We start from the raw sequence: 55,654 nt of genomic DNA, 5'->3' as shown, positions 1-55,654 counted from the left end.
GGCAGGCGTGCACGACGCCTTGACCCCATTGTCCGTCACGTCAGTGACACACTCGGTGCCGATGGCCAAGAATCACCGATCCGATCGAACCCCGCCGGACCCGGCGCCCCGCCCGTCTCCGGGCGCGGTCCTGGACCGGCTCGCCTCGGGGCCGAGCCGGGCTGCGCGCATCACTCATACGGAGCACTTGCCCCCGCGCGCGGGTCGCCATGCCGTCTGGCCTGACCGTATTCGGGCCGAGGTGATCGCGGCCGTCCGGTCGTGCGGCATCGAACACCCCTGGGCGCACCAGGCGCTGGCCGCCGAACACGCCCTGGACGGCGACTCGGTGGTCGTCGCCACCGGTACCGCCTCCGGCAAGTCCCTGGCGTACCTCGTGCCCGTCCTGTCCGCCCTGCTGGACGGTGCCGAGGCGCCCAGCGGCCGCGGCGCCACCGCCCTCTACCTGGCCCCCACCAAGGCGCTCGCGGCGGATCAGTGCCGGTCGGTGAAGGAACTTTCACAACCGCTCGGCAGCGCCGTGCGCCCCGCCGTGTACGACGGCGACACCCCGTTCGAGGAACGCGAGTGGATCCGCCAGTACGGCAACTACGTCCTGACCAACCCGGACATGCTGCACCGCGGGATACTCCCGTCCCACCCGCGCTGGTCCTCCTTCCTCCGATCGCTCCGGTACGTCGTCATCGACGAGTGCCACACCTACCGCGGCGTGTTCGGCTCGCACGTCGCCCAGGTGCTGCGCCGCCTGCGCCGGCTGTGCGCCCGCTACGGCTCCTCCCCCGTCTTCCTGCTGGCCTCGGCGACCGCCGCCGAGCCCGCGGCCGCCGCCGGCCGGCTGACCGGCCTGCCGGTCGTGGAGGTCGCCGACGACGCCTCCCCGCGCGGTGAACTGGTCTTCGCCCTCTGGGAGCCGCCGCTCACCGAACTCCACGGGGAGCGGGGCGCGCCCGTGCGGCGCACCGCCACCGCCGAGACCGCCGACCTGCTGACCGACCTCACCGTGCAGGGCGTCCGCTCGGTCGCCTTCGTCCGCTCCCGGCGCGGCGCCGAACTGATCTCCGTCATCGCCCAGGAGAGGCTCGCCGAGGTCGACCGCTCCCTGGTCCGGCGGGTCGCGGCCTACCGCGGCGGCTACCTCCCCGAGGAACGCCGCGCCCTGGAGCGGGCCCTGCACTCCGGGGAGCTGCTCGGGCTGGCCGCCACGACGGCCCTGGAGCTGGGCGTGGACGTCTCCGGCCTGGACGCGGTGGTGATCTCCGGCTACCCGGGCACGCGCGCGTCCCTGTGGCAGCAGGCGGGCCGCGCGGGCCGCTCCGGCCAGGGTGCCCTCGCGGTGCTCGTGGCCCGCGACGACCCGCTGGACACCTTCCTCGTCCACCACCCCGAGGCCCTGTTCGACCAGCCGGTGGAATCGACCGTCCTCGACCCGGACAACCCCTACGTCCTCGCCCCGCACCTGTGCGCCGCCGCCGCGGAGCTGCCGCTGACCGAGGAGGACCTGGACCTCTTCGGTCCGGGCTGCGCGGACGTGCTGCCGCAGCTGGAGGCCGCGAAGCTGCTCCGCCGCCGCACGCGGGCCTGGCACTGGACGCGCCGGGAGCGGGCCGCCGACCTCACCGACATCCGCGGGACCGGCGGCCGCCCGGTGCAGATCGTGGAGTCCGGCACGGGCCGGCTGCTCGGCACGGTCGACGCCGCCGCCGCGCACTCCGCGGTCCACGAGGGCGCCGTCCACCTGCACCAGGGCCGCACCTACCTGGTGCGCGCCCTGGACCTGGAGGACTCGGTCGCCCTGGTCGAGCGGGCCGACCCGCCGTACTCGACGGTCGCCCGCGACACCACGGCGATCTCCGTCCTGGAGACGGACACCGAGATCCCCTGGGGCGCCGGCCGCCTGTGCTACGGCTCCGTCGAGGTCACCAACCAGGTGGTGTCCTACCTCCGCAGGCGCCTCATCACCGGCGAGGTGCTCGGCGAGACGAAGCTCGACCTCCCGCCCCGCACGCTGCGCACCCGCGCGGTGTGGTGGACGGTCACCGACGACCAGCTGGACGAGGCCCGGATCAGCCCGGAGATCCTGGGCGGCTCCCTGCACGCCGCCGAGCACGCCTCCATCGGCATGCTGCCCCTCTTCGCGACCTGCGACCGCTGGGACATCGGCGGTGTGTCCGTGCCCCTGCACCCCGACACCCTCCTGCCCACGGTGTTCGTCTACGACGGCCACCCCGGCGGCGCGGGCTTCGCCGAGCGCGCCTTCCACACGGCCCGTGCCTGGCTCGCCGCCACCCGCGAGGCCATCGCGTCCTGCGAGTGCGAGGCCGGCTGCCCGTCCTGCATCCAGTCCCCCAAGTGCGGCAACGGCAACGACCCGCTGCACAAGAGCGGCGCGGTACGGCTGCTGACGGTGCTGCTGCGAGACGCACCGGAGGAGAAGCCGTCCGAGAAGCCGGCGGAGCCGGCGGAGTCGGCCGAGAAGCCGTCCGAGAAGCCGGCGGAGCCGGCCGAGAAGCCGGCGGAGCCGGCGGGCGAGGCGGAGGTGGGAGAGGCGAGGGCCGATTAGGGAAGCGGCCCCGGGCAGTGGGGTGGGGGCCGCGCCCGAGCGGGTTCCGGGGGAAGGGCCCCGCCGGGCGGCCGGCGGCGGCACCGGTCACCCGACTGGGGGCGGCCCCGGGCCCGGGGGGCCCTCGGCGGGTGGTTCCCCCTCCGGCAACCGGTGGGGCGCGGGGTACCGACCGTGCCGAGGCCGGGGTCTCAGCGCCTCGGCCGGCCCCGAGTCCGCCGGTCCGGCCCTCGCCCTGACCCGCACGGCGAACGGCCCTCTTCCCGCGGCCGCCGTCACCTCCGCCGTGTCACCGACGATCGCGCACCGCACCAGCCGTACGCCCTGGGCCGCCGTCAGCCGTTCCGCCCCGGCGCAGGCCGCCGTGCCGCCCTCGGCCCAGTGGTCCGCCGCCGCGAGTGCCGCGAGGTCCGCGCCCCCGGCCGCCCGGTGCCGGGCGACGACGGCCTGGCCGAGTGCGAGGACGGCGCCGAACACCACGCACAGCAGGGCGATCACCCCCAGGCTCCACACGGTGGCGGACCCCCGGTCACCGCCCCGCGGCCGGCGCCGCCCGGCGTCCTGCCCATCCCCGCGCCTCACGGGCCCGCCTCCCCCGGACTCACTCCCGCGCCTCACGGGCCCGCCTCCCCCGTGCGCGCCGCCGCCCCCACGGTGTCCTCGGCGAGTGCCACGGCCTCCTCCCGGACCTCGAACGGCAACCCGCTCAGCACCGGCGGTTTCGCCACCACCGTCACCCGGACCCGGTCGCCCTCCCGCGCGACGGTCACCCGGGCACCCCGCGGCGCCGCCTCCCGGGTCACCGTCACCACCGCGTCGGCCCGGTCCTGGCGGGCGGCGGCCCGGGCGCCCGCCCGGGCCGCGTCCACGCACTCGATCTGCGCGGCGACCACGAGCAGGCCCCAGACCAGCGCCATCGCGAACGCCACCAGCACGGACAGCACCACGGCCGCCTCCGCGGTGACGAACCCCCGGTCGCCGCCCCGCTCACATCCGCGCACTGAGGGCCTTCTTCACGATGGCCGCCAGTTCCGCCCGGACCTGGCCGCTGGTGACGACCTCGTAGAGCAGTACCGCGAAGCCGACGGCAGCGATGATCCCCATGGCGTACTCGGACGTCACCATTCCGGCGTCCTGCCGCCGCATCCTTCGCGCCCGTACCGCCGCTTTCCTGAGCTTTCCCCACATCTCGACCCCCGTGCGCCTTTCCGTCGTCCCCGTGTGCCGTGTCGCCGTCATGCGTCGTTCATCGTGATTGGTCGTCATACGTGGTTCCCCCTGTTTCATCACGCTTGGTCGTCATGTGCCGTGTCTCCGGTCCCGGCCGTACGCGGTGGTCGCCCGTGTGCCGCGTCTCCGGTCCCGGCCGTACGCGGCGGCCGCCCGTGCCCGCCTCCCCGTGCCTCACCCCCCTCCCAGCGCGCCGCCCGCCAGCCCGATCACGACCGGCAGCACGCCCACCGCGATGAACGCCGGGAGGAAGCACAGGCCGACCGGTGCCGAGATCAGGACGGCGGCGCGGCGTGCCCGGGCGGTCGCCGCGCGGCCCCACTCCGCTCGCGCGTCCGCCGCCAGCCGGGTGACCGGACCGGCCGCGGGCAGCCCCGACTCGCCGGCCCGCTCCAGCAACCGCGCCAGCGCACCCGCGCCGGGCAGCAGGGCCAGGCCCCGCCAGGCGTCCGCCGGTGCGCCGCCGAGCCGGACCTCCGCGGCACCCCGCGCGAGCGCCTGCCCGACGGGCCCGCCGAGGGCCTCGCCCACCGCGTGGGCCGCGATCACCGGACCGGCGCCGGCGGCGATGCAGGCGGCCAGCAGATCGGCCGCGAGCGGGAGCTGACGCGCGGCTCCGGCGGTGTCGACCACCTCACCGCGGCCGGCCGCCGTGCGCCGGCCCCACCACCGCCAGAGCGCGACGCCGGCGCATACGCCCAGCAGGGCCCCGACGGCCCCGCCGACCAGCGCCCAGACCCCGCACGCGGCTCCCGCCGGCGGCAGCCACCGCCGTACCTCGGCCGGGACCGCGAACGGTGCTCTGCCCGAGGCCACCCCGGGCCCCAGGAGTGCGGCCACCCGGCGCCGCGCCCGACGGCGCCGATGGGCCAGCTCCAGCTCGCGCACACCCCAGCAGACGGCCAGCACCGCGAGCCCGGCCGTCCCCAGCCTGTGGACAACGTCCGCGCTCATACCGCCTCGGCCTTCCGTACGATCCACGCCGCCCACCACATCCCGGCGCCCTCGAACACCGCCCCGACCGCCAGGCAGCCGGCGCCGGCCCCGCTGTGCAGCAGGACGCGCAGCGGATCGGCTCCCATGGCCGCGCCCAGGAGCAGGCCGAGCGCGGGCAGCACGGCGAGCAGCACCGCGGTGGCCCGGGCACCGGACAACTGGGCACGCAGGTCCGCCCGCTGGTCCCGCTCCGCGCGCAGGGCCCCCTCCAGCCGGTCGAGCCCGGTGGCGAGTCCGGCGCCCCGGTCCACGGCCACCCGCCAGCACGCGGCGAGTCCCAGCAGCCCCTCCGCACCCGGCCGGCGTGCCGCGGCGGCGAGCGCACCGGGCACGTCCCCGCCGAACCGCGCCGCCGCCACCACGGCGGCTTGTGCGCCGCCGAGCCCGCCCGAGTCCCGCGCGGCCCGCAGCAGCGCGGCCCCCGGCTGCCGTCCCGCCCGCACCTCCCCGGCGAGCCCCGCGCACAGGGCGATCACCGCGTCGGCCCGCCGCTCCCGAGTGCGCCGGGCCTGCCGGGCCAGCCGCACCCGTCGCAGCACCGGGATGCCGGCCGCCCCCGCGGCGACCGGGATCAGCGAGGTGCCCAGCACGGCGAGCACCACCCCGGCTGCCGGCGCCCACCACTCGGCGCCCAGCGGAGCGGCTCGTCGCCGCAGCTCCGCGAGGACCCGCTCCGGAGCCGGCGGCCCGGTCGCCGCCGTCCCTGCCCCGGCCATCAGCAGCCGCGCCCTGCGCATCCCGTGGTGCCGCCCGGCCAGCAGCCGGGCCATGGCCCCGAGACAGAGCAGCGCGGCCGCCGTGCACGCCTCACCGACCACGCCCGCCACCTCCCGTGCACGTCTCACCGATCACTTCCGTCACCTCTCCCGCCGCTCCGGGACCGCGTCCGCCCGCGGCTCACGCGGCCCCCACCGCTCCCACCGCTCTCTCGCTCCCGCGCTCGCCCTCGAACCCGCCCGGCCCCGTCAGGAGGTGCCGCAACCGCTCCCACCCCCGCTCCCGCACGAACGCCCGTTCGCCCCAGCGGAGCGCCGGTACCGTACGCACGAGCCCGGCGGCATCGCGCTCCAGCACGTGCACCTCGTCGATCCGGCGCCGCCCGGACCGGTCCCGTACGAGGTGCACCACCACCGAGAGGGCCGCCGCCAGCTGGCTGTGCAGCGCCGCCCGGTCCAGCCCGGCGGCCGTGGCAAGCGCCTCCAGCCGGGCCGGCACGTCCGCGGCGGCGTTGGCGTGGACCGTGCAGCACCCGCCCTCGTGGCCGGTGTTGAGGGCCGCGAGCAGGTGCACCACCTCGGGTCCGCGCACCTCGCCGACCACCAGCCGGTCCGGCCGCATCCGCAGCGCCTGCCGCACGAGGTCCTCCAGGGTGACCAGGCCGGCGCCCTCCTGGTTGGCGGGCCGGGTCTCCAGCCGGACGACGTGCGGGTGCTCTGGCCGCAGCTCGGCCGAGTCCTCGGCGAGCACGATCCGCTCCCCCGGTCCCACGAGCCCGAGCAACGCGCTCAGCAGCGTGGTCTTGCCGCAGCCTGTACCCCCGCTGACCAGGAAGGACAGCCGGGCGCCGAGGAGAGCCCGCAGAATCCGGTCGCCGCCGGGCGGCACCGTGCCGGCCGCGACGAGTTCCTCGACGGTGAAGGCCCGCGGCCGGACCACCCGCAGCGCCAGGCAGGTGCAGCCGACGGCGACCGGGGGCAGCACCGCGTGCAGCCGGGTCCCGTCGGGCAGCCGCGCGTCCGCCCAGGGCCGGGCGTCGTCCAGCCGGCGTCCGGCCACGGCGGCCAGCCGCTGCGCCAGCCGGCGGACCGCCGCCGCGTCGGGGAAGGCCACCGGGGTCAGTTCCAGACCGCCGCCGCGGTCCACCCAGACCCGGTCCGGGGCGGAGACCAGGACGTCGGTGACGTCCGGGTCCGCGAGCAGGGGCTCCAGGGGGCCGGCGCCGACGAGTTCGGACCGCAGCCGTTCGGCCGCGCCGAGGATCTCGGCGTCGCCCAGCACCCGGCCCTGTTCGCGCAGGGCCTGGGCCACGCGCGCGGGGGTGGGTTCGGCGCCGCTCTCGGCGAGCCGGCGGCGGACGCCGTCGAGCAGGGCCGCGCCGTCGGCCCGGTCCAGTCCGGGCAGGGTCACCGGGTGCCTCCCGACTCGGCCAGCGCGCGCTCCCAGAAGTGCGCGCAGAAGCGGGCGAGCGGGCCGCGCCCGGTCGCGCCGGGCGGCTTCTCCCCGGCCCGCGGGCGCAGCAGCGACGGTTCCACGGGGACCTCGCCGGCCAGGGGCAGACCGAGCAGCCCGGCCACCCCCCGGTCGTCCAGGCCGGGCGCGTAGGGCCCGCGGACCGCCACGCGCAGGTCGCGCACGACCATGCCGACGGCCGAGGCGACGCGGCCGGCGGCCGCCACCGCCCGCAGGTCGGCCGGGACGACGAGGAGGGCCAGGTCGAGCTGGGCGAGGGCCTCGGCGACCCCGTCGTCGAGACGGCGGGGCAGATCGACCACGACCGTGCCACCGCGCCGCCGGGCGGCGGCCAGCACCGCGCGCACCGCCGGGGACGGGACGGCGACGCAGTCGCCCCGGTCCCAGCTGAGCACCCGCAGGGCGTGCAGCTCGGGCAGCGACTCCTCCAGGGCGCCGCCGCCGACCCGGCCGCGGGAGGCGGCGAAGGCGGGCCAGCGCAGCCCCTCGGCGCCCTCGCCGCCGAGGAGCACGTCGAGTCCGCCGCCGAGCGGGTCGGCGTCCACCAGGAGGGTGCGCAGCCCTTCGCGCGCGGAGGTGACGGCGAGCGCGCACGCGAGCGTGGACGCCCCCGCCCCGCCCCGGCCGCCGATCACCCCGACGGTGAGGGCGGGGCTGCCGGTGCCCTCGGCGACGTCGGCGATCCGGTCGACCAGCCACGGCTCGCCGTCGGGCAGCATCAGCACGTGGTCGGCCCCGATCCGGACGGCTCGTTTCCACACCCCCGGGTCGTCCTGGTCCCGGCCGATCAGCACCACGCCGGGCCGGCGCACGACCCCGTGCACCCGGCGGGCGGCGTCGTCGCCGACCAGCACGAGCGGGGCCGCGGACCAGCCGTCGCCGGATTCCGGTACGCCGTGGTGGACTTCGGGAGTGGCGCCCGCCGCCGCGCACAGGCGCAGCAGATCGTCCAGGAGTACGGCGTCCTCGGTGACGATGAGCGGCCGGCCGGGCCGGTCCCCGGAGTCGGGCGGCGGGTGGTGGGTGACGGTTCCGGTCACGGGTGTTCCCCCTTCGCTGCACGGGCCGCGCGGCCTGCGCGGCCACGCGATTCCCAAAGGTGTGAAGAACCGGTAAGCGGCCTCCATATGAACGGCCGATAGGAACCGGCCATACGCGCCCCGGCAATCGGAACCGGCCATGAACTCGCCGTGACCGGAGCACGCGGGAATCACAGTGCAGCGATCTCCGAAATAAAGTGGATCTTGGTCGATAACTGTGGACAAGACCGACCCTGTGAATATCTCCGTCACCCGTACCGGTGATCCCGGTCCTGATCCGCGTGCGATCTCCACAGGGATCCGCGCACGACTTCCGGAGAGCAGTCTTTCGATTACACTCGGTCACGAATCATGGGCATGCCCGACCTGCGGGCGCTAGGCCCGCGACGGGCGATGGAGCCGTACGAGTGAGGGGGAGGAGGGTGAAAACCCATCCGGACATGCGACGACCCCCGCCGGGGGGGAGAGCGGGGGTCGTCCCCACGGCCGACTCGGGGGGGGAGGAGCCGGACCGGGTTAGCACGGTCGCGAACGATCCGTGACTTCCATGGTGTACCCGAGAGCCCTCTCAGGCAAACCCACACGCCCCACCTTACGCCGAATGGTGGGCGCCTATGCTCAGGGGCGTGGAAAACCACTCCTTGCCCCGCGCAGCAGCCTTCTTTGACCTGGACAAGACGGTCATCGCGAAGTCGAGCACGCTCACCTTCAGCAAGTCCTTCTACCAAGGCGGGCTGATCAACCGCAGGGCCGCCCTGCGTACCGCGTACGCCCAGTTCGTCTTCCTGGCGGGCGGCCTCGACCACGACCAGATGGAGCGCATGCGGGAGTACCTCTCCGCACTGTGCCGAGGCTGGAACGTCCAGCAGGTGCGGGAGATCGTCGCCGAGACCCTGCACGACCTGATCGACCCGATCATCTACGACGAGGCCGCCTCCCTCATCGAGGAGCACCACGCGGCCGGCCGGGACGTGGTGATCGTCTCCACCTCGGGCGCGGAGGTGGTCGAGCCGGTCGGCGAACTGCTGGGCGCGGACCGCGTGGTCGCCACCCGCATGGTCGTGGGCGAGGACGGCTGCTTCACCGGGGAGGTGGAGTACTACGCGTACGGCCCGACCAAGGCCGAGGCGATCAGGGAGCTGGCCGCGTCCGAGGGCTACGACCTCGGCCGCTGCTACGCCTACAGCGACTCGGCGACCGATCTGCCGATGCTCCAGGCCGTCGGGCACCCGCACGCCGTGAACCCCGACCGCGCGCTGCGTCGGGAGGCCGTCGCGCGCGGGTGGCCGGTCCTGGAGTTCCGCCGCCCGGTCCCGCTCAAGAAGCGGCTGCCCACGTTCTCCGTGCCGCCCCGGCCCGCGCTCGTCGCGGCGGCGGCCATAGGAGCTGCCGCGGCGACCGCCGGGTTCGTCTGGTACGCCAGCCGGCGCCGCGGCACGGCCTGACCGGCACCCGGCACCCGGCGGCGGCTCCCGCCGCGAGAGCACACGACGGCCGGCGCTTCGCCCCGCCGCGAGAGCACACGACGGCCGCCGTTTCACCTCGCCGCGGGACACACGACGGCCGCCGTTTCACCTCGCCGCGAGGCGCACGCCCGTACCGCCGCGGGACGCACGCCCCGCACGCCCGCACCACCGCGGGACGCGCGCCCGGCGCGCCCGCCCCGTCGCGGGACACGCCCGGCGCGCCCGCCCCGCCCCGCCACCGGGCGCGCGGCCGGTGCCCGTTCCGTCCCGTCAGCGGCTGAGGTTAAAGAAGTGCGGGCAGGGGTTCCGCTTCCTCCCGGCGCGCGGTACAAAGAAATCGGGCCCGCGAGACCACAGGACATCCGAGAGGATCCCCTACCACTACGCACTGGCCTACGGACCCCCGCATGACCACCGGGCACCCACGCGACGTCGACCCGTCGATTACGGGCCAGCCGCACCAGGTGACGGGCAAAGCATCCCGACCTGATGGGCGACACATCGAGGACGCTTGGTAACCGGGTGGGCATGCCAGCGGCGGTACGAGACGCCTCGTACCGCCGCAACCCCTGTCCGGGGTCCCTCAGGCCGCGCCCCGCTGGAGCGCCTCGCAGACCGCCGTCGACTCGCGCATGCCCAGCTCCACCGCCTTGCCGCAGTGGGCGATCCACGCCGCCATGCCCTCGGGGGTGCCGGAGGCGTACCCGTCCAGGGCGGCCAGATAGGGGGCGCGGCCCAGCTCGGCGTGGCCGACCTCGGCCGGGCAGACCGCCTTCGGGTCCAGCCCGCTGCCGATCAGCACGATCCGCTCGGCCGCGCGCGCGACCAGGCCGTTGTGGGACACGAAGGGACGCAGGGCGAGCAGTTCGCCGTGCACCACCGCGGCCGTCACCAGCGCCGGCGCCGAGGTGCCGGCGATGATCAGGTCCGCCAGCCCCTCCAGCCGGCCCGAGACCTCGGCCGCGTCCGGCAGCGGCAGCTCGATCAGCGGCTCGTCCACCGGCTCGCCCGCCTGGCGCGGCCTGCCGACCCGGTCGTCGCCGCTCGCCGCGGCCACCAGGTGCAGCCGGGCCAGCACCCGCAGGGGGGACTGGCGCCAGATCGACAGCAGTTGCCCCGCCTCGGCGGACAGCCGCAGGGCCGCGCCCACCACGCGGGCCTCGGCGTCGGCGCCGAAGTCGGTGCGCCGCCGCACCTCCTCCAGGGCCCAGTCCGCGCCGGACAGCGCCGCCGAGCCGCGGGCGGCACGCAGGGCCGCCTCGGAGGTGACCTCGTTGCTGCGGCGCCGCATGACCCGGTGCCCGTAGACCCGGTCCACGGCCTTGCGCACGGACTCCACGGACTCGGCCACACCGGGCAGCGTGCCCAGGGCCGCGAGCGGATCGGCGGTCGCGCCTGTCGTACTCATGAGTACGACAGTACGCACCCCGCCGCGCCGCCCCACGAAGGAGTGGTCTTCTTCACTTACTCGTGACACGTACAGCTATCACCCGACTACCCTTGGTGAACATGAAAATTGCTTTCGTCGGGAAGGGCGGCAGCGGCAAGACCACGCTCTCCTCCCTGTTCATCCGCCACCTGGCAGCCGCCGGAGCGCCGGTGGTCGCCATCGACGCGGACATCAACCAGCACCTCGGGCCCGCGCTCGGCCTCGGCGAGGAGGAGGCGGCGGCACTGCCCGCCATGGGCGGACAGCTGCCGTTGATCAAGAACTACCTGCGTGGCAGCAACCCGCGCATCGCCTCGGCCGCGACGATGATCAAGACGACCCCGCCCGGCGAGGGCTCACGGCTGGTCCGCGTGCGGGAGCCCAACCCCGTCTACGACGCCTGCGCGCGCCCGGTGGAGCTGGACGGCGGCGCGGTCCGCCTGATGGCCACGGGCCCCTTCACGGACGCCGACCTGGGGGTCGCCTGCTACCACTCCAAGACGGGAGCGGTGGAGCTGTTCCTCAACCACCTCGTCGACGGCCCCGACGACTACGTCGTGGTCGACATGACGGCCGGCTCGGACTCCTTCGCCTCCGGCATGTTCACCCGCTTCGACATGACCTTCCTCGTCGCCGAGCCGACGCGGAAGGGCGTCTCCGTCTACCGCCAGTACAAGGAGTACGCCCGCGACTTCGGCGTCGCCCTGAAGGTCGTCGGCAACAAGGTCCAGGACCCGGACGACCTCGACTTCCTGCGCGCGGAGGCCGGGGACGACCTGCTCGTGACGGTCGGGCGCTCGGACTGGGTGCGCGCCATGGAGAAGGGCCGCCCGCCCCGGTTCGACCTCCTGGAGGAGGCCAACGCGGCCGCCCTGGACGTCCTCCGGGCCACCGTCGACGCCGCCTACGAGCGGCGCGACTGGGAGCGCTACACCCGCCAGATGGTGCACTTCCACCTGAAGAACGCCGAGTCCTGGGGGAACGAGCGCACCGGGGCCGACCTGGCGGCGCAGGTCGACCCCCACTTCGTGCTCGGCGAGAGCGTCGCCGCGCCCGCCTGACGGCTACCGCTTGTCCGCCGGCGCCCCGGGCACGCCCTTGGGTGCCGGGGCCGGCCGGCCGGACAGGAAGGACGCCCAGCCCTGCCGGGGCGCCTCGCCCACCTCCAGGGTGCGCAGCCTCGCCAGGGTCTGCGGGTCCTGGGCGTCCAGCCAGTCGGCAAGCTGGTGGAAGGAGACGCAGCGCACCTCGGGCTTGGTGCACACCTCCTTCACCACGTCCTCGACGGCCCGCATGTAGGTGCCGCCGTTCCACGACTCGAAGTGGTTGCCGATGACCAGGGGCGCGCGGTTGCCGTCATAGGCGCGGTAGAACCCCTTGATGAGGCCGTCGCGCATCTGGTCGCCCCAGTAGTCGAACTTGTCCGGGTCGCCCTGGGTCTCGGTGCCGGACTGGCTGAACATGAAGTTGTAGTCCATGGTGAGCTGCTCGTAGTTGTGGCCGGGGAAGGGCACGAGCTGCATCGACAGGTCCCACAGGCCGTCCTTCTTCCTGGGCCAGACCTGGTTGTCGACCCCGCTGGAGTCGTACCGGAAGCCCAGCTCGCGGGCGGCCTTCCGGAAGTTCTTCTGCCCTTCCAGGCAGGGGGTGCGGGCGCCGATCAGCTCCTTGTCGTAGTCGAAGGGCAGGGGCGCCTCCCCCTTCATCCCGGAGTTGGTCCGCCAGGACTTCACGAAGCTCTTGGCCTGGGCGATCTCGCTCTTCCACTCGTCCACCGACCAGGTGCCGACCCCGCCGTCGGGTCCGCAGAAGTGGCCGTTGAAGTGGGTGCCGATCTCGTTGCCCTCCAGCCATGCCCGGCGCACCTGCTCCAGGGTGTCGGCGATGCCCCGCTCGTCGTTGAAGCCGATGTCGGAGCGGCCCGCCGCGTGCTGCGGCGGCTTGTAGAGGTCGCGTTTCTCCTCGGGCAGCATGTACACGCCGCTGAGGAAGTAGGTCATGGTCGCGTTGTTCTCCTTGGCGACCTTGCGGAAGTGCGAGAAGAGCTTCTGGCTGTCCTCGCCCGCGCCGTCCCAGGAGAACACGACGAACTGCGGGGGCTTCTGCCCGGGACTCAGCCGCTCCGGGGTGGGCAGGTGCGGTTGCGCACCGGTGTAGACGGTGGATCCGTCGCCGATCGGGCGGAAGACGCTGCCCGGCGCCGGCGCCCCCTTCGGGCCCGGCGTCCCTTGCTTCGTGGCGTCGGGGTCGCTCGCGCAGCCGGCGAACGACGCCGCACAGGCCGCGGCGACCATGGCGCCTACGGCGATCCTCTGGGTGGCGGCCATGTTCCGCCCACCTTCTTCCTTCTCTCAGACACACGCTGATGAGGGCGTTTTCTGGTGCTTTGCCGGGCTTGACCCGGCAGCGCCGCCAAGATCGCACGGGACCGAGAAGGAATTAGTACGACAAGCCGATCAAGTGATTAATTCACCCCAGTGAGGGATCGGCTGCCCCGTTCACCCCGGCGGAACGTGCCGGGTCTTGACGTGGCCTCGCGTTTCCTTCGCACACGAAGGCACAAGCGGAACCGAGGAGGAAAGCCGGACGGAAAGCGGCGTCCGTCGAGGTGAGGGGCCACCGACACCCGGGCGGCCGACCTTACCGAGAAAGGTCTACACCAATTTTCCCGTCGACCCTTGTCATCGGCCCCCCACGTCTGATGAGCTGTGGCCCGGGACACAACGGACACCCTTCGAAAGGGAGATGTCGTGAGCAACGAAAGCCTGGCCAACCTGCTGAAAGAAGAACGCAGGTTCGCGCCGCCCGCCGACCTGGCCGCGCACGCCAACGTCACCGCGGAGGCGTACGAGCAGGCCAAGGCTGACAGGCTCGGCTTCTGGGCCGAGCAGGCCCGCCGGCTGACCTGGGCCAAGGAACCGACCGAGACGCTGGACTGGTCCAACCCGCCGTTCGCCAAGTGGTTCAAGGACGGCGAGCTGAACGTCGCGTACAACTGCGTGGACCGGCACGTGGAGGCCGGCCACGGCGACCGCGTCGCCATCCACTTCGAAGGTGAGCCCGGCGACAGCCGCTCGATCACCTACGCGGAGCTGAAGGACGAGGTCTCCCGGGCCGCCAACGCCCTGCTGGAACTCGGTGTGCGCAAGGGCGACCGGGTCGCCATCTACATGCCGATGATCCCGGAGACCGCGATCGCCATGCTGGCCTCGGCCCGCATCGGCGCGGCGCACTCGGTCGTCTTCGGCGGCTTCTCGGCGGACGCGCTCGCGACCCGCATCCAGGACGCGGACGCCAAGGTCGTCATCACCGCCGACGGCGGCTACCGGCGCGGCAAGCCGTCCGCGCTCAAGCCGGCCGTCGACGAGGCGGTGGAGAAGGCGGGCAACGTCGAGCACGTGCTCGTGGTGCGCCGTACCGGCCAGGAGGTCGTCTGGGACGGCGAGCGGGACGTTTGGTGGCACGACCTGCTGGGCCGGCAGTCCGCCGAGCACACCCCGGAGGCGTTCGAGGCGGAGCACCCGCTGTTCATCCTCTACACCTCGGGTACGACCGGGAAGCCGAAGGGCATCCTGCACACCTCCGGCGGCTACCTCACCCAGGCGGCCTACACCCACTGGGCGGTCTTCGACCTCAAGCCGGAGACGGACGTGTACTGGTGCACGGCCGACGTCGGCTGGGTGACCGGGCACTCGTACATCGTGTACGGCCCGCTGGCCAACGGCGCGACGCAGGTGATGTACGAGGGCACGCCGGACACCCCGCACCAGGGCCGGTTCTGGGAGATCGTGCAGAAGTACAAGGTCACGGTCCTGTACACGGCACCGACCGCGATCCGGACGTTCATGAAGTGGGGCGACGACATCCCCGCCAAGTTCGACCTGAGCAGCCTGCGCGTCCTGGGTTCCGTCGGCGAGCCCATCAACCCGGAGGCCTGGGTCTGGTACCGCAAGCACATCGGCGCCGACCTGACGCCCGTCGTGGACACCTGGTGGCAGACCGAGACCGGCGCCATGATGATCAGCCCGCTGCCCGGCGTCACCGAGACCAAGCCCGGCTCGGCGCAGCGCGCGCTGCCCGGCATCAGCGCGACCGTCGTCGACGACGAGGCGAACGAGGTGCCCGACGGCGGTGGCGGCTACCTGGTGCTGACCGAGCCGTGGCCGTCGATGCTGCGCACCATCTGGGGCGACGACCAGCGGTTCATCGACACCTACTGGTCCCGCTTCGAGGGCAAGTACTTCGCCGGTGACGGGGCGAAGAAGGACGACGACGGGGACATCTGGCTGCTGGGCCGGGTGGACGACGTGATGCTCGTCTCCGGGCACAACATCTCCACCACCGAGGTGGAGTCGGCGCTCGTCTCGCACCCCTCGGTCGCCGAGGCCGCCGTCGTGGGCGCCGCGGACGAGACCACCGGCCAGGCCATCGTCGCGTTCGTCATCCTGCGCGGCACCGCCTCCGAGAACGAGGCGCTCATCGGCGAGCTGCGCAACCACGTGGGGGCCACGCTCGGCCCGATCGCCAAGCCCAAGCGGATCCTGCCGGTGGCGGAGCTGCCGAAGACCCGGTCCGGCAAGATCATGCGCCGCCTGCTGCGGGACGTCGCCGAGAACCGTGAGCTGGGTGACGTCACGACCCTGACCGACAGCACCGTGATGTCCCTGATCCAGAACAAGCTGCCCGCGGCGCCGAGCGAGGACTGAGCGCCGGAAGACGCGCGACGCCTTGGGGCGCCCGGCCGGTCCGGCCGGGCGCCCCAAGGCGTCCGCGGTGAGCACCACCGCACCCGCACCGGCTGCGGGTAAAGTGGGGGGAGAGTCGCGGCACGCGACACGACGGGTGCGCCGGGAAGTCTGGTCGGCATGTGAATTCCCCCTGCCCCGGAGGTCTCCCGTGACCGCGCCCCACACCCCCACCCCCCGCAAGGTCCTCGGCCGGCTGTCCCTGCCCGAGCGCACCTCCGTCGCGGACGCGCTGCGCACCGAGACCGTCGGCGGGGTCCTCCTGCTCGCCGCCGCCGTCGCGGCACTGCTGTGGGCGAACGTCCCGGCGCTGCGGGACAGCTACACGAGCGTCGGCGGGTTCCACCTCGGCCCCGGCGCCCTCGGCCTGCGCCTCTCCGTCGCCCACTGGGCGGCCGACGGGCTGCTCGCCGTGTTCTTCTTCGTCGCCGGCGTCGAACTCAAGCGCGAACTGGTCGCGGGTGACCTGCGCGACCCCAGGGCCGCCGTGCTGCCCGTCGTGGCGGCGCTGTGCGGGATGGCCGTACCCGCAGTCGTCTACACGCTCACCAGCCTCGCCGGGAACGGCTCCACGCAGGGGTGGGCGGTGCCCACCGCCACCGACATCGCCTTCGCCCTCGCCGTCCTCGCGGTCATCGGCACCTCCCTGCCCGGCGCCCTGCGCGCCTTCCTGCTCACCCTCGCGGTCGTCGACGACCTCTTCGCGATCCTGATCATCGCGGTCTTCTTCACCGACCGGCTGAACTTCCCCGCCCTCGGCGGCGCCGCCGCCGGCCTCGCCCTCTTCTGGTTCCTGCTGCGCAAGGGCGTGCGCGGCTGGTACGTGTACGTGCCGCTCGCCGTCGTCGTCTGGGCGCTGATGTACAACAGCGGCGTGCACGCCACCATCGCCGGGGTGGCCATGGGCCTGATGCTGCGCTGCACCACCCGCAAGGGCGAGCGGCACTCCCCCGGCGAGCGCGTCGAGCACCTGGTGCGGCCCCTGTCCGCCGGGCTCGCCGTCCCGCTGTTCGCGCTGTTCAGCGCCGGCGTGCCGATCTCCGGCGGAGCCCTCGGCGACGTCTTCACCAAGCCCGAGACGCTCGGCGTCGTGCTCGGCCTGGTCCTGGGCAAGACGGCCGGCGTCTTCGGCGGGACCTGGCTGACCGCCCGTTTCACCCGCGCCCGGCTCAGCGCGGAGCTGGCCTGGGCCGACATCTTCGCCGTGGCCGCGCTCGCCGGGATCGGCTTCACGGTCTCCCTGCTCATCGGTGAGCTGGCCTTCGAGGGCGACACCCTGCTCACCGACGAGGTGAAGGCGTCCGTCCTGACCGGATCACTGCTCGCGGCGGTCGCCGCCGCGGTGCTGCTGAAGCTGCGCAACGCCCGGTACCGCAGGCTGTGCGAGGACGAGGAGCGCGACGAGGACCTCGACGGCATCCCGGACGTCTACGAGCAGGACGACCCGGCGTACCACCTCCGCATGGCCGAGATCCACGAGCGCAAGGCCGCCGAACACCGGCGTCTGGCCGCCGAGCGGGCGGCCGGGACACGCCACGGGCTTGCGGAAGTACCGGGCGGGGCAGGCGAGGAGAGCGACCGTCCGGCATGATCTGACGAGACGGTACAGAACAAGACGGCCGCAGGCGCACGACAGCCACCCGGATGGCCCAGCGTGCGAAGACGGCCGTGCCGCACGGCGCACGTGCGGCACGACAGACCTCTGAGGGAGAACGCGATGAGCGCACCCGACGGCAGCCCGGTCGGCGCCGAACGCAGCATCGGCCAGCTGTTCGCCTCGGCGACGACCGAGATGTCGGCGCTGGTGCACGACGAGATCGCGCTGGCCAAGGCCCAGCTCAAGCAGGACGTGAAGCGCGGCGCGGTGAGCGGCGGCGCCTTCTCGGTGGCCGGCGCGGTGCTGGTGTTCTCGCTGCCGATGCTCAACTTCGCCCTGGCGTACGGCATCAGGACCTGGAGCGGCTGGAACCTGGCCGTCTGCTTCCTGCTGTCCTTCGCCGCCAACGTACTCGTCGCGGGCTTCCTCGCGCTCATCGGCACGGTGTTCGCGAAGAAGGCCAAGCGGGGCCAGGGCCCGCAGAAGGTGGCCGCGTCGATGAAGGAGACGGCGGGCGTCCTGCAGAACGCCAAGCCGCACCCCCGCCCGGAGCTGCCCGAGGACCGGGCACCCGCGGCCATCGAGGCTGTGGCACGCTCGTCGTCATGACCGACCCAGCCGCCCCCTCGCCCGTACGGATCGACCTCCCGGACGGGACGCGGGTCACCCACCGGGACGTCGCCGCGAACGGCGCCCGCTTCCACATCGCCGAGCTGGGTGACGGCCCCCTGGTACTGCTCCTGCACGGCTTCCCGCAGTTCTGGTGGACCTGGCGGCACCAGCTCACCGCGCTCGCGGACGCGGGCTACCGGGCGGTGGCGATGGACCTGCGGGGGGTCGGCGGCAGCGACCGCACGCCCCGCGGGTACGACCCCGCCAACCTGGCGCTGGACGTCACCGGGGTGATCCGCTCACTCGGCGAGCCGGACGCCGCGCTGGTCGGCCACGACCTCGGCGGCTACCTCGCGTGGACGGCCGCCGCGATGCGGCCGAAACTCGTACGGCGCCTCGCCGTGGTGTCGATGCCGCACCCGAGGCGGTGGCGCGCGGCCATGCTGCGCGACGCCCGGCAGACCGCCGCCGGCTCCCACATCTGGGGGTTCCAGCGGCCGTGGCTGCCGGAGCGCCGACTGACGGCGGACGGGGGCGCGCTGGCGGGCCGGCTGATCCGCGAGTGGTCCGGGCCGCGGCTGCCCGAGGACGCGGACGTGGAGACGTACCAGCGGGCCATGTGCATCCCGTCCACGGCCCATTGCTCGGTCGAGCCGTACCGCTGGCTGGTGCGCTCGCTGGCCCGGCCGGACGGCGTGCAGTTCTACCGCAGGATGAAGCGCCCGGTGCGGGTCCCCACCCTGCACCTGCACGGCTCGCTGGACCCGGTCATCCGCACGCGCAGCGCGGCCGGTTCGGGCGAGTACGTCGAAGCGCCGTACCGCTGGCGGCTGTTCGACGGGCTCGGCCACTTCCCGCACGAGGAGGACCCGGCGGCGTTCTCCGCGGAACTCGTCAACTGGCTCAAGGATCCCGAACCCGACCGGTGACCGTTCCGTGAGCGGGAGGGTGCGCGGAGTATCCGAATCGTGAACACTTGTCCCCCGAACGGCCACATGCCCGCCGCATAGGCCGATTGGGGGGCGCCCGGGTGGTTATCGACCTTCGGCCGGGGGCAGACGTCCGGGTATGGGCTGGACGCACGACTACAGTGACGCACCCCGCGACCGGCGCTCGGCCACGCGCCTGAGCATGCCTCAGCGAGGCACCCCGCAACTCGCGGAGGGCGACCTGCGGGTGGGAATCCCGCGCATCCTGCGCCGCCGGGCCCGCTGGGTCTCGGTACGCCTGCGTCACCCGCGGAGCTGACCGCCATGCGCCGTCCTACAGGGCGCAGTTGTCCGTAGCCACCTGCTCGTTGGCCGCACGGCCCCGTTCGATGTCGGGCCGGATCTCGTCCGCCGTCAGGGCGTAACCGGTGTCCGCGTCGTCGAGGGACTTGGCGAACACCACGCCGAACACCCTGCCGTCCGGCGTGAGCAGCGGGCCACCGGAGTTGCCCTGGCGGACGGTGGTGTACAGGGAGTACACGTCGCGGCGCACGGTGCCGCGGTGGTAGATGTCCGGGCCGTTGGCCGTGATGCGCCCGCGCACACGTGCGGCGCGTACGTCGTACGAGCCGTTCTCCGGGAAGCCCGCGACGATCGCGCCGTCGCCCCCGGCCGCGTCCTGGCCGGTGAACCGCAGCGCGGTCGTCCGCAGGTCCGGTACGTCGAGTACCGCGATGTCGCGCTTCCAGTCGTACAGGACGACCTTGGCGTCGTACCCGCGCCCCTCGCCGCCCACCTGCACCCGCGGTGCCTCGACCCCGCCGACCACGTGCGCGTTGGTCATCACCCGGCGGTCGGCGAAGACGAACCCGGTGCCCTCCAGCACCTTGCCGCAGCTCTGGGCGGTGCCGGTCACCTTGACGATGGAGCGCTGGGCGCGCAGGGCGACCGGGCTGTTCGCGAGGGCCGGGTCCGGCGGCCGCACGTCCTTGATCGGCTCGTCGGAGAAGGGGCTGAAGACCTGCGGGAAGCCGTTCTGCGCGAGCACGGAGGAGAAGTCCGCGAACCAGGTGTCGGCCTGCGCGGGCAGCGCCCGGGAGACGCCGAGGAGCACCTTGGAGCCGCGGACCTCCCTGCCGAGCGTGGGCAGGGTGGTGCCGGCTAGGGCGGAGCCGATCAGCCAGGCCACCAGGAGCATCGCCAGGACGTTGACCAGCGCGCCCCCGGTGGCGTCCAGGGCGCGGGCCGGGGACCAGGTGATGTGCCGGCGCAGCTTGTTGCCGAGGTGGGTGGTCAGGGCCTGGCCCACGGAGGCGCAGACGATGACGACGGCCACGGCCACGACGGCCGCGGTGGTGCCGACCTCCGCCTGGTCGGTCGCGGCGGCCCAGACGACGGGCAGCGTGTAGACGGCGAGCAGGCCGCCGCCCAGGAACCCGGTCACCGACAGGATGCCGACGACGAAGCCCTGGCGGTAGCCCACCACCGCGAACCACACGGCCGCGACGAGCAACAGGATGTCCAGCACGTTCACTGCTTCAGGCCTCGCCTACTCACTCCGCTCCCAGCAGCTCGGCCGGGGCCCGGGGCGCCCCCGGGGCATACAGCACGGGGATCACCCTGTCATGCGTGCCAGTCGAGCGGGACCTGCTTCGCCCGGTCCCACGGGCGCTCCCAGCCCGCGTAGTGCAGCAGCCGGTCGATCACGCCCGCGGTGAAACCCCAGACCAGGGCCGATTCGACCAGGAACGCCGGACCGCTGTGGCCTCTGGGGTGGACGGCGGTGGCGCGGTTGGCGGGGTCCGTGAGATCCGCCACGGGGACGGTGAAGACCCGGGCGGTCTCCTTGGGGTCGACGACACCGACCGGGCTGGGTTCGCGCCACCAGCCGAGCACGGGGGTGACGACGAAGCTGCTGACGGGGATGTAGAGCCGGGGCAGCACGCCGAAGAGCTGCACGCCGGACGGGTCGAGCCCGGTCTCCTCCTCGGCCTCGCGCAGCGCGGCCCGCAGCGGGCCCTCGCCCTGCGGATCGCCGTCCTCGGGATCGAGCGCGCCGCCCGGGAAGGACGGCTGCCCGGCGTGCGAGCGCAGCGACCCCGCGCGCTCCATGAGCAGCAGCTCGGGGCCCCGCTCCCCCTCGCCGAACAGGACCAGTACGGCCGACTGCCGTCCCGAGCCGTTCTCCGGCGGCAGGAAGCGGCTGAGCTGGCGCGGCTCGACCGTCTCGGCGGCGCGTGCGACGGGGTCCAGCCAGGCCGGGAGCCCCTCCTCGCTCAGTGTCACCGGACCACCCTGTGTGTCGCTCGCCCTCGCCATCGCCACCCCCGTCGGCTCCGCCCTCTCCAACGCCCGAGGACCCCGAGATCGTTCCGTCACGCGGCCCCCAGTGGCGGCGCCGGCGTGCCGCCCGCGTCGAGGTAGGCCTGCGGGGGGTTGAGCCGCTGCCCCGGGAAGCTTCCCTTCTCGTACTTCAGCAGCTTCCGCGCCTTCTCCGGGTCCGTCTCGCCCTCGCCGTAGGCCGGGCAGAGCGGCGCGATGGGGCAGGCGCCGCAGGCGGGCTTGCGGGCGTGGCAGATGCGGCGGCCGTGCCAGATCACGTGGTGGGACAGGTCGGTCCAGTCGCTCTTCGGGAAGAGCGCGCCGACGGCGGCCTCGATCTTGTCCGGGTCGGTCTCCTCGGTCCACCGCCAGCGCCGCACCAGCCGCTGGAAGTGGGTGTCCACGGTGATCCCCGGCCGGCCGAAGGCGTTGCCGAGGACGACGAAGGCCGTCTTGCGGCCCACGCCGGGCAGCTTGACCAGGTCCTCCAGCCGGCCGGGCACCTCGCCGCCGAACTCCTCGGCGAGGGCCTTGGACAGCCCTATGACCGACCTCGTCTTGGCGCGGAAGAAGCCGCAGGGGCGCAGGATCTCCTCGACCTCCTCCGGGTTGGCGGCGGCGAGGTCCTCGGGGGCGGGGTACCTGGTGAAGAGCGCCGGGGTGGTCTGGTTGACGCGCAGGTCGGTGGTCTGCGCCGACAGCACCGTGGCGACCAGGAGCTGGAAGGGGTTCTCGAAGTCCAGCTCGGGGTGGGCGTACGGGTAGACCTCGGCCAGCTCGCGGTTGATGCGGCGGGCGCGGCGGACCAGGGCGGTGGGGGACTCGCCGGCCGGCGGCCGGACGGCGGCCTTCCCGGCGGGCACGGTCTTCTTCGCCGCCTTCTTCGCGGTCTTCGCCACCTTGTCCGCGGTCTTCTTCGCCGCCTTCCGCGCGGGCTGGGGCTCGGACTCCTGCACGGGCCGCGGCTCGCTCCCCTGCGCGGGCTGACGCTCGGTCTCCCGCGCGGGCTTCTTCACTGCCTTCCGCGCGGTCTTACGCACCGCTTTCCCCGCGGTCTTCGCGACGGGCGCGGCCTCTGCGGCCGGTGTGGCCTGCCGGGACGGCTGCTCTCCGGCGGCAGCAGTAGGCTTTTGAGACGATTTGCCTGTTTTACTACTTTCCTCGGGAGCGTGTTCGCCCACGGCGGAATCCCGACGTACAACCACCCGCGCAGCCCCCTTGGCCTGTGCTCTCACCGGCGACTTGGACACCCGGCCAGCCTAAAGCCCGGCACCGTGATCCGCTCCGGACCCGGCAGGGCGGCCCCCGATTGGACCCCTGACGCTTACCCCGGGACACCCGTGCGGCATCCTTGTGACAGATCACACTGTTAGGACCGTCCCGCAAAATGGGGAACACGGTCCCCTGACACACGGGGGAGCAAGATCCCCTGAGCAGGTCGACAAGGAGAGAACTCGTGGACGACGTTCTGCGGCGCAACCCGCTCTTCGCGGCACTCGACGACGAGCAGGCCGCGGAGCTTCGCGCCTCCATGAGTGAGGTGACCCTCGCACGCGGCGACTCCCTGTTCCACGAGGGCGACCCCGGCGACCGGCTGTACGTCGTCACCGAGGGCAAGGTCAAGCTGCACCGGACCTCCCCCGACGGCCGGGAGAACATGCTGGCCGTCGTCGGCCCCGGCGAGCTGATCGGCGAGCTGTCGCTGTTCGACCCGGGCCCCCGCACGGCCACCGCGACCGCGCTGACCGAGGTCAAGCTGCTCGGTCTCGGCCACGGCGACCTCCAGCCCTGGCTGAACGTCCGCCCCGAGGTGGCCGGCGCCCTGCTGCGGGCCGTCGCCCGCCGCCTGCGCAAGACCAACGACGCCATGTCCGACCTGGTCTTCTCCGACGTGCCCGGCCGTGTGGCCCGCGCCCTGCTGGACCTCTCGCGCCGCTTCGGCGTGCAGTCCGAGGAGGGCATCCACGTCGTCCACGACCTGACGCAGGAAGAGCTGGCCCAGCTCGTCGGCGCCTCCCGCGAGACCGTGAACAAGGCCCTCGCGGACTTCGCCCAGCGCGGCTGGCTCCGCCTGGAGGCCCGCGCCGTGATCCTGCTCGACGTCGAGCGGCTGGCCAAGCGGTCCCGCTGACCGGCCGCCGGGCCGGCGCCCGCGACACCTGACGGACCGGGCCGTCCCGCCGGGCGCCCCGGGAAACCGGCTGCCCGGGCCGGGCTCGCGCGGCACAGTGGGCGCATGCCCGACACCGTCCGCCGTCCCGGACTCGACGCCCGGGGCTTCATCGCGCGCGAAGGCTCCCTCGCGCGCGTGCAGGCCGCGTTCCGCCCGGTCGTGGACACCGTCCGCGCCCGCCTCCCGGACGTCTTCGGGCCCCGCCTGCACAGCGCCTACCTCTACGGATCGGTACCGCGCGGCACCGCGCGCGTGGGGCGCAGCGACCTGGACCTCCTGGTGTGCCTGCGCGACGAGCCCGGCGACCGCGACCGGGACGCGCTACGGGCCCTCGGGCGGCGGGTCGACGCGGAGTTCGCGCAGCTCGACGGCGTCGGCACCCTGCTGTACGGCCGGGAGCGGCTGCTGAGCGACCGGGAGCGGTACGACCTCGGCTGGTTCGTCGCCTGCCTGTGCACCCCGCTGCTCGGCGAGGACCTCGCGGGACACCTGCCCCGCTACCGCCCCGGACCGCTGCTCGCCCGCGAGACCAACGGCGATCTGGCCCGGTTGCTGCCGCGCTGGCGGGAGCGGATCGAGGCGGGCCCGGACACCGAGGAGGCCCGCAGGCCGCTCGTGCGCCACATGTCCCGGCACCTGGTCCGCACCGGCTTCACCCTGGTCATGCCCCGCTGGCAGGGCTGGACCAGCGACCTCGGGGAGATGGCCGAGGCGTTCGCCGGGTACTACGCCGGCCGGGCCGCCCAGTTGCGCGCGGCGGCCCGCCACGGCCGTGAGCCCGTCGGTGACCCGGAGGTGCTGCGGTCGTACCTGGACGACCTCGGTCCCTGGCTCGCCGGGGAGTACGCGCGCGTGCACGGCGTCAAGGCACCCCGGCCGGACTAGGGGCTCGGCGCGGCATCGGGTCGCCGCCCGCTGCGGCGCTCCGGCCGGGAGGCCCTAGATCAGCCCGTGCTCGCCGAGGTAGTCAAGCTGGGCGCGGACCGAGAGTTCGGCCGCCGGCCACAGCGAGCGGTCCACGTCGGCGTAGACGTGGGCGACGATCTCGGCCGGGGAGCGGTGGCCGTCCTCGACCGCCGTCTCCACCTGGGCGAGCCGGTGCGCACGGTGGGCCAGGTAGAACTCCACGGCGCCCTGGGCGTCCTCCAGCACCGGCCCGTGCCCCGGCAGGACGGTGTGCACGCCGTCGTCCACCGTCAGGGACCTCAGCCGCCGCAAGGAGTCCAGGTAGTCCCCGAGCCGGCCGTCGGGGTGCGCCACGACCGTCGTACCGCGTCCGAGGACGGTGTCGCCGGTCAGCACCGCCCGGTCGGCCGGCAGGTGGAAGGAGAGCGAGTCCGCGGTGTGCCCGGGGGTCGGTACGACCCGCAGCTCCAGGCCGCCGACGGTGATCACGTCGCCCGCGGCCAGGCCCTCGTCCCCGAGCCGCAGGGCCGGATCGAGGGCACGCACGCGCGTGGCGGTCAGCTCGGCGAAGCGGGCCGCGCCCTCCGCGTGGTCGGGGTGCCCGTGGGTCAGCAGGGTCAGGGCGATGCGCCGGCCGGCCTTCTCGGCCGTGTCCACGACGTTGCGCAGGTGGTCGTCGTCCAGCGGGCCCGGGTCGATCACCACGGCGAGGTCGGAGCCGGGCTCGGCGACGATCCAGGTGTTGGTGCCGTCCAGGGTCATCGCGGAGGCGTTCGGCGCGAGGACGTTGACCGTCCGCTCGGTGGCCGGGCCCGAGAGGACCCCGCCCCGCGGCTGGCCCGGCAGGACGTTGGCGTCGGTCATGCGGGACCTCCCCCCGCGGCCGGCGACGCGGGGGCCGCTTCGCCCGGCTGCCCGCCCGGCCCGGCGGCCGTCGCCGCCACCGCCGTCGGGACGTGCTTGGTGAACTCGTCGTGCCCGGGCCAGGACAGCACCAGCTCGCCGTCCCGGAGGCGGGCGCGCGCCAGCACCGGCGTCAGGTCGCGCGCGGGGGCCGCGGCCAGCGCCTCGGCGGCGGTGCCGTACGGGAGCAGCTGGCGCAGGGTGGCGATGGTGGGCGGCATCATCAGCAGCTCGCCCCGGTCGTACCCGGCGGCGGCCTCCTCGGGACGGATCCACACCGTGCGGTCGGCCTCCGTGGAGGCGTTCCTGGTGCGCTGCCCCTCGGGCAGGGCGGCCACGAAGAACCAGGTGTCGTAGCGGCGGGACTCGAACTCCGGGGTGATCCACCGGGTCCAGGCACCCAGCAGGTCCGAGCGCAGCACCAGGCCGCGCCGGTCGAGGAACTCGGCGAAGGACAGCTCCCGCGCGACCAGGGCGGCCCGGTCGGCCTCCCAGTCCGCGCCGGTGGTGTCACCGACCACCGAGTCGGGGCCGGGACCGGCGAGCAGCACGCCGGCCTCCTCGTACGTCTCCCGCACGGCCGCGCAGACGATCGCCTGGGCGCCCGCCCCGTCGACGCCGAGCCGCTCGGCCCACCACGCGCGCGGGGGGCCCGCCCAGCGGATCCGCCGGTCGTCGTCGCGCGGGTCGACACCGCCCCCGGGATACGCGTACGCGCCCCCGGCGAAGGCCATGGAGGCGCGTCTGCGCAGCATGTGGACGGCGGGGCCGTCCGGGGTGTCCTTCAGGAGCAGCACCGTGGCCGCGCGCCGGGGGGTCACCGGGGTGAGCGTGCCGTCCGCGAGCGCGCGGATGCGGTCCGGCCACTCCGGGGGGTACCACTGACCGTTCGCCATGGCCGGAGGCTATCCCGTACCGGGCGAATGTTCGAGAGGTGCCCGGGGCCGGCGGGGCCGCCCGCCCTAGCGGTCGAGTTCCACCTGGATCTCGACCTCGACCGGCGCGTCCAGCGGGAGCACCGCGACGCCGACCGCGCTGCGGGCGTGCACGCCCTTGTCGCCGAGGACCTCGCCGAGCAGTTCGCTGGCGCCGTTGACGACACCGGGCTGACCGGTGAAGTCGGCCGCCGAGGCGACGAAGCCGACGACCTTCACCACGCGCGCGATGCGGTCCAGGTCACCGGCGACGGACTTCACCGCGGCGAGCGCGTTCAGCGCGCAGGTGCGGGCCAGCTCCTTGGCCTCCTCCGGCGTGACCTCGGCGCCCACCTTGCCGGTGATCGGCAGCCTGCCCTCCACCATCGGCAGCTGGCCGGAGGTGTGGACGTACACGCCGGTACGCACGGCGGGCTGGTACGCGGCCAGCGGCGGCACGACCTCCGGCAGCGTCAGGCCCAGTTCCGCGAGCTTCGCCTCGACCGCGCTCATGCCTGCTTCTCCCGCTTCAGGTAGGCGACGAGCTGCTCCGGGTTGTTCGGCCCGGGCACGACCTGGACGAGCTCCCAGCCGTCCTCGCCCCAGGTGTCCAGAATCTGCTTCGTGGCATGGACGAGCAGCGGCACGGTTGCGTATTCCCACTTGGTCATGGGCCGACTGTAGCCGCTGTGACAGGAGGGTCGGAGCGGCCCACCGTGCCCCCGTTGTCCACAGCCTCCCGCGTGCATGTCGCCCGGACTGGTTAGGCTCGAAGACGTGAGCAGGCTCCAGGTCGTCAGCGGCAAGGGCGGGACCGGAAAGACGACGGTCGCCGCCGCCATCGCGCTGGCCCTCGCGACCGAGGGGAAGCGGACGCTTCTCGTGGAGGTCGAGGGCCGGCAGGGCATCGCGCAGCTCTTCGAGACGGAAGCGCTTCCGTACGAGGAGCGCAAGATCGCGGTGGCTCCGGGCGGAGGCGAGGTGCACGCCCTGGCCATCGATCCCGAACTGGCCCTTCTGGACTACCTCCAGATGTTCTACAAGCTAGGCGGCGCGGGCCGCGCCCTGAAGAGACTCGGCGCCATCGACTTCGCCACCACCATCGCGCCCGGTCTGCGGGACGTCCTGCTGACCGGCAAGGCGTGCGAGGCCGTGCGCCGCAAGGACCGGTCCGGCCGGTTCGTGTACGACTACGTCGTCATGGACGCCCCGCCGACCGGCCGCATCACCCGCTTCCTGAACGTCAACGACGAGGTGGCGGGCCTCGCGAAGATCGGACCCATACACAATCAGGCGCAGGCCGTCATGCGGGTGCTGAAATCACCGGAGACGGCCGTGCACATGGTGGCCATGCTGGAGGAGATGCCGGTCCAGGAGACCGCCGACGGGATCGCCGAGCTCCGCGCGGCCCGGCTGCCGGTGGGCCGGGTCATCGTGAACATGGTCCGGCCCGAGGTGTTGGACGCCGCCGATCTGGAACTCGTACGGACCGTGAAGCGTTCCTCGGTCGCGGGGGCGCTCTCGGCGGCCGGGCTGGGCGGGGCCCGGCGGGGCGGGAACGCCGAGAGACTGGTGGACCCGCTGCTGGAGCTGGCCGGGGAGTACGCCGAGCGGTACGCGCTGGAGCAGGAGCAGCGCGCGGTCCTCGGCGAGCTGGACCTGCCGCTGCACGAACTGCCGCTGCTCGCCGAGGGCATGGACCTCGCGGGCCTGTACGAACTCGCCACCGAGCTGCGGAAGCAGGGGTTGTCATGAGTCCGGACCGGGCGGAGGCGCGCCAGGCCCCCGAGGGGCGTACGACGACCGAAGCGCAGGAGGCCGCCCGGCGGCTGTCCCCGGTGCGCGCGCTCGACGTCGATCCGCTGCTGGACGACCCGAAGACACGGATCGTGGTGTGCTGCGGCGCGGGCGGGGTCGGCAAGACGACGACCGCGGCGGCCCTCGGGCTCAGGGCGGCCGAGCGGGGCCGCAAGGTGGTCGTCCTGACCATCGACCCGGCCAAGCGGCTGGCCCAGTCGATGGGCATCGACTCCCTCGACAACGTGCCGCGCAGGGTGAAGGGTACGGAGGGCGGCGGCGAGCTGCACGCCATGATGCTCGACATGAAGCGCACCTTCGACGAGGTCGTGGAGGCGCACGCGGACCCCGAGCGGGCCGCCGCGATCCTGGCGAACCCCTTCTACCAGTCGCTCTCGGCGGGCTTCGCGGGCACGCAGGAGTACATGGCCATGGAGAAGCTGGGCCAGCTCCGGGCGAAGGACGAGTGGGACCTGATCGTCGTCGACACCCCGCCGTCCCGCTCGGCGCTGGACTTCCTCGACGCGCCCAAGCGGCTCGGCTCCTTCCTCGACGGCCGGCTCATCCGCCTGCTGACCGCGCCGGCGAAGCTCGGCGGCCGGGCGGGGATGGCCTTCCTCAACGTCGGCATGTCGATGATGACCGGCACGCTCGGCAAGCTGCTGGGCGGTCAGCTCCTGAAGGACGTCCAGACGTTCGTGGCCGCGATGGACACGACCTTCGGGGGTTTCCGCACCCGCGCCGACGCCACGTACAAACTGCTCCAGGCGCCCGGCACCGCGTTCCTGGTGGTGGCGGCCCCGGAGCGGGACGCGCTGCGCGAGGCGGCGTACTTCGTGCAGCGGCTGGCCGCGGAGAAGATGCCGATGGCCGGTCTGGTGCTGAACCGGGTGCACGGCAGCGGGGCTGGCCGGCTGTCGGCCGAGCGGGCGCTGGCCGCCGCGGAAAATCTTGAGGACCGCCGCATTGTGGATCAGGCGGACGGGGAAGAAAGTTCTCGTAACTCTCCCGACCCGCAAGGCAGTTCACCATCTTCCGCGCCCGACGCCGCAGCCGGCGCTCCCGAGGAAGGCTCCCCCGCCGACACGGAGCGGTCCGTCGAACAGCTCACCTCGGGCCTGCTGAGGCTGCACGCCGAGCGCATGCGACTGCTCTCTCGGGAGCAGCGCACGCGCGACCGCTTCACCGCCCGCCACCCCGAGGTGGCGGTCGTCGAGGTACCCGCGCTCCCCGGCGACGTGCACGACCTCGTGGGCCTGCGCGACATCGGTGACCTGCTGGCGGCCGAGCGGCCACAGCACCGGGAACACACCGAGCAGACCGGGCACACCGAGCACGTGGAGCGTCCGGAACATCCGGAACGTCCGGAGCACATATAGACGCCCGCCAGGCACGCCTGGGCACGCGCGGAACGCCTGCCGACGGCGTGAACCAGGCGCGCCCGGCGCACGCAAGGCGCGCCTCCGGGCTCACACGGCGTACGCGGTGCACACGACGTACACGGTGCACACGGCGTACGCGGTCACGAGGACCGCACGCGAACGCCCCCGCGCACGCGGGACGACACGCTTGCACACGCGTTCGCTCCCCCCTCCGCGCACCCCTGCGCACGCAGCTCCGCACGGCTCACACCGGCGCAGCCGGCCGGAGTGCGCGGCGCGAGCCCGGGCACGGACACGGACACGAGCACGGACACACGGGCACGGTCGCCCGCCCCCGTAACCCGCCCCCGTCACCAGCACTCAGTCACCGGTGCCAGGCACACGCCGACGAGCGTTCCGGAGCGGAGCGGTGCGAAAGGGCGTGCGGGGGGACGCCCTCAGCTCACGGCCGCGTAGTTCTCGTACACCTCGTCGTTGTCGAGGGGCACGATCCCGGTGCCCCGCTCGTACTCCGAGCGGGCGGTTTCCAGCAATCTGCGCCACGAGGTCACGGTGGGCCGCCTGCGCAGCAGTGCGCGGCGCTCCCGCTCCGTCATGCCTCCCCACACGCCGAACTCGACGCGGTTGTCCAGCGCGTCCGCCAGGCACTCGGTGCGCACCGGGCATCCGGTGCACACCGCCTTGGCTCTGTTCTGCGCTGCTCCCTGAACGAACAGTTCATCCGGATCGGTAGTGCGGCAGGCAGCCTGCGCACTCCAGTCGGTTACCCAGCCCATACCGGCGCCGTCCTCTCCCGAATCGAGGCTCCCCCACGGCGGCAGCGGCATATTCACCGCCGCCAGTTGAGGACGTTACGGAAGGTGGGGACAGCGCAACACCCCCGTCGGGCCCAATCTTGAATGGCCCGAACGGACTATGGGTAAGCGGCAGATCACCCGCGGGAGTGAGCTGGCGACATCAGCGACGATCCCGGCATACCGGGACGGTCTCGGCACGTCACAGCGGGCGCCAGGCGGCACACGCGGCGGTTCCGGGCCCATCACCCTCGAAGAACGGCCGTGTTCCCTGGTACTTCCGGGCTGCGTCCGGAGCGCTTCGGGGACGCCGGACGTATGGGCACATGACCGCACCGCTGTGACAGTTGAGAGCAGCTTAGGCCAACGCCTGTGCGCCTGTCCGGCGAATGGCAACCTAGGCGTCCCGCCGCGCGGGGACGCGGACCGGCGCGGCGGCCCGGCGCGCCCCGGGCCGACCGGCGCACCCCGGCCGTACGTCACGATCCGGCACCCGGAACATCCCGAGAGGCAGTCGCTCCCTCCGAACGCTCAACAGTACGGATTAGGCTGGCCCCCATGCCAAAGAAGCGCTCGGGCGGTGGCCTCTCGCCCATGCAGCAGGCCGCCAAGTTCCTCGGTGTCAGTGTGCTCGCCGGAGCCGTCGCCGCGGGCATCGCGCTGCCCGCGGCCGGCGCTCTGGGCCTCGCGGCCAAGGGTTCGGTCAAGGGTTTCGACGACATCCCGGCCAACCTGAAGAGTCCCCAGCTCAGCCAGCGCACCACGATCCTGGACAGCCAGGGCGGCCAGATCGCGACCGTCTACTCCCGCGACCGTACGGTGGTCGACCTCAAGGACATCTCGCCGTACATGCAGAAGGCGATCGTCGCGATCGAGGACTCGCGCTTCTACAAGCACGGCGCGATCGACCTCAAGGGCGTGCTGCGCGCGCTGAACAAGAACGCGCGGGAGGGCGGGGTCGCCCAGGGCGCCTCCACGCTCACCCAGCAGCTCGTGAAGAACTACTTCATCGAGGAGGCCGGCGACGACCCGACCAAGGTCGCCGAGGCCACCCAGCAGACCCTGGGCCGCAAGGTGCGCGAGCTGAAGTACGCGATCCAGATCGAGGACAAGCTCGGCAAGAAGAAGATCCTCGAGAACTACCTGAACATCACCTTCTTCGGTGAGCAGGCGTACGGCGTCGAGGCCGCCTCCCAGCGCTACTTCTCCAAGCACGCCAAGGACCTGAACCTCCAGGAGTCGGCGCTGCTGGCCGGCATCGTGCAGTCCCCGAGCCGCTACGACCCCGTCAACGACGAGGCGGAGGCCACCAAGCGGCGCAACACCGTCATCCAGCGCATGGCGGAGCTCGGCGACATCTCGCCGAAGGAGGCGGAGCAGGCGAAGGGGAAGCCGCTCGGCCTGCACACCAGCCGTCCCAAGAACGGCTGCATCACCGCGGCGAAGGGCGCCGGCTTCTTCTGCGACTACGTCCGCCAGATCGTCCTCACCGACCCGGCCTTCGGCAAGACGAAGGAGAAGCGGGCCAAGCTCTGGAACCGGGGCGGCCTGACCATCCGCACGACGCTCGACCCGCAGGCGCAGGAGTCCGCGCAGGACTCCATCAAGGACCACGTCTACAAGAGCGACGCCGTGGCGACCGCCGCGACCGTCGTGGAGCCCGGCACCGGCAAGATCCTCGCGATGGGCCAGTCCCGCCCGTACGGCGTGAACACCAGGAACGACGAGACGACGATCAACCTGTCCGTCAACCACAACATGGGCGGCGGCCTCGGCTACCAGCCCGGTTCGACGTTCAAGCCGATCGTCGCCGCGGCGGCCATCGAGGGCGGGAAGCAGCCGACGCAGGAGTACTCGTCGCCGTACGAGATGAACTACCCGAGCCCGGTGTCCGCGTGTGACGGCCAGACGTGGCGCGACGACCAGAACAAGCCCACCAAGCTGACCAACGAGAACGAGGAGGAGCACGGCCCGTACGGCATGAAGGAGGCGACCGCCAAGTCGGTCAACACCTACTACGTGCAGCTGATCAGCGACATCGGCATCTGCCCGGTGGTCGACATGGCCAAGAAGATGGGCGTGCAGCGCGCGGACGGCCGGCAGCTGCGGCAGGCCCCCAGCATCGCCCTCGGCACCCAGGAGATGTCCCCGCTGACGATGGCGAGCGCGTACGCCGCCTTCGCCTCGCGCGGCACGTACTGCACGCCGATCGCCATCGAGTCGGTCACCAAGAAGGTCGGCAGCCAGCAGAAGTCCCTGGCGGTGCCGAAGTCGACCTGCTCGCGGGCGATGTCGGAGAAGACCGCGGACACGGTCAGCACCCTGCTCAAGGGCGTGGTCGAGGACGGCACGGGCCAGGAGGCCGGTCTCGGCAGCCGCCCGAGCGCGGGCAAGACCGGTACGACGGACGAGCGCTTCGCGGCCTGGTTCGTCGGCTACACCCCGAACATGGCGGGCGCGGTCTGGGTCGGCGACCCGCAGCACAAGCGCAAGATGACCGACATCACCATCGGCGGCGTCCCGCACGACAAGGTCTACGGCGGCCAGGTCCCGGGCCCGATCTGGCGCGACATGATGAGCGGCGCGCTGGAGGGCAAGCCCGCCCCCGACTTCAACCTGATCGACATCCCCGACGCGGAGGACGATCAGGGAAAAGGGGACAGCGGAGAGCACCGCGGGAACAACGGCGACAACGGTGACGATGGGGACACGACGGGGCAGGTCATCGGGGGACTGATCGGCGGGCTGACGAACGGGGGCGCCACTGACGGCGGCACCACCGGCGGCACGACCGCCGGCGCCCTCGGCGGCACGCTCCCGACGCCCACCTTCTCGGTCCCGGGAAACTTCCTCCAGGGCCAGGGCAACGGCGGCAACAACGGGAACGGCAACGGGGGCCGCAGGCACTGACGCCCGTACGGCACGACGGCGGGGCCGCACCCGGAGATCCGGGTGCGGCCCCGCCGTCGTTCGTGGGTGCGGGGAGGGGTGCCTGGACGCGGGGCGCGGCCCTTGGCGGGGGCGGCGCGCATCCCTGAGGGGGCATCCCTGAGGTGGGGCGTCCCCGAGGCGGGGTATGCCTAGGCGGGGGCTCGGCCCTGCCGGGGCCTCCGACGCTCAGCCGGACGCACCGGGAGCGCGAGGGCGGGGCGGGGGCGGCCGGCGCTCAGCCCTGACCCACGCAGCCGGCGGGACGGCAACCGCCCTGGAGCTCGGGCGGCGGGCGCTCAGCCCTGGAGCAGCCTCTTCACCACGGCGGCGACCCGGCCGCCCTCGGCCTGGCCGGCCACCTTCGGGTTCACGATCTTCATGACGGCGCCCATGGCCCGCGGACCCTCCGCACCGGCCGCCTTCGCCTCCTCGACGGCCTGCGCGACGATCGCGTTCAGCTCCTCGTCGGACAGTTGCCTGGGCAGGTAGTCGGCGAGCACTTCGCCCTCCGCCTTCTCCCGCTCGGCCTGCTCGGAACGGCCACCCTGCGCGAAGGCGTCGGCCGCCTCACGGCGCTTCTTCGCCTCGCGGGTGATCACCTTGAGGACCTCGTCGTCGGACAGCTCCCGCTTCTCCTTGCCCGCGACCTCCTCCTTGGTGATCGCGGCGAGGGTCAGCCGGAGCGTCGAGGAGCGGAGCTCGTCGCGCCCCTTGATCGCGGCGTTGAGGTCGTCCTGCAGCTTCGACTTGAGCGTGGTGGTCATGGGCCCGATTGTCGCAGGTGCACGGCCCGCCACGCCCGCGGATTAACCCGGCGGCCGGTCTCGCCGCGGTCAACCGGTCTGAGACCATGGGCACATGCGCGCGCGATACGGAATTCCCCTGGGGATCTTGGCGGCCGGAGCCGCCGGCCTCGTGTACTCGGCGGGCTTCGAGGCCCGCTCGTTCCGCCTCCGACGGGTCACCGTCCCCGTCCTGCCGCCGGGCATGCGCCCGCTGCGCGTGCTGCAGGTCTCCGACATCCACATGGTGAGCGGCCAGCGCAAGAAGCAGCGCTGGCTCCAGTCGCTGGCCGGGCTGCGCCCCGACTTCGTAATCAACACCGGCGACAACCTGTCGGACACCGAGGCCATCCCGGACGTCCTGGACGCCCTGGGCCCGCTCATGGAGTTCCCCGGCGCGTACGTCTTCGGGTCCAACGACTACTACGGCCCCAAGCTCCGCAACCCCGCCCGCTACCTGCTGGAGAAGACGAGCGGGCGCCACGGCCTGAACGGCAACGCCCCGGCGGTGGGCGTGGTCCACAACCCGTGGGAGGACCTGCGGGACGGCTTCGACGCGGCGGGCTGGCAGAACCTGACCAACACGCGGGGCGTCCTCAAGATCGAGGGCGTGTCGATCGAGCTGACCGGTCTGGACGACCCGCACATCAAGCGGGACCGCTACGCACGGGTGGCCGGGGGCCCGTCGGACGCGTACGACTTCGCCATGGGCGTGGTGCACGCCCCCTACCTGCGCGTTCTCGACGCGTTCACGGCGGACGACTACCCGCTGGTCCTCGCCGGTCACACCCACGGCGGCCAGCTCTGCGTCCCGTTCTACGGCGCCCTGGTCACCAACTGCGACCTGGACGCCGACCGGGTGAAGGGCCTGTCCACGCACACGGCGGAGGGCCGTACGTCCTACCTGCACGTCTCGGCGGGCTGCGGCACCAACCGCTACACCCCGGTCCGCTTCGCGTGCCCCCCGGAGGTCACGCTGCTGACGCTGGTGGGCCGGCAGTAGGCACGCGGGCCGGGCGTCACTCGCCCGGCCCAGTCCGCATGGCCCGCCCGGGTGCCCGCTCCTAGCGTGAGGGCATGACCGCCCCGATACCCCGGGACATCCCGGACCTGCCCGCGGTCCCGGGACCGCCCGTACTGCTGCCCGCACCGGTGCCGGCCTCGGCGGTGGTGGCCCCGGTCCGCCGGCCCGCGATCGCGGTGTTCCGCCTCCTGACCGCCGTCGCGGCGGCGGGCGGCGTCGCGCTGGAGCTCCTGCTCGGCCCTCCGGCCCGCGTCCTGAGCCACTTCAGTGTCCAGGCGGGCATCCTGCTCACCCTGGTCATGCTGCTGTCGGCGTCGAGGACGTGGCGCGGCCGCCGCCCCGTTCCGTCCTCCCTGACGGGCGCCGCCCTCCTCTACGTCGTGGTGGGAGCGCTCGCCTACCACCTGCTCCTGGACCACACGACTCCCCCGTTCACCATGACCGGCGCGACGGGGGTCCCGGGGCGCTGGCACGCCCAGTGGACGGCCCTCCAGGTGCTGCACGTCCTGGTCCCGACGGCGGCGGTGGCGAACTGGCTCCTGCTCACCCCGGCGCCCCGCCTGCACCTCCGCCAGACCGCGGCCTGGCTGCTCTACCCCCTGGCCTACCTGGCCTTCACCCTCGTCCGCGCCGCCTTCCTCCCGGCCACGGACCCCTCCCGCTACCTCTATCCCTTCCTGGACGTGGCGGCCCACGGCTACCGGAGCACCCTGGCGAACGCCCTCCTGCTGGGCCTGGCGATATATGCCCTGGCCGTCCTCCTGGTGGCCCTGGACCACACCCGCCCGACCCCCATCCGCGACCGCGTCTGAATCGGATTTCGCCTACGGCCACCGGTGGGCTAAAGTAAACGACGTCGCCGCGAGAGCAGCGACACCGGGGTGTAGCGCAGCTTGGCAGCGCGCTTCGTTCGGGACGAAGAGGTCGTGGGTTCAAATCCCGCCACCCCGACGCCGTAGTACCAGGTCAGGGGCCTGATCCGCTTAGCGGGTCGGGTCCCTTCTGGGTTTCTGGGGCACCCTTGGGAGCCATTTGGGAGCCGGACCCGAAAATAGGGATCAGCCCCCTGCACAGCTCCACCGAGGGAACCGCCGTCACGTGTCGCTGCTCGGCTCCTGCGCCCAGGCGTCGTCATCCCAGCACCAACAATCCTTCGGATCGCCAAGCGCGCGCGGCACATCGGCACCTCCCCAAGGCACGGCGTGATCACGAAGGAAGTCCTCCGCCGCACTCATGGCTATCCACCGGACGGTGTACGCCTCCTCCGCCTCCCGGTGTGTTCCATCGTTGCCGTGAGCAGTCCAGCCCCAAGCACATCGGTCTGGAAGGTATGTGACCTCGGCAACTCCGCCGTACCTTTCCACCGTGATCTTCTCTGGTTGCCCCGAGCCGTCGTCGACCGCGCCGGGCCACTTCTTACGCGCTGCCTGCTTGGAGATCCCCCAGGCAGATCCCAGATGGCCATAGGTAGCGCCCATTCCCCCGCCCATCAGCGCAGCCTCTGCGGCAAGCACCTCAGCGGCTTCATGCACCCGCCGCAGGGCATGCAGGTAGGCGAGCTGCCAGTCTGCGAACAGCTCTGCCGTAGCGGAGGGTTCGTGTCCGTTGAACAGGCATTCCTGACCACGCGCCGAGATCCGACCCGCGATCTTGCGGGCAAGCTCCCTCAACTGGTCCTGCATCCAGGCTGCTTCGGCAGCATGAGGCGGACGCCACGGATCCGCCATGGCATCTGAATCGAACCAGAACTCGTCATCGCTCACTGAACGCATGGAGACAACCGTAGTTGTCGCAACGTGCCTGGTGAGGACAACCATGATTGTCGCAACGGGCCTGTCGCAGAGCGGGCTTCAAAGGTTTGATGTGCTCGGCTACTCGCCTCGAAGCCACAGAGAGGGGAGCAAAACTCCAGGTCACGCCTGCATGACCTGGCCTAGAGGAGGTGACCAGCCTTGACACCAAGGCCGGAAAGCGGGCGGATTGACTTGCGGTGCTAAGTAGCAGTTGCCCGAAGGTGGGCGCGCTCGAGTCACCGGGCAACCCACTTGCTTACGGTCGCTATTCGCCGTAGGCCCGAAGAATCGGAGAGGCCATGGCCAAGCACCTCAACTCTCACGTGGTTCCTGACGCTCAAGCGGCTTACCAGTCAGAACCGCCCTCACGCACGCCGGCCTTCGAGCTTCGTTGCGGCCCCTTGCACGTGACTCTTGATCGCGCACCGATCAAGTTGCTGGCACTCGGGAGCACGATGACGGCCGTTGCCATGGGAGCAACGAACTGGTTGCGCTGAAAGCCGGTCAGGGAGTGCTCCGCTTGCGGAGCACTCCCTGATTCTCATCGCTCGGGGCGATTGGGAGTCCCGAGCGACGAGCCCTCGTTTCCTACCAGCGTGCGCGCAGTAGATCATCCAGCACACGCACCGGTGACGTCGGGCGCCTCGCGAGCCGAGCGTCGAGTGCCATCTCCCACTGCTCGGTGAGACCGAGCATGAGGCGCTTGCGCATACCTGGGGTGACATGGGCGTAGCGTGCCGAGACCGAGCCGTCGATGTGGCCCATGCGTTCGTCCATGAGCACCTTCTCGGTTCCCAAGTCCTCCATCATCGTCCGGTGGGTGTGGCGAAGGCCGTGGGGCGTGAGCCCCTTGGCTATCGGGAGCCAGCAGGCGTCAGCCCGATCGCTGGCACCCCGTCCCCGGGCGGGGACGCCGGGCCACGGTTCGCCGAGCAAGGGCACCGGCCGTGGCTCCTGTGGCGCCTTCTTCGGGTACCAGCCAGAGACCGCCGGCGTGAACAACCAGGTCGCGAAACCGTTCCTGCGCCAGTGGGCGGCATGCTCCGGCACGACTCCGCCCCGCACGAATCCGAGGTCCGCGATGGCCTGCTCGACCTTCTCTCGCGTGGCCTCGGTGACGCGTTCTGGGTGGTTGAGGACGTTGGACACCGTGCCGGTCGAGACGCCGGCACGGCGGGCGACGTCGATGAGCTTCGCGCCCTGGTGGCCCCCGGTACGGGCCGCGCCCTGTCCTCGGAAGACGTAGGTCTTGCCGTGGCAGGGGCACGGCTTGGGCTTCGTGCGGGCGATGTGGTTGGCGACCAGCGCGGACAGCCAGTCCATCGAGTCGATGGTGCGGTAGCTGTCGTCCTTCGGCGGGCAGCGCACCAGCTCCCCCGTGTCGAGCTCGTACAGCTGCCACTCGACCCGGACGGCTCCAGGGCGGACGAACGCGGTCTCCAGGCCCACGATCTCGCCCCAGCGCATGCCGGTGTACCCCTTGAGGACCACGGCGACGAACTCGTCATCACGGCCGGAGAGCAGGGCGGCGCGCTCTGCGGTCAGCAGGATGCCGAGCGCGTCGGTGACCACCTTCTCCGGACCACGGTCTCGGGAGCGGCCGGCGCGTTTGCCGCGTCCGCGCCGCCGAGCGGCCGGGTTGGACGTGATCAGGCCCTCGTCGATCGCGTCCTCGAAGATCAGGTGGAGCGTCGAGCGCCAGGTCTTGACGCTGGAGGCCGCGTAGAGGGCCTTCTCCTTCTTCTCCCACAGGTCGACGTCCGTGCGCAGGATGCCGGCGAGCGCCTTGTCCTCGAACTCGGGGAGCAGGTGCTCCTCGATGTGACGCTTGTAGTTCTGCATGGTGGAGGCGGCCAGGTCCTGGGCCTCGTACCAACGGTTCGCGTACTCGCCGAAGGTCTCCTGGCCGAGGGCCGGGTCGCGCCAGTCGCCGCGACGGTACTTGTTCTCGGCCTCGGCCGCTGCCCGTTGGGCCTCGCCCTTGGTGGCGAACCTGATCGCCTTGCCGTTCTCGCCGACGACCGTGTTGTGCTTGCCGGGCGCGACCTTGTACCGGCCGCGCCAGTAGTTTCCTCGCTTCTCCGCGAAACCCAAGTCCCGCTGTCCCTCTCTTCCTTGTCCTCGGCTACTGCAGATGCGATCGGGTCACGCGACAGTGCTGTACTGCTGCTGTCGACGCGGCGGGCGGGCCCGCAGGCGAGTCGCCGGCGCCACGGCGGGGCGGCGACGTTGCGCGGAGTCGGTCTGCGTACCGGGCTCGGAGAGCGGCTCGGTCGCCCGGGCGGCTGTCTGCGCAGGCTGTGCCGGCCGCTCCTCGTAGAGGCGGATGATCTCGGCGAGGTGCTCGGCGGTGAAGCGGTAGGCGCGGCCGACCCGGGTGTGTGGGATCAGGCGCCGTCGCGCGCGGTCCTTGACCCACCAGGCCGAGCAGCCGAGGGTGACGGCGATCTCCTCGGGGCGGTAGAGGCGGGGTGGAGGGGCGTCGGACGGCCTGCGGGGGACGGGCGCGGGCGTGGGTCGGTGCAAGGGGGCGGCTCCTGGTCGCGAGGGCGGGGGGATGCGTGGGCGGCTCAGGTGGCGCCCGGGCCCTGGAGGAGGGCGAGGGGCGATACCTGCAGGGCTTCGGCGATGGCGACGAGGTCGTCGATATCGCATCGCCGCTTGGCGAGTTCGATGCGGGACAGCATCGTGTTGGACATAGGACGGCCCAAAGCGGTACATCGCGCGGCGAGTTGGCGCTGCCCAAGGCCGCGTTCCGTGCGGAGGATTTCGATGGTGCGAGCCGCCAGCATTCCTGCGGGTCCTATTTCCAGAGATCGTGCTGCCATGGCTCCAGTTGTAGCGTGCATTCGCCGGTTTGGTTAACCGGCGATCGTCGGCTATGTTGCGCCGCGCTCAATCGGTGAGCGAGGCGGTCGGGGTGCTGCGCAAGGCCGGATCCCCGAACGGGTCCCAACGCCAGAGACCCTCTCTGACGTGGGGTGTTGTGTTGTAGCTTCGCCGCGCACGGGGTGTCAACGGCTTCCGGATGTGATCCTTCCGGCTCGGGACTCGGGGCAACTATTTGGTCAACCGCCGATCGTGCCCTACCGTTTTCGCACCGCCCTCGCCGATTCGATTTCCAGCGGCATTTCTGCCGTGAGAGATTGCGCCGGATAGGGCTGGACTTGCGCGCCGTGGGTGTGGCTATGTTGACGACACCCCGGAAAGCACGAGCGGCCATCAACGCTCCCGCGTCAACGGCCGTACATTCCCGCCCTTCACACCCGTCTCCGCCCCCGACCGACGGTGAACCGTGGGCACCCAGCCCACCGGCCACCGAGTGAGGACCACCCCTCTTGGCACGAATCCGCACCATCAAGCCGGAAGCCTTCGTCTCCGAGTCCCTGGCCGCAGTCTCCCTGACCGCCGAGCGCACCTTCTTCGGCCTGCTCACCCAGGCTGACGACCAGGGCCGCCACCGTGACCACGCCGCGATCATCGCCGGGCAACTGTGGGTCCTTCGCCCGGAACACACGCCCTCCGCCGTCGAGCAGGACCTCGCCCAGCTCGCCGACGCCGGGCTGATATGCCGCTACAAGGGCCCGGATGACAAGCGCTACCTGCACATCGTCACCTGGCGGCAGCATCAGAAGATCAACCGCCCCAGCGCGAGCCGCCTGCCAGCCTGCCCGCGCCACGACACGCCGGCTCGCACCGCGTCCGGCGTCGGCACGCCGACTGCGGGGGCTGGCATCACGGAGCCCGCACCGCTGTCTCCCGGAGCCCTCCGTGAGGGCTCCGGGCAAGTACGCAACCCTGCGGTGAATCCCGCCCTGAATGGCGAACCTGCACGTCAGGACGATTTCACGGAGTCCTCCGCGAGGAAGCAGGGAGGGCTCGGCGAGGGAGCGGTGACGCCTCACGGTCCGGATCTAGGACCTAGGATCATGGATCTAGGAGATACCCCTTCGGGGGGCGCGAGCGCACCCGCACCTCGCACCGTCTCGGCCAACCAGCTCATCGCCGAGTACGCCGCCGCTTGCACACACCGGCCACCCAAGGACGTCCTGGGCCATCTCGGCCAGCAGGTGCGCAAGCTGCTCGACGAGGGCATAGCCCCCGATCACATCCGGGCCGGACTCGGACTACACCGCGCCAAGGGCCTGCACCCCAGCACGTTGCCGAGCCTCGTGCACGAAGCCATGAACGCGGCCCCCGCCGCGCCGGTTGTCCACAGGGCGTGGACAAACCCCGCCGATGTCGAAGCCGCCTACGGAGGTGACCTCTGACCGCCACCCTCACCCGCGAGCCCCACCGGGTCGGCCCGCTCGCCGACCGGCTCAACGGCATCCTTGCCAGTCGCGGCATCGACCTCGCCAGCGCGGCCGTCGAGGAAGGGCACGCCGAGCCCGTCACCGCGCTGGAACTCGCCGACGCCAGGATCCCCGCCCGCTACCGCCGCGCCCTGGCCGACCACCCGAAGGTCACCGCCTGGGCCGACGAGATCGCCCGCGCCGGACGCCCTGGTCCCGGCGGGCCCGGGATCGCCGAAGGCCCGTCACTGCTGATCGCCGGCCCCACGGGCACGGGCAAGACGTACCAGGCGTACGGCGCCATCCGCACCCTGCTCGCCCGTGGCGTCCGCCTGCGCTGGGAGGCGACCACCATCGCCGACTTCCACGCTCGCCTGCGCCCCCGCGCCGGCCATGACGCCGAACGTGAACTGCAGACCCTGGCACGCTGCCCGCTGCTGTGCCTGGACGACCTCGGTGCGGCCAAGACCAGCGAGTGGACCGAGGAGCTCACCTACCGGCTCATCAATCACCGCTACGAGCACATGCTCCCCACCCTCATCACCACCAACCTCCCGACGGAGCAGCTACGCGTCACCCTCGGTGACCGCGTCGCCTCCCGCCTCGCCGAGATGACCGAGCGCGTCATCCTCAAAGGCCCCGACCGACGACGCCGCACCGCGCCCTCCGCCTGACCGGCCTCCCCACCTGCCTCGCCGCGCCGCGCGCGCTCACGCCTGGCCTGCGCCGGCCCGCGCGGCAGGACCGCTCAACGCTCCGCCGTGGTCGTCCGGCCCTCCCCGGTTCCTCTACACCTTGGAGACCCTCCTGCCTTCTCTGACCCTCGTTTCCCTGGCCACCCGGAACAGCGGCACGCCGCTCCGCCCGGACTGGGTCACCTCCCCAGTGACAACCCTGGCGCTCCTCATCTCTCTCGTGCTGCTGGGCCTGCTCGCCGGATGGCTGATTCGCCAGCAGCGCCGCCGGCCGCCCGGCAGCAAACGCTGGCGCGGGACCGTCGCGGTGCCCGTCGCGGCCATGGCCGCGCTCGGCTGCACCGCCTACAGCGCGGACACCAGCTGGCGGTTCGCCGCCGACTACCTTGATATGGGCGGCACCGCCGAACGCGTCGCGATGTTCGCCGCCGCCGAGCTGGCCCTGTTCGCCACCGCCCTGATGGCCCGGCAGAACCTCAACGGCCCGAAGCAAGCACCCGGCCTGCCCGGCACCCTCACCTGGGTCATCACCGCCGTCCAGGTTCTGCCCGCCTACGCCGAGTCCGGGCTGGTCGGCGGCACCGTGCGAGCTTTCGTCGGCCCGGTCATGGCCGCGATGCTGTGGCACCTGGCCATGGGCATCGAGCTGCGCCACCGCACCCCCGACGCCGCCTCACGCGGCCTGGCCGCCGTCCTCGTCCGCCAGGCACGCGAACGCCTCCTGGCCCGGCTCGGGATCGCCGACCAGGACGCCGATGCTGCCCGCCTCATCCGTGAGCGCGCGCTGAGTGAAGCCGTCGCCCTGATCCTGCGCGCCGAGTCGATGACCGACCGCAAGCGCGGCAGGCGGCGGCAGCGACGCCTGACGGAACGTCTGCACGAAGCGCTGGAGCGGGCCGGCGTCGACGGCGACCCGCTCCAGGACGAGCTGCTGCTGCGCAAGCTCGCAACCCGCAAGCAGGCCCTCGGCCTCGCCTCCATCACGCTGCCGCCGCGCTGGCAGATTCCGGCCCCCAACCCTCTCCGTGAATCCGGGCACAGCCGCCCGCGCTACAGCCGCCCGGCACCACTGCCGCGGGCAGAGGAAGCTGCCCGCCCACACCCATCGGACGCGGGTGACGACGAGGTGCCTCCGGCTGCCCGCCCGGAGACTGCCCGCCCGGTGCCCGGGCTGTCCGCACGGGCAGAAGCCGAAGACAGCCCGGCGCCGACGGGCAACAGCCCGGGCAGCGTGTCGGGCAAGCGCGAACGGAAGGGGGCTGCCCGGAAGAAGCGCGACGCCGGCAAAGCCCGTGCCTCCGACGAGGTCATCCTCAAGCACGCTCGCCGCATCTACGAGGAGACCGGCAGCGTCGGCCGCGACCGGGTCGAGGACGCCCTGCGCGCCGCCGGCTACACCGTCTCCAGCGACGGCGTCGGACGAGTCGTCCGCGAGTTCAAGGCCCAGCTCAAGGCAGCAGCCGGCGATCCACTCCGCTGATCCCCGCCGCACCAGCACTCCCAACCAGACCCCTACCCGAAGGGCCCCATGCACGCCCCGCACCACGAAGACCCCATGCCCCACGAGGAATCCCTGCTGATCACCCCTGCCCCATCGGGAGCAAGTTGGTGCAGGAGCATCGCTCCCGTCGGGAGCAATGCTCCTGCCTCTCCCGCCCCGGGAGTGGCAGGAGCGGATCGGCACCGGGGGGCGCCGACCGTTGAGGATGCGACCGAGGGCGGATCGCATCCTGAGAGGGAGGAACCGCGCACGTGCCACAGCACCGACTGCGCTCACGCTGCCCCGTCGAAGCCCCGTGTGCAGCAGCGTGAGCGTCTGCGTGATGAGAAGAAGCGCGTGCGCCAGCCCAGCTGCCGCATGAACGACGACGAGTACCAACTCCTCGTCCGGGCAGCCGCCGAGTGCCATATGAGCGTGGCCGGGTTCCTTGCCCGCTCGGCTCTCAGCGCTGCCCGCGACCTGGAGCGCACCGCCGCCGACATCGCGGGCGAGAAAGAGATGCTGCAAGAGCTGTTCGCGCTGCGGCGGCACCTCGGGCAGATCGGCAACAACCTCAACCAGGTAGCCAAAGCGCTGAACTCCGGAGCCGACGCCCCGCAGGCCGCGGCCGTCCTCGCCGCCGTCCAGCGCGCAGCCAAGCGGGTCGACGCCTTCACCCAGCAGCACCTGGACAACCAGGCGGCTGCGTGATCCCGCGCGTCCACACCAGGGGCACGCGCACCATCGGCCTGCTCCACTACCTGTACGGGCCCGGCACGCACGAGGAGCACATCGACCCGCACCTGGTGGCCGCCTGGGACGGCCTTGCCCCCGACCCCGGCCGAGACCCCGACGCCACGTACGGCGATCTGCAGCGGCTGCTCGACCAGCCGGTCATGGCCCTGCCCGAGAGCCGGCGGCCCGCCGAGCACGTGTGGCACCTGTCGGTACGCGCCGCCCCCGAAGACCCGATCCTGTCGGACGAGCAGTGGGGCGAGATAGCCCGCAGGATGGTCGCCGCAACCGGTATCGCCCCCGACGGCGACGACGCCGCCTGCCGCTGGGCGGCCGTCCGGCACGCCGACGACCACATCCACATCATCGCCACCATCGTCCGCGAGGACGGCCGCCAGGCCCGCCTGCGCCAGGACGGCAAACGCTCCCAGGCCGCAGCCCGTAAGATCGAGATCGACTACGGGCTGCGCCGCCTCCACGCCGGCGACGGCACCGCCGCCCAGCGGCCCACGAGCGCCGAACGCCACAAAGCCCAACGGGAAGGCCGCAAGCGCACGGCGCGTGAGGAACTGCGCGAGACCGTGCGCCGCGCCGTCGCCGGCACCGCCTCCACGGAGGAGTTCTTCGACCGTCTGGCCGCCGCCGGTCTGCTGATCCGCAAGCGCATCGCGCCCTCCGGCGACCTGCTCGGCTACAAGGTCGCCCTGCCCGACGACCGCAACAAGGACGGTGAGCCGGTCTTCTACTCCGGTTCGAAACTAGCCCCCGATCTGTCCCTGCCCCGCGTCCGCGAACGCTGGAGGCTTCCCGCGAACGCTGATTCGGCGGACGGCTCCTACCCGGAGCAGCCCGCCCTGCCGGACGTGACCGGCCCCGCGTTCGCGCGCCGCCGGGCCACCGCCGCCACCTGGCAGGCCCTGCTGATCATCGACAACGGCGACGACGGCACAGCAGCGGCCCAGATCGCCGCGGCAGGCGAGGTGCTGGACGCGCTCGCCAAAACGTCCGCCGCCCCCACTCGCGCTGAACTCCGTGAGGCGGCCTTCGCGTTCGAGCGGGCCAGCCGTTCCCACGTGAGGGCCGTACGCGGGCATGACCGGGCCCTGCGCCAGGCTGCCCGCGACCTCGTCCACAGCGGGCCAGCCCTCGGCCGAGGGGAAGACGGCGCCACCACCGCGATGCTCATCGACATGGCCTTCTTCCTCGCCACCGCCGCGGCGAACTGGCACGCCAAGAAGCACCACAGCCAGCAGGCCGCAGCAGCCCGACAAGCCGCCGAACATCTGCACGCCGCCTACCAGGCCGCCGCAGGGGAGCCCATGGCCGCCCTCAGCCATCGAGGCCGGCGCCTGGCCCCGCGCCTCCGGCAGCGGCAGGCCGACCTTGTTCGCCAGGTGCTGCCGGAGCTGGCAGAACGGATCCGGGCCGAGGACGGCTGGCCCGCACTGGCCGCAACCCTCGACGACGCCCGGAAAGCCGGCCACGACCCGGCCGCCCTACTGACCGAAGCCGCCCGACGGCGCGAGCTCGACAGCGCCACCTCCATCAGCGACGTCCTCGTCTGGCGCCTGCGCCGCAGCGCCCACCTGCCCGCCGTGCCCGAAAGCTCCCACGAGACGCCCGCCCGAGGCAGTCGGCGCCAGGGGCCCTCGGCGCCTGGCACGCCGCTGACGCAGGGCACCGTGAACCATTCCAGCCGCCGCCGCTGACCGGAAAGCGTCGCAACATAGCCGACGATCGCCGGTTGGGCAAAACGGCGATCCTCCGGACCATTGATGCCTCCACTCACCCACTCCCATGAGGAGCACCCGTATGCCCAAGACCCAAGCCCGACCGGAGATCGTCGTCCTGCTCTGCGACACGGACGTCGAGCGCCAGCGTGAGACCAGCAAGTGGTACCACCTCGACGGGCGCCCGTTCAGTAAGGACGAGCTGCGCCTCCTCCGCAGGGCCACTCGCGCCGAGTTCGACGAGATTAGGACGCAGCACAAGCGATACGAGGACTACCGGCGCACGATGGACGAAGCTCCGGATGCCCTCGACCAGTTCCTGGCCCCGTTCTGGGAGCGACTCGACGTGAAGAGGCTCGGCAACGCCGTCGAGCTCATGAATGAGGACGAGCGAGCCGAGCTCGATCGCCTCCTCGGGCTCATCGTCGACCCAATCCGCCCCTTCACCCCCTACGCGTTCTGACCCTGAACCCCGCGCCGATACGTACCCAACGCGCTGGTGACCGGCTCCAAAGACCGATCTGGCATCTGACACAGAGGCGTGTGCGTCCCATGCGATAGCCGGTAGGACTCGTCACGCCGAACGAAGCACCAGGCGTGGAGGCGGACCGCTCTCAACAACTCAGACCGTGACGCACGAGGACGCCGACCAGGGCACAGCAGCATGAGGCCGGGCCTCCCCGAGGGGAGGCCCGGCTTCTATGTGTTGGATGGCCCTCAGCCGGCTGGAGCGCGCAGGAGCCGGTCATGGGTGCTCTCCGGCACCACCCGACGCAGCACCGGTGCGCTGGAACTGAGGGAATCGGCGAAGGCGGCGACGAGGTCGTGCGGCACGCTGGGGCCGAAGGACGCCGCCCACAGGTAGCCCGCTCCGAGCACCGGCTCCGCCCACGCCTGCCACCCGGCCAGGGCCGCCTCGTCCGCCTCAGCCACCAGCGCGAGTGGGTCGCCATCCTGGATGAGGGGCGGCACCTCGCCGAGGCGGACGTGGGAGGCGAACGTCGGGTCCACCGCTCCCGTGCCGGGCTGGTCTACGTCACGCAGCCACCCGTGCGCCGTAACCGCGTCGAGGACCAGCTCGGGGCCACCGAGCGGCATGGCCGGCTGATCGCGGGCGTCGAGCGCGGCGAGGAAGGTGCCGAGGACCTCTCCCGGGACATCGGGGGTGAAGTAGGCCGACCACTGGGCGAGCGGGCTGCTCGGGTCCGAACGAGCGGACACCTGCCAGGCGATCGGCAGGTTCCCCAGGTGGAACGGCTCGTCCGGCAAGACCCACTGCGCCCACCGCAGGGAGTCGGGACTGATGTGCAGGACGGTGCTGCGCAGGACCTGTCGGTCCTCCAGCGCCTCGTCCGGCTGCTGGCGCCCGCGGACGATCGTCAGGCTCGTCCAGCCGAGGCCGGCGAGCGTATCGGCGACAGCGTCGTACAGGCGCCCGTCGTCACCGGCCAGGTGCCGTGGACCGACCCAGTACGCGGACGGGACGTTCGCCGGGCTAGGTGGGCCGATCGGGAAGTCGGGATGCAGGTACCCCTCCAAGAGCTTGGTGATTTTGATGCCGCTAGCGCGGACATCGAGGGTGCCCGAGGGGCTGGAGCTTCTGGCAGTCACAGCTGCTGGGACGTCTCCAGCACGCGTGCAACTGCGGCGGCGACGACATCGGCCGGCGTCTCGGTGTCGAAGGACATCTGGTAGCCGCGCACCTTGGCCGTACCGGTGACGGCGATCTTCCATCCCTCGCCGTCGGTGCCAGGGCGCCCAAGCGGGAACCATCCAAGGTAGAAGCGACCGTCCTTCGAATTGACGTGTACGTCCGCGCGGTCGTCCACGACCAGGTGGAAGTCGTCGGCGGAGAACTGATCCATCACGAGCGTGGCCTGGCCCGGGCCGAGCAGCCACTCGCGCAGCCGCAGGGCCTCGACAGTGGTGGAGAATCCGGGCCCCTGGGGCGCCGCAGTCACAGACAATCACCTCTCTGACCTGGTGCTTCGCGAGAAGGTCGTCCAGGTTCACATGCCGCTGCCGCGTTGGCCAGTCATTCGTGGATCTTCGCTGTCTGCCCCCGGCGAACTGAGACGCAGAGGGCGAGACATCGCAGTCGCACAGAGAAAGAGCGTGCGCGCGGCGGGGACAGTGCTGATAGTTGCCGCATGGATGCGATCGAGGCCGCACGCGCTGTCGTAGAGGAACATCACCCCGAAGCACGAGCCGCGTTCCTGGGCGGCAGCGTCGTGACGGGCCGCCGAACGGCCACGTCGGACCTCGACGTCGTGGTCCTGCTCCACGGAGCCCCAGCCCCCTACCGGGCGAGCCTCCAGTACGCCGACTGGCCGGTGGAGATGTTCGTTCACACCGAGGCGACGTGGCACGCCTACGTCGAAAGGGAGCTGCGCAAGCGCCGGTCGCCGCTGCTGTGGATGTGTGCCGACGGGCTGCTGCTCTTCGACACCGATGGACTCGGAGCCCGCCTCGCCGCACAGGCCCGGAAGCTGACCGCCGCCGGACCACCCCCGGTGTCGTCGGAAGAGATGGACGACCGCCGCTACGCAATCACCGACCTCCTCGACGACCTCGCGGGAAGCCACGACCAGAGCGAGCGCCTGTTCATCGCGACCGAACTGGTGCGACGCACCGGTGAGCTGGCACTGGCCGTTGGCGGTTCGTGGGGTGGCGGTGGGAAGTGGCTGGCACGCCGCCTTGAGACAACCGCGCCAGGGCTCAGCACACGCCTCCACCAGGGCCTACAGGAGGTACTGGGCGGGAAACCCGAGCCCCTCGTGGCCGTCGTGGACGAGGTGCTCGGGCAGACCGGTGGCCGGTTGTGGTTCGGCTACAAGCGTGTCGGGGCGCCCTGAGCGATCCCGCGCTGCGGACGTCGCAACGTCTGTTCCTCCACGTGCAGATCACGCGATCGACAGCAAATCCCGAGTCTCCTCGGCGCACCCCCACGACAGCGTGACGCCAGCACCTCCGTGCCCGTAGTTGTGCACGACCACGGTGCCGTCCTCCCCCACCTCTTCCTCCACACGGACCGTGGCGCGGGTCGGTCGAGCGCCGACCCGGTGCTCCAGGACACGGGCCTGGGCGAGTCGGGGCTCGACCTCGGCACAGCGGGCGAGGATACCGGCCGCCGCCTTGTCATCGGGGGCCAGATCGCCCTCACCGTCGATCGCTGTGCCGCCCAGGACGACGGTGTCGCCGTGAGGATAGAAGCACAGCAGATCGGGCGAGAGACCGGTGTCCTCGGAGAAGAACTCGGTCAGCCCGGGGTTGGTGACGACGACGTGCTGGCCGCGGATGGGCCGGAGGTCAGGGTCCGGAACCAGGTCGCGTGCGCCAAGGCCCGCGCAGTTGACGATCACCGAAGCCGGACCGGCGTCCGATAGCGAAATCAGCCGTCGCCGCTCGACCACACCTCCGGCATCGCGGAGCCGACGCAGGAGGTAGTCGAGGTAGGTGGGCATGTCGATCAGTGGCACGGTGAACCGGTAACCCGCCGTGAACCCGGCCGGAAGTTCGGCCCGCTCGCACGGTCGGAAACCCGGCAAAGTGGTGGCCCAGTCCGGCGCGGCTTTGGCCGTGCGGGACGCCTCGATGCCACTGGTGAGCCGGACGCCCGTCGCCGGGTCCTGGGCCAGCTCGCGGAAGATCTCCAGGGACCGTTGTCCCCACTGGTCGACCTTGTCCTTCGGCTCGACCAGGTAAGGCCCCCACATCGCCCCGGCCGCCAGCGACGTGACCCCCGGCGCCTGCTCGGCGATCACGTGCACCGAAGCCCCGGCCTCGGCGAGGACAACGGCCGTGGTGAGCCCAGCCACCCCAGCCCCGACAACGACAACGCACTCCCCTGCGGTCATGTGTCTCACCCTAGGCGCCGTGGATCTCGCTGGGCGTGCCCGCGCGCTGCGCCAGGCCGCGTCTCGCGCTGCCGCGCTCATCTCCCACTCCGCCGCCCAAAGCGGATCAGGAATTCGTTCTCCTCAGGAAAGGTGTCGTCCTCGCTGAAGGCCGCGAGCCGCTCCCTGACCGCGGTCTCAAATGCCGGCAGCCGGTCACCGAAGAGATGGGGTGCGGCGAAGGAGGTGGAGTAGAGGTAGCCGAGGATGCTCTCGGCGGTCCAGGTGCGGCGCACAGGGATCCGCGCCTCCTCGACCCGATCGAAATGCGACTCCTCCATGATCTCGCTGTACGGGCGGTTGTGGTGCTGAAAGGTGCCGGAGCCCGCACGCCGTTCCTCGCCTAGGAATGTCCTGACGACGTCCTGAACGGCTTCCTTCCACGGACTGGTCGCGGTCCAGAAGCTGGTGTCTCCGAAGATGGCCACGAGACCGTCGGGTGCGACCTGATCGTCCAGGCGGGCCAGGACGGCGGGCTGGTCGAGCCAATGGAACGCACGGCAGATCGTGACCAGGTCGGCTTTCCAGCCGGCGGGTGGCAGGAAGTCCTCTGCGGTGCTCTCGATGAGCGACAAGTGCGTGCCCTGGGGCAGTTTCGGGCGCAGCGCCGATTCCGCCGCGGCCAGCATGTCGGCGTCGGTGTCGATGGCGATGATGTCGTCGAACCGATCGAGCAGTGCCTCGGCAACCAGTCCGGTACCGGTGCCGACGTCCAGCAGGCGACGCCGACCCCCGGACGGGGACGGAGCGGCCTTGTCCAGGGCCTCGGCGACGTCTTCCGGAATGCCGGGGCGGAACTGACGGTAGTAGCTGGCGGTTCCTGCGAACAGACTCATGTGATCTCGTCCCGTGAGGTACTGGATGTAGCCGAACGTAGCTGCTGGATCCTCGTGTTGGACTACCTCTCGCTGCCCCGCTGCTACGGTCGCGTGTATGACGCTCTCGGTCTCCACGAGTCAGGCTGTTGACCTACGCGTACAGCCGGTTGACGAGGTTCTGGATCGCGTCGCGCGGTCTCTGCAGGTGCGTTTCCTCCCGGGCACGGTGGTGCGTAAGCGCCGGTCCGTGGGAACCCGGACAGACCGCGAGACCTGGGTCCGCATCGAGCGACGCTTGCTCGACAAAATCAGCGATCAAGGATGGAACGGCGCGGAATGCGCCGCCCGCTTGGGTGGCGTCGCCCAGCCGACATGGCGGGGATGCGTCGTCTGGCGAGACGCGAGCGAACCGGTGATGTGGCGGGCCGACGAAACGGACCTCCTTCCGGCCGCTCCCGTCGGAAACGCCATTCTGAGCGAGACCCCCGAACTCCCGGACGAGTGGTGGGACGGGTTGAACGCCTCTCTGGACGCGCTGGCAGCACACCAGACGAGGCGGTTCGCCACACCCGACACCGACACCATCACCCAGGCGTTGGTCACTGAGTCCATCCGAGCTGTCTTTCCCGGCGACTTCGATACGACCGTCCAGCGTTGGGTGCCGGCCCATGCCGACCTGAACTGGGCCAACGTGACGGCGCCGGTGTTCAGTCTCTTCGACTGGGAGGACTGGGGGAACGCCCCGCAGGGGCTGGACTCCGCTTCCCTGTGGGGGAGCTCGCTTGCCGTCCCGTCTCTGGCCGATCGTGTACGGCAGGAGCGTCGGCGGGACTTCGAGAGCCGGGACGGCAAGCTGATGACGCTGTTCGTCTGCTCGAAGATCCTCGGGCCGTACGCGCACCCGGAAGATCCGCGGTTGGAGCCAGCGCGGCGCATGGCCGGGCGGGTCATCAAGGAGCTTTAGGAGGACTGATCACCCGAGCGGTCGCGGAGGAGCCTCCGGTACTCCTGCACGGTCCTCTCCTCCACCTGGCCTGCCAGCGCTCCCACGAGTTCCCCCAGGTGGGCCGGTTCGTCGGTGCCCACGGCGATGGAGCCGACCCGCGGGAGGTGATAGGCGGTTCTGAATGCTGCCTGGACGCGGGAGAGCCGGCCGTCGGCCTGAAGGAAGAGGCGCGGGTCGACCCTGTCCCATACGGACGCATTGGTGGTGCCCCCAAAGGGGCTCATCCCCCAGACCTCGCCATCGCTGAGATCCCAGGCGTCGATGAGGGTGTCCGCTGCGTCCAGCGTTCTGGCTCCGACCAGCAATCCGGCGCGGACCATGAGGACCGATGGCCTCGGCACGGTCGGCGCGACCATGCTCAGAAGCGGGGACGGATCCCACGACGCGACGCCCCACGCGGCGCACAGCCCCTTCGCTGTTGCGTCATCCAGGGCCGTACACGCCGCGGCAAGCAGATCCTTCTTGTACGGCACGGCTTGCCGGAGCGACTGTTCCGGATTGTGCAGGAACACAATGTCCGGCGCACGTCCGAGGTCTTTGGCCGCCTCTTCCACGGCCGCCTTCAGCCGCACGGGATCCAGGGAGTGCTCCGCCCCATCGGGTCCCGGGAAGTAGCCGACCTTCGTGGAGACCGTGAACTTCGGCAGCAGGTCACCGGCTGTCCGGGCCAGGATCTGGTGCGAGCGGAAGCCGGCGTAGTTGGTGCTGGTGTCGAGCGCGGTGACGCCCAGATCCAGCGCGCCGGTCAGGAGCCGGCGTTCGTGACGAGACCGGTGTAGCCCGAGGACAACTCGGGGGTCAGGACCGCGCACAACTCCTCCTCCACCAGGATCTCGGCGACCTCCGCCACTTCGGCCCCGACGAGGGCCGCGGCCTGTTCCAGCACGACCGGCCTACCGCTCAGGAGCAAACGCAGCGCCGGCAGGGCCTTGGCCGCGAGGGTCAGCTTCTTCCCCGAGGCCAAGACGTCGACGGTCTCCCCGCTCTCCTGGATCCGGGGAGGGAAGTGGGTGGTGCACACCACGGCGTCCAGCGGCCCGAGGATGTCGAGGAACGGCACGTGCCGGGGCAGTGTCGTCTGCTGCTCGTACGCGGCCAGGTATGCGGCCGGGGAGCGCTCGCCGAGCAGCGTCGTGGCGGCCTCGGTCAGGGGTGCGCTGTCGGGACCGTGCCAGCGGTCCAGGTCGTGCCTGAAGATCTCGTTCTCGCGGCACCAGTCGGCGAGCCAGGCGAGCCAGCTGGCGCCGGTGCGTTTGGTGATGCCGAAGGTGACGTGGAGGCTCTTGCCCGAGCCGCTGCCGTTCCGGGTTGCCTGGTGCCAGTGGCCTCGGGGGATGTGCATGACGTCGCCGGTCCTCATTACGCCGGACCAGATGATCTCGTCGCTCGGGGTGCTGTTGGGGTCGGAGTCCCGGTACATGGGGACCTTGCGGGAAGCCGCACGCACCTCCCACTCCTTCTCGCCGGCGAGCTGCACGATCACGACGTCGTGGTCGTCCCAGTGCAGGGGGAAGCCGGCGGCGTCGTTCGTCGTCAGGTACGCGTTGACCTGCACGCGCTCATGGGACCACCACTGCAGCGCCCGGCAGGCGACCTCCATCGTCGGGTCGAAGACGTTGGCCTGGTCGAGGATGAGCGTCGCGCCTTCTCGCAGGAGGTTTCCGAGGCTGCGCATGTTGACCATGGGGATGCTCTGGCCCCGGGGGCTGACACTGTCGGTGTAGTAGACGGCCGGGTGCACCTCCACACCCTTCTGGAAGCACCTGAACTGCGGGCGGTACAAGCTCCTGCGCATGGCGATGTCGAGCAACCGGTTGGGGGTCAGGAGGCGGGAGAGGAGCGCGGGGTCTTCCAGACCGCCCCGCGCGAAGCCCTTGCCCAGTTCCTCGGCTCCGCTCCACCCGAGTGCTGTCTCGATCGCGGTGATCAATCGATGTTCCATCGCTGTGCCTCCAACGGTGTGGTCGCCTGACGTAGACACGGCGGGGCCGACACGACCAGTCGTGCCGGCCCCGCCGCTTGGTGCGTGCGTGCCTACTCGCTGTCGTGCAGGTTGCCGTCGCCGCCCGGCCACGGCGCGTCGCCGGAGCTTCCGGCGTTGTCGGACCGGAGGCTGTCGTACCGGTCGTGCACGGCGGTCAGCTCCTCGACCGCCATCAGCAGGCCGCTACGGGCCGGAGGCGGTGCCGTACGCTCTTCCACCTCGTGCTCCTTCCTCTTCGGGTCTCCCGCCGGGGGTCCGGCGGGAGCTCATGGCCGCCTCACGGCCGTGGGAGAGATGGATTCCGTGAGGCGGCGGTCTTTGGGTGGGGGATCGGTGAGCTCGGACTCCGCGCCTACGACCAGGCGACCCGGTTACTCACCTGGAGGACGGCCGAGTCCTGGCGCATGTTGGCCTCCAGGACGCGCTGGTCCAGCTCGTAGAGGCACGCGCGGCAGGCGAAGAGGGCCGCGTGCATGCCGCTCGACCGGACGGGCCCGATCCACGTCACCTCGACGTCGTCACGGCCACACCACAGCCAGCACTCGCCATGGGTTTGCCATTCATGCCGGTCCCACAGCGCGTAGGCCGTCGGCTCGCCGGTGACGGGGTCGATGTCGCGGCGGGTGAGGCGGAAGACCACATCGCGGTCCGGATCGGCCCGTACGGCGTGTCTCCCCATCACGCGACTGCCAGCGTCAGCAATTCAGGCTGGACTCCGCCCCGGCACTTGGCCCACATCGCGGATAAGCCACGCCGATCGGTGGCGGCAGGGCTTCTCTCAACCACCGTGGGTAGTGCCATCTCGGCCCATACCCGCTTACCGAGTCCGGCGGGCTCCCAGGCACAGTGCGCCGCGAGTAGTCGGACCAGCGCCAGACCGCGCCCATGCTCGTCGTCCGGTTGGGCACCTCCGGTCCGCGGCACCGACGGATCACCATCCCGGACCTCGATCACCAAGCGACCGGGCTGGTTGGAGAGGGTGACCATGATCGGCCCCGCCCCGTGAACCACGGCGTTGGTGATGAGTTCGCAGGCGACGAGTCGGATGGCGTCGGCGGTCTCCTCGTCCAGTGGCACACCCCATGCGCGTACCTTGTCGACGATCTCGCGTCGAGCCAGGGGCACCTCGGATTCGGTACCCGTGAGGACGAACCGATGGACGAGCGTGGGCATGGCGGACGCCTCCGAGAAGCTGGAGAGCGGCTCCATCCCCGACGGGGGGCGCGGGAATGGAGCCGCCGATCTGAGGAACCGCACCGCAAGCGTTCAACTGAGGTCGCTTGCCAGCGGCTGATGCTCAGTCAACGACGCCGTCCCGGCCCGCCGGAACGTTTCTAGGGGGTTTCTCCTGGGGACGCCCTCCCCGTACTCGGACACGAGAAGTAGCCTCGCAGCTACGCCTTGAGGGGATGACAGGAGTGATGACGTGCCTGCCGAACCGTTAGCAGTCCATCCACTGAGCTTCCTCCTCCAGACGCGTGGATGGGGCAAGGCCGAATTCGCCCGGCTCATGCAGGACCACGGGAGGAAGCTCGGTATCCCGCTGGCGACCAACCGGACGACTGTCTGGAAGTGGGCACAGGGTCAGGAGCCGGACGCGGACGCCCAGCGCGTCCTGGCCGACCTGCTGGGCGTCCCGTATGAGCAGGCTCGTGCGGAGGGATGGCCCCGCTGGCTCCCGGTCTGGGAGGTGACCGGGCTTACCGCTCCCTGGACAGAGGCCGGTACCGTCGAGGCGTTGTCCGATCTGGTGGGGAGTGGACGGATGGATCGCAGAGGCTTCCTCACCATCACGGGGGCCGCTCTGACGGGCCTCGCGGCGAGCTGGGTGGACGCGCCATCCGCCATGGCTGCGGCACTCAACGGTGACCGGGTCACGGACACGATGGTCTCGACGATCGAGCAGCGCATCAGCACCCTCCGCACGCTCGACGACCAGCTTGGCGGCGCTCGACTACTGGAACAGGCGCGAGGCGACCTGGCTCTGGTCACCGGTCTCCTCAGCACTGGCCGCTACACCGACAAGGTCAGGCTCCGGCTGTACGCGCTGGCCGCCCGCGTGTCCCACCTGACCGGATGGATGGCCTACGACGCCGGCCTCCGATCCGCAGGGCAGCGCTATTACGTCGGCGCCCTGCGCAGCGCCCGCACCGCCGACGATGACGCCTTTGGCGCATTCATCCTCGCGGAGATGGGCGTGCACGTCTCCGAGGCCGGGCGCACCGCCGAGCGTGTCGACCTCATCTCGACCGCCATCGACAACGCGCCACGCTCTCTGTCGCCCTGCACCCAGTCGTTCCTCTACCTGCACAAGGCAGAGGCGCTCTCGCGCGACGGCGACCACCGCGAGGCAGGCACGGCACTCAGCCGTGCCACCTCCCTCTGGGAACGCCACGTGACGGACGAGAACCCTGACTGGCTCGACTGGTTCGGCGAGGCACAACTGCGGTCGACCGAGGGAAAGGTCCTGTTGCGCTCGGGGCAGGTGGAACGCGCGACC

The 55,654-nt window shown here is 71.9% G+C and carries 55 protein-coding genes and 1 tRNA gene (2 of these 56 only partly in view); 25 read left to right on the top strand and 31 right to left on the bottom strand.

All coding sequences use genetic code 11. The annotated features are described in order from the left end of the window. Positions 1–2,560: the 3' portion of a DEAD/DEAH box helicase gene (locus tag ACZ4K2_RS27730; RefSeq protein ID WP_467467969.1), read on the top strand. Its footprint begins 20 nt before the window's first position; the window shows 2,560 of its 2,580 coding nt (coding positions 21–2,580); its start codon lies off the left edge, out of view; the stop codon is at positions 2,558–2,560. Positions 2,561–2,647: 87 nt separating this feature from the next. Here ACZ4K2_RS27730 and ACZ4K2_RS27725 read toward each other — a convergent pair whose 3' ends face one another. The 7 genes from ACZ4K2_RS27725 to ssd all read right to left on the bottom strand — a co-directional run bounded on the left by ACZ4K2_RS27725 (position 2,648) and on the right by ssd (position 8,016). Continuing rightward, positions 2,648–3,142, bottom strand: a complete 495-nt coding sequence (locus tag ACZ4K2_RS27725; RefSeq protein ID WP_467467972.1) for an Rv3654c family TadE-like protein — start codon at positions 3,140–3,142, stop codon at positions 2,648–2,650. A gap of 32 nt (positions 3,143–3,174) precedes the next feature. Beyond that, positions 3,175–3,561 carry a TadE family type IV pilus minor pilin gene (locus ACZ4K2_RS27720; protein ID WP_467467975.1) on the bottom strand — a complete coding sequence of 129 codons (387 nt, stop codon included), beginning with the start codon at positions 3,559–3,561 and terminating at the stop codon, positions 3,175–3,177. Next, positions 3,548–3,748 carry a DUF4244 domain-containing protein gene (locus ACZ4K2_RS27715; protein ID WP_467468808.1) on the bottom strand — a complete coding sequence of 67 codons (201 nt, stop codon included), beginning with the start codon at positions 3,746–3,748 and terminating at the stop codon, positions 3,548–3,550. Before ACZ4K2_RS27715 ends, ACZ4K2_RS27720 begins: the two co-directional genes overlap by 14 nt. A gap of 216 nt (positions 3,749–3,964) precedes the next feature. Continuing rightward, a complete protein-coding gene (locus ACZ4K2_RS27710) occupies positions 3,965–4,744 on the bottom strand; it encodes a type II secretion system F family protein (RefSeq protein WP_467467978.1) in 780 nt (259 codons plus the stop codon). Beyond that, a complete protein-coding gene (locus tag ACZ4K2_RS27705; RefSeq protein ID WP_467468810.1) occupies positions 4,741–5,556 on the bottom strand; it encodes a type II secretion system F family protein in 816 nt (271 codons plus the stop codon). The genes ACZ4K2_RS27710 and ACZ4K2_RS27705 overlap by 4 nt, the downstream gene beginning before the upstream one ends. A 127-nt stretch (positions 5,557–5,683) precedes the next feature. Further along, on the bottom strand, positions 5,684–6,913 hold the full coding sequence (locus ACZ4K2_RS27700; protein ID WP_467467980.1) for a TadA family conjugal transfer-associated ATPase: 1,230 nt from the start codon (positions 6,911–6,913) through the stop codon (positions 5,684–5,686). Then, the gene (gene ssd / locus ACZ4K2_RS27695) at positions 6,910–8,016 is read right to left on the bottom strand and encodes a septum site-determining protein Ssd (protein ID WP_467467981.1); all 1,107 of its coding nucleotides are present in this window, start codon (positions 8,014–8,016) and stop codon (positions 6,910–6,912) included. Before ssd ends, ACZ4K2_RS27700 begins: the two co-directional genes overlap by 4 nt. Before the next feature lie 614 nt (positions 8,017–8,630). Between ssd and ACZ4K2_RS27690 the strand changes: the two genes are divergently transcribed. Continuing rightward, entirely contained in the window at positions 8,631–9,461 is an 831-nt protein-coding gene (locus tag ACZ4K2_RS27690) for an HAD family hydrolase (RefSeq protein ID WP_467467984.1), read from the top strand. Between the two features lie 604 nt (positions 9,462–10,065). Here the strand turns inward: ACZ4K2_RS27690 and ACZ4K2_RS27685 are convergent. Further along, a complete protein-coding gene (locus tag ACZ4K2_RS27685) occupies positions 10,066–10,890 on the bottom strand; it encodes a Fic family protein (RefSeq protein ID WP_467467986.1) in 825 nt (274 codons plus the stop codon). Positions 10,891–10,991: 101 nt separating this feature from the next. On the opposite strand from ACZ4K2_RS27685, the gene ACZ4K2_RS27680 reads away from it, so the two are divergent. After that, positions 10,992–11,972 carry an ATP-binding protein gene (locus ACZ4K2_RS27680; protein WP_467467988.1) on the top strand — a complete coding sequence of 327 codons (981 nt, stop codon included), beginning with the start codon at positions 10,992–10,994 and terminating at the stop codon, positions 11,970–11,972. A 3-nt stretch (positions 11,973–11,975) separates the two neighbouring features. On the opposite strand, the gene ACZ4K2_RS27675 is transcribed toward ACZ4K2_RS27680, so the two are convergent. Beyond that, complete coding sequence (locus ACZ4K2_RS27675) at positions 11,976–13,238, bottom strand: polysaccharide deacetylase family protein (protein ID WP_467467990.1); 1,263 nt, start codon at positions 13,236–13,238, stop codon at positions 11,976–11,978. A 423-nt stretch (positions 13,239–13,661) separates the two neighbouring features. Here ACZ4K2_RS27675 and acs point away from each other — a divergent pair, with 423 nt between their 5' ends. The 5 genes from acs (at position 13,662) to ACZ4K2_RS27650 (ending at position 19,113) form a co-directional block, all read left to right on the top strand. Then, positions 13,662–15,617, top strand: a complete 1,956-nt coding sequence (acs, locus tag ACZ4K2_RS27670; RefSeq protein WP_467467992.1) for an acetate--CoA ligase — start codon at positions 13,662–13,664, stop codon at positions 15,615–15,617. Between the two features lie 190 nt (positions 15,618–15,807). Continuing rightward, entirely contained in the window at positions 15,808–17,247 is a 1,440-nt protein-coding gene (gene nhaA / locus ACZ4K2_RS27665; RefSeq protein WP_467467994.1) for a Na+/H+ antiporter NhaA, read from the top strand. Positions 17,248–17,373: 126 nt separating this feature from the next. Then, positions 17,374–17,862 carry a phage holin family protein gene (locus ACZ4K2_RS27660; protein WP_467467996.1) on the top strand — a complete coding sequence of 163 codons (489 nt, stop codon included), beginning with the start codon at positions 17,374–17,376 and terminating at the stop codon, positions 17,860–17,862. Next, positions 17,859–18,794 (top strand): alpha/beta fold hydrolase, encoded by a 936-nt coding sequence (locus ACZ4K2_RS27655; RefSeq protein ID WP_467467999.1) that lies wholly within the window; start codon positions 17,859–17,861, stop codon positions 18,792–18,794. The genes ACZ4K2_RS27660 and ACZ4K2_RS27655 overlap by 4 nt, the downstream gene beginning before the upstream one ends. Positions 18,795–18,933: 139 nt before the next feature. Continuing rightward, positions 18,934–19,113, top strand: a complete 180-nt coding sequence (locus ACZ4K2_RS27650; RefSeq protein ID WP_467468001.1) for a hypothetical protein — start codon at positions 18,934–18,936, stop codon at positions 19,111–19,113. A 15-nt stretch (positions 19,114–19,128) separates the two neighbouring features. On the opposite strand, the gene ACZ4K2_RS27645 is transcribed toward ACZ4K2_RS27650, so the two are convergent. The 3 genes from ACZ4K2_RS27645 to nth all read right to left on the bottom strand — a co-directional run bounded on the left by ACZ4K2_RS27645 (position 19,129) and on the right by nth (position 22,297). Then, positions 19,129–20,328: a MarP family serine protease gene (locus ACZ4K2_RS27645; RefSeq protein WP_467468004.1), complete on the bottom strand. Its 1,200-nt coding sequence runs from the start codon at positions 20,326–20,328 to the stop codon at positions 19,129–19,131. Positions 20,329–20,417: 89 nt separating this feature from the next. Then, complete coding sequence (locus tag ACZ4K2_RS27640; RefSeq protein WP_467468006.1) at positions 20,418–21,113, bottom strand: NUDIX hydrolase; 696 nt, start codon at positions 21,111–21,113, stop codon at positions 20,418–20,420. A gap of 56 nt (positions 21,114–21,169) precedes the next feature. Further along, positions 21,170–22,297, bottom strand: a complete 1,128-nt coding sequence (gene nth / locus ACZ4K2_RS27635; protein ID WP_467769977.1) for an endonuclease III — start codon at positions 22,295–22,297, stop codon at positions 21,170–21,172. Between the two features lie 275 nt (positions 22,298–22,572). Here nth and ACZ4K2_RS27630 point away from each other — a divergent pair, with 275 nt between their 5' ends. Together ACZ4K2_RS27630 and ACZ4K2_RS27625 are read left to right on the top strand one after the other, a co-directional pair. Next, positions 22,573–23,247: a Crp/Fnr family transcriptional regulator gene (locus ACZ4K2_RS27630; RefSeq protein ID WP_030734182.1), complete on the top strand. Its 675-nt coding sequence runs from the start codon at positions 22,573–22,575 to the stop codon at positions 23,245–23,247. A gap of 105 nt (positions 23,248–23,352) precedes the next feature. Then, the gene (locus tag ACZ4K2_RS27625; RefSeq protein WP_467468009.1) at positions 23,353–24,174 is read left to right on the top strand and encodes a nucleotidyltransferase domain-containing protein; all 822 of its coding nucleotides are present in this window, start codon (positions 23,353–23,355) and stop codon (positions 24,172–24,174) included. Positions 24,175–24,228: 54 nt separating this feature from the next. On the opposite strand, the gene ACZ4K2_RS27620 is transcribed toward ACZ4K2_RS27625, so the two are convergent. The 4 genes from ACZ4K2_RS27620 to ACZ4K2_RS27605 form a co-directional block, all read right to left on the bottom strand. Next, positions 24,229–25,059: an MBL fold metallo-hydrolase gene (locus ACZ4K2_RS27620; protein ID WP_467468011.1), complete on the bottom strand. Its 831-nt coding sequence runs from the start codon at positions 25,057–25,059 to the stop codon at positions 24,229–24,231. Continuing rightward, positions 25,056–25,994 (bottom strand): NUDIX hydrolase, encoded by a 939-nt coding sequence (locus ACZ4K2_RS27615; protein ID WP_467468013.1) that lies wholly within the window; start codon positions 25,992–25,994, stop codon positions 25,056–25,058. Before ACZ4K2_RS27615 ends, ACZ4K2_RS27620 begins: the two co-directional genes overlap by 4 nt. 66 nt (positions 25,995–26,060) lie before the next feature. Beyond that, complete coding sequence (locus tag ACZ4K2_RS27610; RefSeq protein ID WP_467468014.1) at positions 26,061–26,525, bottom strand: RidA family protein; 465 nt, start codon at positions 26,523–26,525, stop codon at positions 26,061–26,063. Continuing rightward, entirely contained in the window at positions 26,522–26,683 is a 162-nt protein-coding gene (locus tag ACZ4K2_RS27605; protein ID WP_003975360.1) for a DUF4177 domain-containing protein, read from the bottom strand. The genes ACZ4K2_RS27610 and ACZ4K2_RS27605 overlap by 4 nt, the downstream gene beginning before the upstream one ends. Before the next feature lie 106 nt (positions 26,684–26,789). On the opposite strand from ACZ4K2_RS27605, the gene bagA reads away from it, so the two are divergent. Together bagA and bagB are read left to right on the top strand one after the other, a co-directional pair. Next, positions 26,790–27,767 (top strand): ATPase BagA, encoded by a 978-nt coding sequence (gene bagA / locus ACZ4K2_RS27600; protein ID WP_467468015.1) that lies wholly within the window; start codon positions 26,790–26,792, stop codon positions 27,765–27,767. Then, positions 27,764–29,188 (top strand): ATPase BagB, encoded by a 1,425-nt coding sequence (bagB, locus tag ACZ4K2_RS27595; protein ID WP_467468017.1) that lies wholly within the window; start codon positions 27,764–27,766, stop codon positions 29,186–29,188. The genes bagA and bagB overlap by 4 nt, the downstream gene beginning before the upstream one ends. Before the next feature lie 440 nt (positions 29,189–29,628). Here bagB and wblA read toward each other — a convergent pair whose 3' ends face one another. Continuing rightward, positions 29,629–29,967 carry a transcriptional regulator WblA gene (wblA, locus tag ACZ4K2_RS27590; RefSeq protein WP_063777071.1) on the bottom strand — a complete coding sequence of 113 codons (339 nt, stop codon included), beginning with the start codon at positions 29,965–29,967 and terminating at the stop codon, positions 29,629–29,631. Positions 29,968–30,543: 576 nt separating this feature from the next. On the opposite strand from wblA, the gene ACZ4K2_RS27585 reads away from it, so the two are divergent. Beyond that, positions 30,544–32,895: a transglycosylase domain-containing protein gene (locus ACZ4K2_RS27585; RefSeq protein WP_467468020.1), complete on the top strand. Its 2,352-nt coding sequence runs from the start codon at positions 30,544–30,546 to the stop codon at positions 32,893–32,895. Between the two features lie 317 nt (positions 32,896–33,212). Here ACZ4K2_RS27585 and ACZ4K2_RS27580 read toward each other — a convergent pair whose 3' ends face one another. Further along, positions 33,213–33,680, bottom strand: coding sequence for a GatB/YqeY domain-containing protein (locus tag ACZ4K2_RS27580; protein WP_467468022.1), 468 nt, complete (start codon positions 33,678–33,680; stop codon positions 33,213–33,215). Positions 33,681–33,774: 94 nt separating this feature from the next. Between ACZ4K2_RS27580 and ACZ4K2_RS27575 the strand changes: the two genes are divergently transcribed. From ACZ4K2_RS27575 to ACZ4K2_RS27565, 3 genes are all read left to right on the top strand, one after another. Continuing rightward, complete coding sequence (locus tag ACZ4K2_RS27575; protein ID WP_467468025.1) at positions 33,775–34,701, top strand: metallophosphoesterase; 927 nt, start codon at positions 33,775–33,777, stop codon at positions 34,699–34,701. Between the two features lie 74 nt (positions 34,702–34,775). Beyond that, positions 34,776–35,534, top strand: a complete 759-nt coding sequence (locus ACZ4K2_RS27570; RefSeq protein ID WP_467468028.1) for a Pr6Pr family membrane protein — start codon at positions 34,776–34,778, stop codon at positions 35,532–35,534. 65 nt (positions 35,535–35,599) lie between these two features. Continuing rightward, positions 35,600–35,673: transfer RNA gene (locus ACZ4K2_RS27565), tRNA-Pro, on the top strand. A gap of 143 nt (positions 35,674–35,816) precedes the next feature. Here ACZ4K2_RS27565 and ACZ4K2_RS27560 read toward each other — a convergent pair. The 4 genes from ACZ4K2_RS27560 to ACZ4K2_RS27545 form a co-directional block, all read right to left on the bottom strand. After that, positions 35,817–36,494 (bottom strand): hypothetical protein, encoded by a 678-nt coding sequence (locus tag ACZ4K2_RS27560; RefSeq protein ID WP_360819460.1) that lies wholly within the window; start codon positions 36,492–36,494, stop codon positions 35,817–35,819. A gap of 609 nt (positions 36,495–37,103) precedes the next feature. After that, a complete protein-coding gene (locus ACZ4K2_RS27555; protein WP_360819457.1) occupies positions 37,104–38,609 on the bottom strand; it encodes a LacI family DNA-binding transcriptional regulator in 1,506 nt (501 codons plus the stop codon). Positions 38,610–38,660: 51 nt separating this feature from the next. Further along, a complete protein-coding gene (locus ACZ4K2_RS27550) occupies positions 38,661–39,041 on the bottom strand; it encodes a helix-turn-helix domain-containing protein (protein ID WP_360819454.1) in 381 nt (126 codons plus the stop codon). A gap of 44 nt (positions 39,042–39,085) precedes the next feature. Further along, the gene (locus ACZ4K2_RS27545; RefSeq protein WP_087774237.1) at positions 39,086–39,343 is read right to left on the bottom strand and encodes a helix-turn-helix domain-containing protein; all 258 of its coding nucleotides are present in this window, start codon (positions 39,341–39,343) and stop codon (positions 39,086–39,088) included. A gap of 510 nt (positions 39,344–39,853) precedes the next feature. Here ACZ4K2_RS27545 and ACZ4K2_RS27540 point away from each other — a divergent pair. From ACZ4K2_RS27540 to ACZ4K2_RS27515, 6 genes are all read left to right on the top strand, one after another. Next, positions 39,854–40,786 carry a hypothetical protein gene (locus ACZ4K2_RS27540; protein WP_360819450.1) on the top strand — a complete coding sequence of 311 codons (933 nt, stop codon included), beginning with the start codon at positions 39,854–39,856 and terminating at the stop codon, positions 40,784–40,786. Continuing rightward, on the top strand, positions 40,783–41,484 hold the full coding sequence (locus ACZ4K2_RS27535; protein ID WP_360819491.1) for an ATP-binding protein: 702 nt from the start codon (positions 40,783–40,785) through the stop codon (positions 41,482–41,484). The genes ACZ4K2_RS27540 and ACZ4K2_RS27535 overlap by 4 nt, the downstream gene beginning before the upstream one ends. A 211-nt stretch (positions 41,485–41,695) precedes the next feature. Next, positions 41,696–42,985, top strand: a complete 1,290-nt coding sequence (locus ACZ4K2_RS27530) for a hypothetical protein (RefSeq protein WP_360819447.1) — start codon at positions 41,696–41,698, stop codon at positions 42,983–42,985. Between the two features lie 357 nt (positions 42,986–43,342). Next, positions 43,343–43,696, top strand: a complete 354-nt coding sequence (locus ACZ4K2_RS27525) for a plasmid mobilization protein (protein ID WP_360819443.1) — start codon at positions 43,343–43,345, stop codon at positions 43,694–43,696. Next, positions 43,693–45,429 carry a relaxase/mobilization nuclease domain-containing protein gene (locus ACZ4K2_RS27520; RefSeq protein WP_360819440.1) on the top strand — a complete coding sequence of 579 codons (1,737 nt, stop codon included), beginning with the start codon at positions 43,693–43,695 and terminating at the stop codon, positions 45,427–45,429. The genes ACZ4K2_RS27525 and ACZ4K2_RS27520 overlap by 4 nt, the downstream gene beginning before the upstream one ends. A 103-nt stretch (positions 45,430–45,532) precedes the next feature. Beyond that, positions 45,533–45,913: a hypothetical protein gene (locus tag ACZ4K2_RS27515; protein ID WP_360819437.1), complete on the top strand. Its 381-nt coding sequence runs from the start codon at positions 45,533–45,535 to the stop codon at positions 45,911–45,913. Positions 45,914–46,167: 254 nt separating this feature from the next. On the opposite strand, the gene ACZ4K2_RS27510 is transcribed toward ACZ4K2_RS27515, so the two are convergent. Both ACZ4K2_RS27510 and ACZ4K2_RS27505 read right to left on the bottom strand, forming a co-directional pair. After that, positions 46,168–46,989, bottom strand: coding sequence for an SPDY domain-containing protein (locus tag ACZ4K2_RS27510; protein ID WP_360819488.1), 822 nt, complete (start codon positions 46,987–46,989; stop codon positions 46,168–46,170). Between the two features lie 68 nt (positions 46,990–47,057). Further along, the gene (locus tag ACZ4K2_RS27505) at positions 47,058–47,411 is read right to left on the bottom strand and encodes an SPDY domain-containing protein (protein WP_053637912.1); all 354 of its coding nucleotides are present in this window, start codon (positions 47,409–47,411) and stop codon (positions 47,058–47,060) included. Between the two features lie 189 nt (positions 47,412–47,600). On the opposite strand from ACZ4K2_RS27505, the gene ACZ4K2_RS27500 reads away from it, so the two are divergent. Next, complete coding sequence (locus tag ACZ4K2_RS27500) at positions 47,601–48,305, top strand: nucleotidyltransferase domain-containing protein (RefSeq protein ID WP_360819433.1); 705 nt, start codon at positions 47,601–47,603, stop codon at positions 48,303–48,305. Positions 48,306–48,353: 48 nt separating this feature from the next. On the opposite strand, the gene ACZ4K2_RS27495 is transcribed toward ACZ4K2_RS27500, so the two are convergent. After that, positions 48,354–49,307 (bottom strand): FAD-dependent oxidoreductase, encoded by a 954-nt coding sequence (locus ACZ4K2_RS27495; RefSeq protein WP_360819430.1) that lies wholly within the window; start codon positions 49,305–49,307, stop codon positions 48,354–48,356. A gap of 77 nt (positions 49,308–49,384) precedes the next feature. Continuing rightward, the gene (locus ACZ4K2_RS27490) at positions 49,385–50,182 is read right to left on the bottom strand and encodes a class I SAM-dependent methyltransferase (RefSeq protein WP_360819427.1); all 798 of its coding nucleotides are present in this window, start codon (positions 50,180–50,182) and stop codon (positions 49,385–49,387) included. 97 nt (positions 50,183–50,279) lie between these two features. Here ACZ4K2_RS27490 and ACZ4K2_RS27485 point away from each other — a divergent pair, with 97 nt between their 5' ends. Then, on the top strand, positions 50,280–51,128 hold the full coding sequence (locus ACZ4K2_RS27485; protein ID WP_467468035.1) for a hypothetical protein: 849 nt from the start codon (positions 50,280–50,282) through the stop codon (positions 51,126–51,128). Here the strand turns inward: ACZ4K2_RS27485 and ACZ4K2_RS27480 are convergent. The 5 genes from ACZ4K2_RS27480 to ACZ4K2_RS27460 form a co-directional block, all read right to left on the bottom strand. Beyond that, positions 51,125–51,982 carry an aldo/keto reductase gene (locus tag ACZ4K2_RS27480; protein ID WP_360819421.1) on the bottom strand — a complete coding sequence of 286 codons (858 nt, stop codon included), beginning with the start codon at positions 51,980–51,982 and terminating at the stop codon, positions 51,125–51,127. The two genes, ACZ4K2_RS27485 and ACZ4K2_RS27480, sit on opposite strands and share 4 nt — an antisense overlap. Next, positions 51,916–53,112 carry a JmjC domain-containing protein gene (locus ACZ4K2_RS27475; RefSeq protein ID WP_360819418.1) on the bottom strand — a complete coding sequence of 399 codons (1,197 nt, stop codon included), beginning with the start codon at positions 53,110–53,112 and terminating at the stop codon, positions 51,916–51,918. The genes ACZ4K2_RS27480 and ACZ4K2_RS27475 overlap by 67 nt, the downstream gene beginning before the upstream one ends. A 92-nt stretch (positions 53,113–53,204) precedes the next feature. Further along, positions 53,205–53,372, bottom strand: a complete 168-nt coding sequence (locus ACZ4K2_RS27470) for a hypothetical protein (RefSeq protein WP_004939628.1) — start codon at positions 53,370–53,372, stop codon at positions 53,205–53,207. 134 nt (positions 53,373–53,506) lie between these two features. After that, entirely contained in the window at positions 53,507–53,833 is a 327-nt protein-coding gene (locus ACZ4K2_RS27465; RefSeq protein WP_215188025.1) for a hypothetical protein, read from the bottom strand. Beyond that, entirely contained in the window at positions 53,833–54,327 is a 495-nt protein-coding gene (locus ACZ4K2_RS27460) for an ATP-binding protein (protein ID WP_360819413.1), read from the bottom strand. Before ACZ4K2_RS27460 ends, ACZ4K2_RS27465 begins: the two co-directional genes overlap by 1 nt. A 253-nt stretch (positions 54,328–54,580) precedes the next feature. Here ACZ4K2_RS27460 and ACZ4K2_RS27455 point away from each other — a divergent pair, with 253 nt between their 5' ends. Further along, positions 54,581–55,654, top strand: the 5' portion of a protein-coding gene (locus ACZ4K2_RS27455; RefSeq protein WP_360819410.1) for a transcriptional regulator. It continues 270 nt past the right edge of the window; the window shows 1,074 of its 1,344 coding nt (coding positions 1–1,074); its start codon is at positions 54,581–54,583; its stop codon lies off the right edge, out of view.

It is taken from the genome of Streptomyces sp. NPDC025833 (assembly GCF_055558055.1).
The sequence above is the reverse complement of the archived record's forward strand: the minus strand, read 5'-3'. Positions and strand labels throughout refer to the sequence as shown.

Coding starts and splice junctions, on each gene's coding strand:
- ACZ4K2_RS27490 (WP_360819427.1), bottom strand. CDS start 50,182: ATGAGTCTGTTCGCAGGAACCGCCAGCTACTACCGTCAGTTCCGCCCC.
- ACZ4K2_RS27710 (WP_467467978.1), bottom strand. CDS start 4,744: ATGAGCGCGGACGTTGTCCACAGGCTGGGGACGGCCGGGCTCGCGGTG.
- ACZ4K2_RS27690 (WP_467467984.1), top strand. CDS start 8,631: ATGCTCAGGGGCGTGGAAAACCACTCCTTGCCCCGCGCAGCAGCCTTC.
- ACZ4K2_RS27500 (WP_360819433.1), top strand. CDS start 47,601: ATGGATGCGATCGAGGCCGCACGCGCTGTCGTAGAGGAACATCACCCC.
- ACZ4K2_RS27475 (WP_360819418.1), bottom strand. CDS start 53,112: ATGGAACATCGATTGATCACCGCGATCGAGACAGCACTCGGGTGGAGC.
- ACZ4K2_RS27675 (WP_467467990.1), bottom strand. CDS start 13,238: ATGGCCGCCACCCAGAGGATCGCCGTAGGCGCCATGGTCGCCGCGGCC.
- ACZ4K2_RS27620 (WP_467468011.1), bottom strand. CDS start 25,059: ATGACCGACGCCAACGTCCTGCCGGGCCAGCCGCGGGGCGGGGTCCTC.
- ACZ4K2_RS27580 (WP_467468022.1), bottom strand. CDS start 33,680: ATGACCACCACGCTCAAGTCGAAGCTGCAGGACGACCTCAACGCCGCG.
- ACZ4K2_RS27515 (WP_360819437.1), top strand. CDS start 45,533: ATGCCCAAGACCCAAGCCCGACCGGAGATCGTCGTCCTGCTCTGCGAC.
- ACZ4K2_RS27560 (WP_360819460.1), bottom strand. CDS start 36,494: ATGCGTTCAGTGAGCGATGACGAGTTCTGGTTCGATTCAGATGCCATG.
- ACZ4K2_RS27680 (WP_467467988.1), top strand. CDS start 10,992: ATGAAAATTGCTTTCGTCGGGAAGGGCGGCAGCGGCAAGACCACGCTC.
- ACZ4K2_RS27460 (WP_360819413.1), bottom strand. CDS start 54,327: ATGCCCACGCTCGTCCATCGGTTCGTCCTCACGGGTACCGAATCCGAG.
- ACZ4K2_RS27715 (WP_467468808.1), bottom strand. CDS start 3,748: ATGTGGGGAAAGCTCAGGAAAGCGGCGGTACGGGCGCGAAGGATGCGG.
- ACZ4K2_RS27610 (WP_467468014.1), bottom strand. CDS start 26,525: ATGAGCGCGGTCGAGGCGAAGCTCGCGGAACTGGGCCTGACGCTGCCG.
- ACZ4K2_RS27545 (WP_087774237.1), bottom strand. CDS start 39,343: ATGGCAGCACGATCTCTGGAAATAGGACCCGCAGGAATGCTGGCGGCT.
- ACZ4K2_RS27640 (WP_467468006.1), bottom strand. CDS start 21,113: ATGGCGAGGGCGAGCGACACACAGGGTGGTCCGGTGACACTGAGCGAG.
- ACZ4K2_RS27685 (WP_467467986.1), bottom strand. CDS start 10,890: ATGAGTACGACAGGCGCGACCGCCGATCCGCTCGCGGCCCTGGGCACG.
- ACZ4K2_RS27570 (WP_467468028.1), top strand. CDS start 34,776: ATGACCGCCCCGATACCCCGGGACATCCCGGACCTGCCCGCGGTCCCG.
- ACZ4K2_RS27585 (WP_467468020.1), top strand. CDS start 30,544: ATGCCAAAGAAGCGCTCGGGCGGTGGCCTCTCGCCCATGCAGCAGGCC.
- ACZ4K2_RS27485 (WP_467468035.1), top strand. CDS start 50,280: ATGACGCTCTCGGTCTCCACGAGTCAGGCTGTTGACCTACGCGTACAG.
- ACZ4K2_RS27655 (WP_467467999.1), top strand. CDS start 17,859: ATGACCGACCCAGCCGCCCCCTCGCCCGTACGGATCGACCTCCCGGAC.
- ACZ4K2_RS27465 (WP_215188025.1), bottom strand. CDS start 53,833: ATGGGGAGACACGCCGTACGGGCCGATCCGGACCGCGATGTGGTCTTC.
- ACZ4K2_RS27705 (WP_467468810.1), bottom strand. CDS start 5,556: ATGGCCCGGCTGCTGGCCGGGCGGCACCACGGGATGCGCAGGGCGCGG.
- ACZ4K2_RS27660 (WP_467467996.1), top strand. CDS start 17,374: ATGAGCGCACCCGACGGCAGCCCGGTCGGCGCCGAACGCAGCATCGGC.
- ACZ4K2_RS27575 (WP_467468025.1), top strand. CDS start 33,775: ATGCGCGCGCGATACGGAATTCCCCTGGGGATCTTGGCGGCCGGAGCC.
- ACZ4K2_RS27615 (WP_467468013.1), bottom strand. CDS start 25,994: ATGGCGAACGGTCAGTGGTACCCCCCGGAGTGGCCGGACCGCATCCGC.
- ACZ4K2_RS27625 (WP_467468009.1), top strand. CDS start 23,353: ATGCCCGACACCGTCCGCCGTCCCGGACTCGACGCCCGGGGCTTCATC.
- ACZ4K2_RS27650 (WP_467468001.1), top strand. CDS start 18,934: ATGGGCTGGACGCACGACTACAGTGACGCACCCCGCGACCGGCGCTCG.
- wblA (WP_063777071.1), bottom strand. CDS start 29,967: ATGGGCTGGGTAACCGACTGGAGTGCGCAGGCTGCCTGCCGCACTACC.
- ACZ4K2_RS27605 (WP_003975360.1), bottom strand. CDS start 26,683: ATGACCAAGTGGGAATACGCAACCGTGCCGCTGCTCGTCCATGCCACG.
- ACZ4K2_RS27495 (WP_360819430.1), bottom strand. CDS start 49,307: ATGACCGCAGGGGAGTGCGTTGTCGTTGTCGGGGCTGGGGTGGCTGGG.
- bagB (WP_467468017.1), top strand. CDS start 27,764: ATGAGTCCGGACCGGGCGGAGGCGCGCCAGGCCCCCGAGGGGCGTACG.